Source organism: Galliscardovia ingluviei (genome assembly GCF_014635685.1).
Lineage (GTDB): Bacteria > Actinomycetota > Actinomycetes > Actinomycetales > Bifidobacteriaceae > Galliscardovia > Galliscardovia ingluviei.
The window spans coordinates 288,358-346,028 of the sequence record NZ_BMDH01000001.1 but is presented as its reverse complement, the minus strand read 5'-3'; the positions used below and the strand labels follow the sequence as shown (position 1 = coordinate 346,028).

General features: G+C 45.4%; 40 protein-coding genes, 1 tRNA gene and 1 pseudogene (2 of these 42 only partly in view). 13 read left to right on the top strand and 29 right to left on the bottom strand.

Going from position 1 to position 57,671, the window contains the following annotated elements; translation table 11 throughout:
- The 6 genes from IEU85_RS01430 to IEU85_RS01405 form a co-directional block, all read right to left on the bottom strand.
- Positions 1–2,245 carry the 5' portion of an ABC transporter permease gene (locus IEU85_RS01430; protein WP_188354465.1) on the bottom strand. 485 nt of this gene lie to the left of the window's left edge, so only the first 2,245 of its 2,730 coding nucleotides appear in the window; the start codon lies at positions 2,243–2,245; its stop codon lies off the left edge, out of view.
- A gap of 11 nt (positions 2,246–2,256) precedes the next feature.
- Positions 2,257–3,096, bottom strand: a complete 840-nt coding sequence (locus IEU85_RS01425) for an ABC transporter ATP-binding protein (protein WP_188354964.1) — start codon at positions 3,094–3,096, stop codon at positions 2,257–2,259.
- A 181-nt stretch (positions 3,097–3,277) separates the two neighbouring features.
- Positions 3,278–4,951 carry a PH domain-containing protein gene (locus IEU85_RS01420; protein ID WP_188354464.1) on the bottom strand — a complete coding sequence of 558 codons (1,674 nt, stop codon included), beginning with the start codon at positions 4,949–4,951 and terminating at the stop codon, positions 3,278–3,280.
- A complete protein-coding gene (locus IEU85_RS01415) occupies positions 4,951–5,601 on the bottom strand; it encodes a PH domain-containing protein (protein WP_188354463.1) in 651 nt (216 codons plus the stop codon). The genes IEU85_RS01420 and IEU85_RS01415 overlap by 1 nt, the downstream gene beginning before the upstream one ends.
- A 132-nt stretch (positions 5,602–5,733) precedes the next feature.
- A complete protein-coding gene (locus tag IEU85_RS01410) occupies positions 5,734–7,236 on the bottom strand; it encodes an MFS transporter (RefSeq protein ID WP_188354462.1) in 1,503 nt (500 codons plus the stop codon).
- 294 nt (positions 7,237–7,530) lie between these two features.
- A complete protein-coding gene (locus tag IEU85_RS01405) occupies positions 7,531–8,838 on the bottom strand; it encodes an O-acetylhomoserine aminocarboxypropyltransferase/cysteine synthase family protein (protein WP_188354461.1) in 1,308 nt (435 codons plus the stop codon).
- 250 nt (positions 8,839–9,088) lie between these two features.
- Between IEU85_RS01405 and IEU85_RS01400 the strand changes: the two genes are divergently transcribed.
- Positions 9,089–9,967 (top strand): pyridoxamine kinase, encoded by an 879-nt coding sequence (locus IEU85_RS01400; RefSeq protein WP_188354460.1) that lies wholly within the window; start codon positions 9,089–9,091, stop codon positions 9,965–9,967.
- A 178-nt stretch (positions 9,968–10,145) separates the two neighbouring features.
- Here IEU85_RS01400 and IEU85_RS01395 read toward each other — a convergent pair whose 3' ends face one another.
- Positions 10,146–10,835, bottom strand: a complete 690-nt coding sequence (locus IEU85_RS01395) for a response regulator transcription factor (RefSeq protein WP_188354459.1) — start codon at positions 10,833–10,835, stop codon at positions 10,146–10,148.
- Positions 10,836–10,975: 140 nt separating this feature from the next.
- Between IEU85_RS01395 and IEU85_RS01390 the strand changes: the two genes are divergently transcribed.
- From IEU85_RS01390 to IEU85_RS01380, 3 genes are all read left to right on the top strand, one after another.
- On the top strand, positions 10,976–11,401 hold the full coding sequence (locus IEU85_RS01390; protein ID WP_188354458.1) for a YraN family protein: 426 nt from the start codon (positions 10,976–10,978) through the stop codon (positions 11,399–11,401).
- A 6-nt stretch (positions 11,402–11,407) separates the two neighbouring features.
- On the top strand, positions 11,408–13,000 hold the full coding sequence (locus IEU85_RS01385; RefSeq protein ID WP_188354457.1) for a YifB family Mg chelatase-like AAA ATPase: 1,593 nt from the start codon (positions 11,408–11,410) through the stop codon (positions 12,998–13,000).
- A gap of 65 nt (positions 13,001–13,065) precedes the next feature.
- Complete coding sequence (locus IEU85_RS01380; protein ID WP_188354456.1) at positions 13,066–14,712, top strand: DNA-processing protein DprA; 1,647 nt, start codon at positions 13,066–13,068, stop codon at positions 14,710–14,712.
- Positions 14,713–14,744: 32 nt separating this feature from the next.
- Here IEU85_RS01380 and IEU85_RS01375 read toward each other — a convergent pair whose 3' ends face one another.
- Positions 14,745–15,440: an LOG family protein gene (locus IEU85_RS01375; protein WP_229714727.1), complete on the bottom strand. Its 696-nt coding sequence runs from the start codon at positions 15,438–15,440 to the stop codon at positions 14,745–14,747.
- A 337-nt stretch (positions 15,441–15,777) separates the two neighbouring features.
- On the opposite strand from IEU85_RS01375, the gene IEU85_RS01370 reads away from it, so the two are divergent.
- The gene (locus IEU85_RS01370) at positions 15,778–16,206 is read left to right on the top strand and encodes an MGMT family protein (protein ID WP_188354454.1); all 429 of its coding nucleotides are present in this window, start codon (positions 15,778–15,780) and stop codon (positions 16,204–16,206) included.
- Positions 16,207–16,281: 75 nt separating this feature from the next.
- On the opposite strand, the gene IEU85_RS01365 is transcribed toward IEU85_RS01370, so the two are convergent.
- From IEU85_RS01365 to IEU85_RS01350, 4 genes and pseudogenes are all read right to left on the bottom strand, one after another.
- A complete protein-coding gene (locus tag IEU85_RS01365; protein WP_188354453.1) occupies positions 16,282–16,971 on the bottom strand; it encodes an O-methyltransferase in 690 nt (229 codons plus the stop codon).
- A 62-nt stretch (positions 16,972–17,033) separates the two neighbouring features.
- Positions 17,034–17,963: a succinate dehydrogenase/fumarate reductase iron-sulfur subunit gene (locus tag IEU85_RS01360; protein WP_188354452.1), complete on the bottom strand. Its 930-nt coding sequence runs from the start codon at positions 17,961–17,963 to the stop codon at positions 17,034–17,036.
- A gap of 77 nt (positions 17,964–18,040) precedes the next feature.
- Positions 18,041–20,065, bottom strand: coding sequence for an FAD-binding protein (locus tag IEU85_RS01355; protein ID WP_188354451.1), 2,025 nt, complete (start codon positions 20,063–20,065; stop codon positions 18,041–18,043).
- Positions 20,066–20,396: 331 nt separating this feature from the next.
- Positions 20,397–21,737 (bottom strand): annotated as a pseudogene (locus IEU85_RS01350) (Na+/H+ antiporter NhaA); the annotation flags it as partial.
- A gap of 252 nt (positions 21,738–21,989) precedes the next feature.
- Between IEU85_RS01350 and IEU85_RS01345 the strand changes: the two are divergent.
- Both IEU85_RS01345 and IEU85_RS01340 read left to right on the top strand, forming a co-directional pair.
- Positions 21,990–22,063: transfer RNA gene (locus IEU85_RS01345), tRNA-Arg, on the top strand.
- A 54-nt stretch (positions 22,064–22,117) separates the two neighbouring features.
- On the top strand, positions 22,118–22,288 hold the full coding sequence (locus IEU85_RS01340) for a hypothetical protein (RefSeq protein ID WP_188354450.1): 171 nt from the start codon (positions 22,118–22,120) through the stop codon (positions 22,286–22,288).
- A 53-nt stretch (positions 22,289–22,341) separates the two neighbouring features.
- Here the strand turns inward: IEU85_RS01340 and IEU85_RS01335 are convergent, their stop codons facing one another.
- Positions 22,342–23,379 carry a LacI family DNA-binding transcriptional regulator gene (locus IEU85_RS01335; RefSeq protein WP_188354449.1) on the bottom strand — a complete coding sequence of 346 codons (1,038 nt, stop codon included), beginning with the start codon at positions 23,377–23,379 and terminating at the stop codon, positions 22,342–22,344.
- Between the two features lie 212 nt (positions 23,380–23,591).
- Between IEU85_RS01335 and IEU85_RS01330 the strand changes: the two genes are divergently transcribed.
- Entirely contained in the window at positions 23,592–24,983 is a 1,392-nt protein-coding gene (locus IEU85_RS01330) for an ABC transporter substrate-binding protein (protein ID WP_188354448.1), read from the top strand.
- A gap of 344 nt (positions 24,984–25,327) precedes the next feature.
- Here IEU85_RS01330 and IEU85_RS01325 read toward each other — a convergent pair whose 3' ends face one another.
- From IEU85_RS01325 to IEU85_RS01310, 4 genes are all read right to left on the bottom strand, one after another.
- The gene (locus IEU85_RS01325; RefSeq protein WP_188354447.1) at positions 25,328–26,461 is read right to left on the bottom strand and encodes an Mrp/NBP35 family ATP-binding protein; all 1,134 of its coding nucleotides are present in this window, start codon (positions 26,459–26,461) and stop codon (positions 25,328–25,330) included.
- A gap of 279 nt (positions 26,462–26,740) precedes the next feature.
- Entirely contained in the window at positions 26,741–27,709 is a 969-nt protein-coding gene (locus IEU85_RS01320) for a ketopantoate reductase family protein (protein ID WP_188354446.1), read from the bottom strand.
- 121 nt (positions 27,710–27,830) lie between these two features.
- Entirely contained in the window at positions 27,831–30,350 is a 2,520-nt protein-coding gene (gene ligA, locus IEU85_RS01315; protein ID WP_188354445.1) for an NAD-dependent DNA ligase LigA, read from the bottom strand.
- Positions 30,351–30,444: 94 nt separating this feature from the next.
- Positions 30,445–34,041 carry a tetratricopeptide repeat protein gene (locus IEU85_RS01310; RefSeq protein ID WP_188354444.1) on the bottom strand — a complete coding sequence of 1,199 codons (3,597 nt, stop codon included), beginning with the start codon at positions 34,039–34,041 and terminating at the stop codon, positions 30,445–30,447.
- Between the two features lie 233 nt (positions 34,042–34,274).
- On the opposite strand from IEU85_RS01310, the gene IEU85_RS01305 reads away from it, so the two are divergent.
- The gene (locus tag IEU85_RS01305; protein ID WP_188354443.1) at positions 34,275–36,617 is read left to right on the top strand and encodes a hypothetical protein; all 2,343 of its coding nucleotides are present in this window, start codon (positions 34,275–34,277) and stop codon (positions 36,615–36,617) included.
- Positions 36,618–36,820: 203 nt separating this feature from the next.
- Here the strand turns inward: IEU85_RS01305 and ppgK are convergent, their stop codons facing one another.
- From ppgK to IEU85_RS01280, 5 genes are all read right to left on the bottom strand, one after another.
- Positions 36,821–37,582 (bottom strand): polyphosphate--glucose phosphotransferase, encoded by a 762-nt coding sequence (gene ppgK / locus IEU85_RS01300; RefSeq protein WP_188354442.1) that lies wholly within the window; start codon positions 37,580–37,582, stop codon positions 36,821–36,823.
- 60 nt (positions 37,583–37,642) lie between these two features.
- Positions 37,643–38,869: an MFS transporter gene (locus IEU85_RS01295; RefSeq protein ID WP_188354441.1), complete on the bottom strand. Its 1,227-nt coding sequence runs from the start codon at positions 38,867–38,869 to the stop codon at positions 37,643–37,645.
- Positions 38,870–39,020: 151 nt separating this feature from the next.
- Positions 39,021–39,677, bottom strand: a complete 657-nt coding sequence (locus IEU85_RS01290) for a histidine phosphatase family protein (RefSeq protein ID WP_188354440.1) — start codon at positions 39,675–39,677, stop codon at positions 39,021–39,023.
- A 131-nt stretch (positions 39,678–39,808) separates the two neighbouring features.
- A complete protein-coding gene (locus IEU85_RS01285) occupies positions 39,809–40,831 on the bottom strand; it encodes a class II fructose-bisphosphate aldolase (RefSeq protein WP_188354439.1) in 1,023 nt (340 codons plus the stop codon).
- 24 nt (positions 40,832–40,855) lie between these two features.
- Positions 40,856–42,019: a pyridoxal phosphate-dependent aminotransferase gene (locus tag IEU85_RS01280; RefSeq protein WP_229714726.1), complete on the bottom strand. Its 1,164-nt coding sequence runs from the start codon at positions 42,017–42,019 to the stop codon at positions 40,856–40,858.
- A 496-nt stretch (positions 42,020–42,515) separates the two neighbouring features.
- On the opposite strand from IEU85_RS01280, the gene IEU85_RS01275 reads away from it, so the two are divergent.
- Both IEU85_RS01275 and IEU85_RS01270 read left to right on the top strand, forming a co-directional pair.
- Positions 42,516–43,181, top strand: coding sequence for an ECF transporter S component (locus tag IEU85_RS01275; RefSeq protein WP_188354437.1), 666 nt, complete (start codon positions 42,516–42,518; stop codon positions 43,179–43,181).
- A 240-nt stretch (positions 43,182–43,421) separates the two neighbouring features.
- A complete protein-coding gene (locus IEU85_RS01270) occupies positions 43,422–45,830 on the top strand; it encodes an energy-coupling factor transporter ATPase (RefSeq protein WP_188354436.1) in 2,409 nt (802 codons plus the stop codon).
- Between the two features lie 118 nt (positions 45,831–45,948).
- Here IEU85_RS01270 and IEU85_RS01265 read toward each other — a convergent pair whose 3' ends face one another.
- A complete protein-coding gene (locus IEU85_RS01265) occupies positions 45,949–48,546 on the bottom strand; it encodes an ATP-dependent Clp protease ATP-binding subunit (protein WP_188354435.1) in 2,598 nt (865 codons plus the stop codon).
- Positions 48,547–48,710: 164 nt separating this feature from the next.
- On the opposite strand from IEU85_RS01265, the gene IEU85_RS01260 reads away from it, so the two are divergent.
- Complete coding sequence (locus IEU85_RS01260; protein WP_188354434.1) at positions 48,711–49,850, top strand: universal stress protein; 1,140 nt, start codon at positions 48,711–48,713, stop codon at positions 49,848–49,850.
- Positions 49,851–49,918: 68 nt separating this feature from the next.
- Here the strand turns inward: IEU85_RS01260 and IEU85_RS01255 are convergent, their stop codons facing one another.
- From IEU85_RS01255 to IEU85_RS01235, 5 genes are all read right to left on the bottom strand, one after another.
- Positions 49,919–51,073, bottom strand: coding sequence for a DUF3027 domain-containing protein (locus tag IEU85_RS01255; protein ID WP_188354433.1), 1,155 nt, complete (start codon positions 51,071–51,073; stop codon positions 49,919–49,921).
- A 30-nt stretch (positions 51,074–51,103) separates the two neighbouring features.
- Positions 51,104–51,493, bottom strand: coding sequence for a cold-shock protein (locus IEU85_RS01250; protein WP_188354432.1), 390 nt, complete (start codon positions 51,491–51,493; stop codon positions 51,104–51,106).
- 169 nt (positions 51,494–51,662) lie between these two features.
- Positions 51,663–53,774, bottom strand: a complete 2,112-nt coding sequence (locus tag IEU85_RS01245; protein WP_188354431.1) for a sensor histidine kinase — start codon at positions 53,772–53,774, stop codon at positions 51,663–51,665.
- A gap of 18 nt (positions 53,775–53,792) precedes the next feature.
- Positions 53,793–54,521: a response regulator transcription factor gene (locus IEU85_RS01240; RefSeq protein ID WP_188354430.1), complete on the bottom strand. Its 729-nt coding sequence runs from the start codon at positions 54,519–54,521 to the stop codon at positions 53,793–53,795.
- Between the two features lie 67 nt (positions 54,522–54,588).
- Positions 54,589–55,353 carry a TPM domain-containing protein gene (locus tag IEU85_RS01235; RefSeq protein ID WP_188354429.1) on the bottom strand — a complete coding sequence of 255 codons (765 nt, stop codon included), beginning with the start codon at positions 55,351–55,353 and terminating at the stop codon, positions 54,589–54,591.
- Positions 55,354–55,595: 242 nt separating this feature from the next.
- Between IEU85_RS01235 and IEU85_RS01230 the strand changes: the two genes are divergently transcribed.
- Positions 55,596–55,886, top strand: a complete 291-nt coding sequence (locus IEU85_RS01230; RefSeq protein ID WP_188354428.1) for a WXG100 family type VII secretion target — start codon at positions 55,596–55,598, stop codon at positions 55,884–55,886.
- Positions 55,887–56,081: 195 nt separating this feature from the next.
- On the opposite strand, the gene groL is transcribed toward IEU85_RS01230, so the two are convergent.
- Positions 56,082–57,671: the 3' portion of a chaperonin GroEL gene (groL, locus tag IEU85_RS01225; RefSeq protein WP_188354427.1), read on the bottom strand. It continues 24 nt past the right edge of the window; 1,590 of the gene's 1,614 nt are visible here — the last part of the coding sequence; its start codon lies off the right edge, out of view; the stop codon is at positions 56,082–56,084.

The following is a 57,671-nucleotide window of genomic DNA, read 5'->3' as shown; positions in this document are numbered from 1 at the left end:
GAATAGCATTAACAGCTGCTGTGGCGTCATTTTTGTTGGCAACTTTAGCCCAAATTTCATTGCCGGCATACTCAATATGCGCTTCACGCAAATCTTGCGGACTCACCATCGCATAGTACACGGTGCCCGAAGTCAGGCTGCGATACGGAGCCGTATGCGTAGTGAGCGTAAGTGTTTTAGTACCATCAGCGTTCGTAAGCTTAAATTCCTGACCGTTTTTCCATGAAGGGTCCTCACCTTCTGTGTACGACTGCGGAATAATAAGCTGATCTTGCTCAGGCATCACACCAGTATGCTCATTCATTACCGTATTGAGTTGGTCTTGAGAAGTTGGCGCATACAAGCGAATGGTATTGCCTTTAGGCGTAAGCATATCTACATAATTCACCAGTACTGCACCACTAACACCATCTACTGCTGCTACTGCATCGCGCTGCTTACTGGTAAGCGTGCTTTGTGGTTTATTGACAATTACATCAACACTATAATGCTCATCAAGTGTTGTAGATAATGTTTGACGCACACTTGCCGCACCAGTGCTCAGTGTTGCAATCAGCGTCACGCCAATCAATAATGCTGCACTGGTTGCCGCTACGCGCTTAGGATTACGCTTGAGATTGGCCGAAGCTACTCGGGAGGATGCGCCAATACGACGGACTATCGTACCTACACCAGAGAGCATAGCAGGAACCCAACGCTGCGTAAGCATGAGCATGCCAATCATCACTATCATGCATGCTGCCATCGAAATCAGCAGATACATGCTGTAGAGATTGTTACTATCTGCATTATTACTATTTGCAGGATCATTGAGCGCGTTCACACCGACAATAGATGCAACAGCAGCGCCAATGCCAAGCACAATAAACAGTATGCCAAAGGTTAAACGCAATTTACCCTTAGAAACTTGCTCAAGAGTATCCACACTCTGCAATGCTTCGAGGGGGCTTACTCGCGTTGCAGCACGTGCAGAACCTGTGCATGCAATCATGGTGACAGTAGTGCCAAAAACAATTGGAATAAACACAGCGCTAGGCGTGATAACACGCCCTAAGTCACGCAATGCAATAAGTCCAAACATGCTGTTGTCTCTTGGCATTAGCACAATCATCAATACCATAAGCCCGATGCCTACCAGCACCGCAAGTATGGTGGAAATAATACCAAGTATCGCGCCTTCTAGAATTACTGAACGATATACTTGTCCGCGCTTGGCGCCAATAGTACGTAGCAATGCCAAAATGCGTTTACGCTGGGCAACAAGTACTTGGAAAGTATTAGCAATCACCAAAGCTGCTACAAACATAGCAAGTACCGCGAATACCATCAAAAATGTTGTAGTTGCGCCTGATACACCACCGCCCATATTCTTCAAACGTTGGTCGGCAACCTGCGTGCGCGATTCAAGTACCGTGCCTTTTGGCATAATATCTTTGATAGCTTGCAGAGTATCTGCATATTTACGTTCTACTTGGGCAGCATCAGCATAGTCAGTTTGCCCATCAGCATTTTTAGGAAAATCCCCAACACGTACATACACTGATGGGAAATATGCAGGAGTATCCTCTACCTGCGCATCACTATGTGCCAACTCTTCTTGAACGTCTGCATCATCAGTTGCTGCAGCACCTCTGACAGAAAAATAGCGATCCATTGCTTGGCGATTAAGCAACGCAACACCACCATAATAGGCATATTGCGAATTATTTTCTGCAGTAAAACCGGTAACCGTATATTCTTGATCCATACTATGATCAGACTGTGCTGGGTCAGCAACAGTTACTGTGCTACCTAGGGTGACACCAAGCTGCTTGGCAAAACTTTCTGGAACCGCAATCTCATCTGCTGACTGAGGCAATGCCCCCTCCTGTACTTGTACAGGATTCATGGAATCAACATCACCCATCTGCGTAATCATGCTAGTTACATGCTTAGTACTTGATGGAGTGCCTAGATCAAGCATTAGTGAGCGCTCTTGACGCACACCTTCAACATGGTCAATTGCTGTAAGTTTATTCAGATCTAAACTCTGCTCTTGAGGAGTCTCTTTTGCATGTTCGTCAACACTAATCATGTAGTTAGCTGCACCGAACTGCTCAGTTAATGACTGACGCATAGACACATCAAGCACATTGCCAAACAACAGTGCACACGTTACAAATACAGATCCTAGGAATATTGCAATGCCCGCGGGAATAAGCATACGAGCATTAGCGCCCATAAGTTTTCTTGTAATCTTCCACATGGGTATCACTCCTATCGAGTTTGTGCAACTGGAGGCACTGGAATCTGAGTACTAGTAGTAGGACGAGCATATTCACTTACAGCATTACCGCGAGCTTGTAGCAGAAGTGTATTCATTTGTTCAACCTGTGGCTCATGCACATCCGCAATAATATTGCCGTCTGCAAAAACTAGAGCACGATCAGCATGTGCTGCTGCAACAGCATCATGAGTGACCATAATAATTGTTTGTCCAAGCTCCCGCACAGAGCGCTTTAGAAAGCCCAAAACCTCGGCACTGGAAACCGAATCAAGATTCCCCGTTGGTTCGTCAGCAAATACAACAGCAGGTTTGCTAATCAGTGCACGCGCTATGGCAACACGCTGCTGCTGACCACCAGAAAGCTCAGAAGGCAAGTGCTGCAAACGCTCCTGCAACCCCAATGTTTGCACTAGTGTGTGCATCCATGCTCTATCAACTTTTTTATTAGCCAAAGTCAGTGGCATTACAATATTTTGCTCAGCTGTAAACATTGGCAATAAATTAAAGCTCTGGAAAATAAAGCCAATAGAACGTCTACGCAGTAATGTCAGCTGATTGTCATTAAGCGCAGTAATATCCTTACCACTGATCAGCACATGACCACTAGTAACCGTATCAAGTCCAGCAAGTGTGTGAAGCATTGTAGATTTACCTGAACCGGAAGGACCCATAATTGCTGTAAACTTGCCACGCTCGAATGCTACATCTACACCACGCAATGCGTGCACTGCAGTGTTACCAGAACCATATACTTTTGTTAATCCAACTGCTTCAACGGCAACATGTGGCAAACCTAATGCTGTTTCAGGAACAGAAGTGCGCTTGGCCATCATTCCCCCAATCTCAAAACCTTTTAGTGCTGTAATAGTTTCGAGTGTAATAAAACACACCATGCAGCACTATCATGCCTAGGAGTGAATTTGTAAAGAGCATAGAGACAAAACGCTATGCTCAATGAAAAAGGTGTCATCCTTAAGAATGACACCCAGAATTAGTATTAAGGCGGTACTGTTAGCGAATAACCCATTTCATAAGAGTATCCGTATCCTGCAAACTTAACGCATGCCAATACAAGGTAATATCAGATTGCGATAATGCAATGGGCATGCGCAATGAACCAATACGACTTGCTCTCACTCGCCAAATCGGAACTCGCCTACATACCGATTGAATGCGCGACCGACGCGTAACAATCGTCATAAATTTACCTGAGAATGTGCGATAACAAATCATCTGCTGTTCTAATAATGCAAAACCATCAGTACGAGAAGCACAATATCTACGAATCAGCGACCAAAGTGCCATCAGCGGCCAAACTGCCGCTACAACCAGTACCACTACAAATTCATCATATATGGTATGCCAATCGCCTTCATACCAAGTAACTACGGCAAGTATTACCCAAGCTGCAAGCAATGCAACAGACCAGAGTAATGGCGCCAACATATAGTATCGAGTTAGCCCACGCCCCGTATGCTTGAAATCACTACGATCCTGATAACGCACATGCCATTCAGGAATAATGCGCTGTAAAATCTCATCAACACGACGCTCTTGGATTACAGGAATAAGTACCACTGTACCGCGTGTACTATGCTGATCAGTCTCCTGCTGCGAATCAAACGATCCCATAACTACACGCACTGTACACAAATGGAAGACCTTTCGCATAAGACTTTGTTCAATAGCTACTGCTTGAATACGCTTTACAGAAACTGTTGAAGTTGCACGAGTAAGTGCGCCTTTAACCAAGGTAATATTGTCGCCGTCACGCCAGACTTCAAAATTGTACCAACGCAGCAGTGCCATAATAATTGAGCAAAATCCCACTACGATAATCAGCCCCAGTATGCCAAGTACAATAGTAACTGCATTGTGCATAACAGTAGTTTCAATAGTCTTTGATGCCTGAGACGCCCATTGCGATGGAACAATATGTTCGATATTGTCAATAAATCCGTACAACACGATAAGTGCCGCAACAATACTCATATTAGTAATAGCAAACAGCACAATATCACGCATAGAAGCAACAAATACTCGATGCCCATGCTGGCTGGATTGCAGCCCAGGATAAACCAGCGCTCCAACTGCTTGTCGCGCAGTGTCCAAAGACGCTTGCTCATCAGACGTGGACTGCTGATTTTGCCTATCAAGCTGTGTCTGTTGTTCAATACGCATCAATTCTAATGCTTTGTAGAGTGTAATAGGCACCGCATGAAGCGCAATATCAGCATCCACACCCGCAGCAGAAATCGTTATACTCATCACTCCAAAAGGACGCATATACGGGCGCTCTATAGCATTCAACGCATGAATATGACCGATAGGAATACTATCCTCATATTTTTTGAATACACCACCTCGGACACTCAGTTGCTCTTGATCAAGCTTGTAATATCGCGTCGACCAAGCTATACATGCGTTAATCAAACCGACAGCAAACCACAGTCCTACAGCAATACCAAGCGTGTACGAAGGAAAATCCGCTATCATCGGAATTGCTATAAGAGTTACCAGCAAAGAAAAACTACCTCGAATTGCATCAATAAATTCTTTGCACAAATTAATAGGATGCGTACGATGCCATGCTCCATCCGCCCAGTCAGTTTGTCCCCAAGAAGAGACCCGTTGTGCTAGCTGGGCAAGTGAGGCTGTGCGAGATGAATGTGCCGTACTATCCACTACAACTCCTCTCGCGAGCGCAATACCTTTTCATTAACGGTATCTACCACTTGATTCGCCTGAGTTTCTTGTAATGCTGGAATAGTATGAACACCCATAGCTGTTCGCACACTAACCTCGCGAAGATGCTGACGGCGCAATAATGGACCTTGGCTAGTACTCAGATGTTGTACGCGATTGAACGGCACGATTTGCGTCTCCCTGATAAACCAGCCGTCGCGCATCCAAATATTATGCTCATCAATAGCATATGCAGTAAAGGAGTAACGCCATCGCACTCTAAATGGCACGGTAATAGCGCCAATAAGTAGCAATACTGCTACCACACATACTGGAATAATTCCCCATGGTAGGAGCCAATGTTGATACCACAACACACCACAAATCACACCAAGCACAATAAGCGCAAGCGCGTAACCAATCCATAACCGCATACGCCATACACGACAAATCTCATACGGCAGTGGACGCCACATCACCCGATCAATTGGTGTTGCTGCGATAACCTGCTCTTGCGCATGAGTAGGCGTCCCGGGTGCTGCGCTGTGTTCAGTAATATCCCGTATTTTTTCATACTCAGTATTGGCATCCGTATGCTCTGTTGCAGACGCTTCGGATTGGGGAAACAAATGCGGCGTGCTGGAACTCATGCATCCACTGTACCACAACCACTTTTAAGCACTGTGTATTACCTCATATATACAAATACAATTACTACTTCGTATTTGCATATACAGCAGCAACACACTAACTGCATACGTAATGGCATATTGTTAAGCGTACTATGCACGCTTAGCTCGAATGCGGAATGCCATGATTAATGCACCTAATGCAGTAACACAAATCACGCACATCAGAGCAAATGACCAAGCCGCCCCCACTCGCGTAGCTTGAGCAAATGCTAAACTGCCCTGCTGCGTAGTAGCTTGTGCCACAGTAAGCAGTGTTGCAAAAACAGTAGTCCCTGCAGCCCCACCAAATTGCAACATGGTGTTGAATAGCGCATTACCATCAGGCACAAATGCTGGCTCAATATCCATTAAAGCGCTGGTCATAATATTAGAAAAACCAAGTGCGTAGCAGAGTGCAAAAATAAAATAAAATCCAGCGAGCATAGCGCTATTAAGTATTGGTGAACAAAGCAACAGCAAAACTGGACCCACTGTAGCTCCGCAGAATGCTGCAATAACTGGTTTTCTAGGACCAAACTTATCCAGCAACATGCCGCCAATAGGAGCGCAGAATGCACCAATTAACGCCCCAGGCAACACCAGTGCACCGGCAACAACGGCACTAGTACCAAGAGCGAGTTGAGCAACATTAGTAATCACATATCCAAAACCGATACCCACCATTGGCAAAATAGCAAATGCAATTAAATGCAATACCACCACGCGATCGCGCAAAATACCAAGACGAATCAGCGGAGAAAATGCACGTCTTGAAGAATATCCAAAGAACACTAGTGACACAATTCCGATAACTATACTACCTACTGCAAGCGGCAAACTTGGTGTCAACGATGTACCTTGCACTGCATGTGCAATAGCCACACCAGCTTGATTAAGCCCCAGAATCAGTCCAGAAAGCCCCACAATAATAGCAATGAATTGCACAGGGTTAAGTCGAGCCTCCTGCGTTGGAGTTTTTTGTTCAATACACATCAACCCCACCACTAATGCAATAAGCATAATAGGCAGAACCATAACGAAAATAGCACGCCACGGCAGCACACTGGTAACCGCCCCGCCTACAGTCGGACCAATGGCTGGAGCAACAGTAATCACCAGAGATCCAACACCCATTAAACGTCCCACTTTAGATCGTGGGGACTGTTCTAAAATAATATTATTCATCAGCGGTGCTGCAATACCTGATCCAATACCTTGGATAATGCGCGCAATAATCAGCACAATGAATGAGTGCCCAACAATCATAATGCACGAGCCGAGCAGAGCAAGAATAGTTGCTGCAACAAAAATGGATTTCAGCGTGTATTTTCGTTTCAGATACGAGGAAATTGGCATAGTCACACCAACAGAGAGCAAGTAAATTGTGGTAATCCACTGTACTTGCGCAGTACCTACATGAAGTTCGCGCATCAATTGAGGAAACAGCACTGTCATTACAGTTTCTGTCAAGATTCCAATAAATGCAAGAGAACCAACGGCTAAAATTGAGCCAATAAGTTTGCCTGAAATACGGTCATTGCTATTGCCTACAGACGTCGTTGTAGTTTGTTGTTGGCGTTCTAATGTCTGCTCTAATGTCTCTAGTTGGCTCATATATTCCTCTCCGCTACCCTACTGCATTCTACATGCGGAATCTACAGCAATTACAGCATGGATCTGCTCATGCAAGCATGATCAATACTGCTTGCACTTATGCCAAGCAAAGCTCGTATGCATACATGTTATGCCATGCTATTTGCAGCTTTACACGGCACTTTGCACAGCATAGCGATCATATAATGTACACACAAATGAGGGCACATAGTATGTACTACATGCCCTCATTGGAAACTACTTCTAGTGTAGCGGCTCAACCAGTCAAATGCTACAGAGCCTCAACTATCTACCTTACTTTGCCAATCCAGATGCACGAACTGCATCAAAACCGCGCTGCAAATCAGCCAAAATATCGTCAATGTGCTCCAAACCAATAGACAAGCGAATGGTGCCTGGACGAATACCCTGCTCCAACTGCTCCTCCTCAGTCTCCTGAGAGTGTGTAGTAGAAGCTGGGTGAATTACCAAACTCTTGGCATCAGCAACATTGGCAAGTAATGAGAAAAGCTGCAATTTATTGATAAACACGCGAGCCGCATCCTTACCACCCTTAATATCGAAGGTGAAAATAGAGCCACCACCATTAGGGAAATAACGCAAATACCGCTCATGATCTTCACGACCTTCAAGTGAAGGATGGCTAATCGATTCAACAACATCAACAGTACGCAAATAATCAACTACTGCTAATGCATTTTGGACATGACGCTCAACACGCAATGACAAGGTTTCCGTGCCCTGCAATAGCAAGAAAGCAGCAAATGGCGAAATGCAAGCACCAGTATCGCGCAGCAACACAGCACGAATACGTGTTACATAAGCCACAGGACCTAGTGCTTCATAGAAATTCAAGCCGTGATAGCTTGGGTCAGGTTCGCTCAACGTAGGATACTTTCCTGGAGTTTGTGCCCAGTTGAAAGAACCTCCGTCTACAATTACACCGCCAAGTGTTGTACCATGACCGCCAATAAACTTTGTTGCTGATTCCACTACAATATCTGCGCCGTACTCTAGAGGGCGGAACAGATATGGAGTTGCAAACGTGTTATCCACGATTACTGGCAAACCATGACGATGTGCAATCTCAGCAATGGCTTCTAAATCAGGCAAATCGGCATTTGGATTACCAAAAGTCTCTAAATACACCAACTTAGTATTATCTTGGATAGCAGCCTCAAATGATGCAGGATTCAAATCAACAAATGTGGTAGTAACACCATCATTAGGCAAAGTATGGGCAAGCAAATTGTAGGTACCGCCATACAGATTCTTTGCAGCTACAATATGATCACCCTGACGAGTGATATTGCGAATAGAATATTCAACAGCTGCTGCACCAGAAGCAACAGCAAGAGCTGCAGTACCACCTTCAAGAGCTGCGATACGCTTTTCAAACGCCTCCTGGGTAGAATTTGTCAAACGCCCATAAATATTTCCAGAATCAGTTAATCCAAATCGTGCTGCTGCATGATCAAAATCATGGAACACATAGCTGGTTGTAGCATAAATTGGGACGGCACGAGAATCAGTTGCTGGATCTGCTTGCTCCTGACCTGCGTGCAGCTGCAACGTCTCAAAATGATATTGTGGGTTGCTCATAATAAATGCCTCTTTCTAGAAGTGGTTGGTTCTCTTTAGTCATGACTTTACAAGACAAATCCTTAATACAACAGTAAAACATCGAAATTCGTTATTGATAAAAGTTATGACGCTTTACAGTTGCCTGCAATTGTTCAATTTCATAAAAACGTCAAGTATTTTTATTATGTGGTTATTGTAAGCTAGAACACAATTTGCGCGATACAGTGTAGAGTACATAACTATCACCAACAAAGAAAGGCAAGCCAGCATGAGTAACAATGCTGTTCTTTACCAGCGTGATGCCACTTACATCCCACGCATTGCAGCTGTACATGATATGTGTGGCTACGGAAAATGCTCACTAACTGCAGCAATTCCTATTCTTTCTGCAGCAGGATGTGACGTATGTCCTGTGCCAACTGCACTTTTTAGTGCCCACACCATGTATCAGCACTATACCTTCCATGACACTACCGAGATTCTTGCAGGATATTTGGATGCATGGCAGCAAGAAGGCGTTGATTTAGATGGTGTGTACAGCGGTTTTCTTGGTTCAGCAGAACAAGTAGCTATTATTCAGCGCTTGTATCGTGAATATCCACATGCTTTGCGTTTAGTAGATCCTGTTATGGGCGACGGCGGTCATATGTACCCGACCTATACCGAGGAACTGTGCCAAGAGATGGCAAAACTTGCTGATGGCGCTGATATTCTCATGCCAAATCTTACTGAGGCTTCTATTTTAACTGGTCGTGAGTACCCTGGTCAGAATCTCAATGACGAGCAGATTGTAGACTGGCTTGGCACTTTGCTTGATCTTGGCGCAAAAAATGTTGTTCTCAAGGGCATTGATCGTGGGGATGGTACTTTGCGCAATGCGGTAGCCAATGCAGCAGATGGTGCCGATCAGTTTACTTTGCTCACTCATGAAAAGCTCCCTTATATGATTCACGGCACGGGTGACGCATTTGCCTCTGCTCTGTGCGGAGCAGTAATGTCTGGTCGCAGCGTTGCTGAAAGCGCCCAGATTGCAGGTGAGTTTGTGCGCCATGCTATGCAAAGTACACGCAACCAGCCAAACTTTACTGAGCGCGGTGTGAGCTTTGAATTGAATCTTGGAGAAATGACTGCACTCGTACAGCAATAACTTTTGTTTCATAGCAATTGTACTGTGGCATGGCATTGTTGTTCCACAGTAATGCAAAGGGGCGCGTACTTTTAGCTTTCTAAATATTAGACTATTGAGCTATTAGTGCGCGTCCCCTTAATTTTTATATGTTTTTGTATATATTAGCTTTGTATCAGCTTAATATTAGTTTAAGGTTTCAGCGCATCTGAGGGGCAACAAACCTAGAATTTTCAGTCCACACTGCAATGGCTTGACGCACTGTTTGCACGCCCAATTTATGAGAAGCTCGAGTAACAAAAGTTTTCACTGTGGATGGCTTAACGCCCATATACTCACTAATCTGATCCATACTTAGTCCACGGCTTGCTAGGTCCAAAGCCGCAGCTTCACGGGGAGAAAGACGGAACTGTCTTGGAATAGGAGCCTCTCTCAGCTTCCGATAAGCCTCGGATACAGACATAAACCCGTCTTGCAATGCGGCACCAGATTGCGCACGCCCAATAATATGCTCAATATTAGTCTCCACTTGTTTGGCATAAATACCTTGTGCGCCTGAAGCTGCAGCACGCATGCGATGCTCGGTAGTTACTACTGGAGCAAAAAGCACTAATGATGTTGTGTCATTATGAGCTCGGATGGTGCGACATACACCCATGCCTTGCATACCGGAGTATCCGATTCCCATCAGCACTATGCGTGGTCGCGGATCGGTGAGACAACGTTCTACTGTTTCATTGCCTGAATTCGCTGTCCATACGATAGTTGCTAATGGCATTGATGTTTGCAACCGGTGCGCCAAGTATGCAAGCGCAAAATTGTCACTGTCGACTATCGCAATTGACAAATCCCCCGAACGTCCCCCTATCGAAAAGTCCAATTGCTCCATGAAATTACCCCCAACCATGTTCAGCTCTTACCATACTCAACTTTTGTGCGCAACACGCTCACAAAAGGATAGGGGGTATTCACTTGTCCACAATCCTTTCAACACATGACAGCTCAATTACCTTCTGCTGAACTAATACTATGAATAGTTTTCAAGATTTACAGCATTTGGCACAAGTAATGCATGATCCAACAATCACGGCAAAACAACTTGGTCAGTTCGGAGAAACCTACGCTGCACTTTGGCTACGTACACAACAATGGCGCATTATTGCGCGCAATTGGTCGAATCGATTTGGCGAACTTGATATTATCGCTCTTTCGCCAACCGGTATGCTGAGTTTTATCGAAGTAAAAACCAGAAGAAGCACCTTGTATGGCACTCCTCAAGAAGCGATAACAGCACGTAAGCAATCGCAAATTCAAAAGACTGCGCGATGGTGGTTGTATATCCACGGTAGTGATTACCCACATACTGGTATACGTTTTGATGTTATTGCTATTCGCGTGTGCATGGAATTAGCACAACCACAGGTTGACTGCATTGAACATGTATTTTCTGAGTGAGGCATCATGACAACAGCACGCACAAAAATTGGATCTTCACTCTCCATAGGACTTACGGGTATTCAGGCATATCTGCTTACCATGCAAACCAGTATTCATGCGGGGCTGCCTCAGTTTGCTATTATTGGGCTGCCTGATACCGCATTACAAGAGGCCAGAGAGCGCGTACGCTCTGCAGTTACAGCGACTGGCTTGCCTTGGCCAAGTGCACGCATTACTGTGAATCTTTCACCAGCATCAGTGCCAAAAACAGGTTCTGGACACGATCTTGCTATTACATTGAGCATACTTGCAGCACAAGGATTAGTACCACCTACACTTATAGAACATGTAGTGGCTCTTGGTGAGTTGAATTTAGATGGCAGAGTACTACCTATTGCTGGAATTTTACCTATGCTGCTTTTTGCTAAAACTCATCATATTACGCATGCTCTCGTGCCTGCGGCTAATTTAGCTGAAGCAAGACTTGTGCCAGAAATACGTGCTATCGGTATTGAGCATTTACGCGATCTCATTGATCTACTACGTATTGGTTCTGCCTCTGCACAGCGTCGATATAGTATTGACCAATTATGTGATCAATATCTTGAGCGCGCAGTTCATTCACGGCCTACCCTATCGGGTGATAACACTGATATGCACAGCCAACTACAAGGCGATATGGTTGATGTTATTGGTCAGACTCAGGCCAAGCATGCGCTTGTTATTGCGGCTGCTGGTGGGCATCATATGATGATGGTAGGCCCTCCAGGTACAGGCAAATCCATGTTAGCAAGTCGTTTTTCCACTATTTTGCCTCCTCTCAGCACACAGCAACAGCTAGAAGTCGCTTCGATTCGTTCCCTAGCAGGTACGCTCGGACAATTTGGTATTAGTAATATCCCTCCTTTTGAAGCGCCTCACCATACAGCAAGCGCAGCGTCTTTAGTTGGTGGTGGCGCTGGCATTGCTCGACCTGGAGCTGTAACGCGAGCACATCATGGCGTACTCTTTTTGGATGAAGCACCTGAATTTCAGCCACGAGTACTGCAAACCATTCGAGAACCTTTAGAAACCGGGCAAATTACTGTAGCTCGAGCTAAAATGAGTACCACATTCCCTGCTCATATCCAACTGATTCTTGCAGCAAACCCATGTCCATGCGGATATGATTGGGGCAACGGCAGACGATGTTCGTGCAGTCCTCGAGAAAAATCACGTTATTTCAACAGACTTTCAGGACCTATTCTTGACCGCATTGATATTCAAATTGAAGTTCCTCAAGAGAGTTTATTTGTTCCAAGCCCTGAGCAGCCACAGGAGACAAGTCATATATTGCGCGAGCGTGTATGCGAAGCACGTAATCGAGCACAGTATCGGTATCGTGAATTGGGTTGGTCATGTAATGGGCAAGCCTCTGGTCAGTGGCTGCGTGAGTATACACCTCGTCACGCCTTATTACCGATCATTGAAGCCTTAGATCAGGAACGAGTTTCCTTACGTGGCGCGGATAGAGCACTGCGACTAGCGTGGACTATTGCCGACCTTCGTCATGCTGATAAGCCGACTATAGATGATATTGCAGCTGGCTTATCCTTGCGTACCCGTATTCACGCCTAAGAGCGTTTTGTATCTGAGTTTTGCATATTGTTATATCTTTCGTCGAACGCCTAATAAGGAATATCATGTCTGGAACACCACATATTACTAACGAAACATTGGCACGTGCAATATTGACGAAGGCTATTGGGGAGCCCGATAGTTTAGCGTATGGACTGATACAGGGAGCTGGTTCAGGAGTATTCGCGCTTGCACTGATAGTTGCTCCAATTACTTCATCCCTACCGCAATGGCTGTATGAAGCGATACAACAATATGCAGCGTTATCGCTGGCGCAGCATAACGGTCAGTTCCAAGACGATACGCAGCAACGCTATAACGACAATCGACCACAACTCACCCATACTAAACAATTAAAAGCATTGCATGAGGAGATACAAGCATATTGTAATCACACCCAGCAAACTAAATATCATGCTAGACAATGCACCGCCGACGCACTACTCGATAAAGCACTTATTGCCGGTTGTGCGCAATGGGGAAAAATCATACACCAGCAAGGACTAACGCGGTGGCATCAGATACGAGAACAGTGGCGAGCGCAACTTGCACAACTGCCCCTGCATAATATTGACCAATTACAAGCCCAACTTACTTGCAATGGCACATACTGGATTCTTGGACCTGATAGCATGTTGTGGCCTCACCAATGGGATGATTTATCACAGCGCACCGATGCAGTTGCACCATTATGTATTTGGGGATTGGGAGATGCACACACACTTAGTGCGTGCGCGAAACCTATTGCTCTTGTGGGATCACGATATACTTCACCTGAAGGTATACGTATCACACAGCAACTCGCTTTACATGCAGCTCGCCGCGGGCACACGGTAGTCTCTGGAGGAGCAATGGGTATTGATGCTGCTGCACATGCAGCCTGTATTCAGGCACGCCATGAACGCAGTACAGGTCAAGATGAAGCACAAGCAGGACGAACTCTCGCCATTATTGCTGGAGGACTGAATCATCGAGGCCCAGTACGCAATCGCCCCTTATTTGATCAGATTGTGCAAGCACATGGTGCGCTTATCAGCGAAATGGCACCAGAAGAAATACCTCGACCACACCGCTTTTTGCTGCGTAATCGACTTATTGCAGCATACGCATCCACGGTTATTATTGTGCAGGCACAAGCTCGTTCCGGCGCACTGAACACTGCAACATGGGCTGCCGATTTAGCACGACCGGTACTTGCTGTGCCGGGGGATATTCAAAAAGGTCACCATACTGGCTGCCACGAGCTGGTCTACCAAGGAAAGGCTACGCTACTACCCTACCCTCAAGCGCTTGATGATTGGCTGCATGAAGCGCATGCGCCGATGCTCAGCAGCACCGCACAGCAACGCGTACAATCAGAAATCCTGAAACTGCTGGATACAGCAGGCACAACCAGTATCAGTATGGCTACATTGCTTAATACATTACAGCCCAGTTTTAGCGAACACGATATCTTAGCAGCATTGGGATTACTTGAAATAGACCAGCGCATAGAACGCACTATGCAAGGAACTATTCGTCCTATTGCTCGCGTAACCTCGCCAACTGAGACTGCGGTAACAAGTGCTCATCACACGTTACTACATGGTAAGCCAGTATTGCCAAGCAAGCCAGAGCTACCAAACCAATCAGCATTACCTAGTCAAGCGGGATTACCAATTCAGGCAACACTACCAAACCAGCAACTTGAACTACAGATTGATACGCTGTAAGAGCACGATGCGCGTGAGATTATTCCCACACACTATGCTCGCTGCGTGTGCCTAGTAACATAATCTACAGCCGCTACAGGGTCATCCGTAAGCATTACTAAATTCGGATCAAGTGGAGAAATCTTACCAGATTCCACAAGCGTAGTATTAACCCAGTCAAATAATCCTTGCCAATATGCAGTATTAAACAACACAATAGGCAAATGCGTCACCTTATGCGTTTGCACCAATGTTAATACCTCAAACATTTCGTCAAGTGTGCCAAAACCTCCAGGGCAAACAATCACTCCTGAAGAATACTTAACGAACATTGTTTTGCGAACAAAGAAGTATCGAAACGTCATTCCCAAATTAATATATTCGTTTAGCCCTTGTTCATGTGGCAATTCGATACCTAATCCTACTGAAACACCATCATGATGATACGCGCCTTTATTTGCAGCTTCCATTACTCCAGGACCGCCACCAGTAATAGTTGCAAAACCACGATCCGCAAGAAGTTCACCCATACGTTCGGCATGTTGATACAGAGCAGTACCACGGCGCTCTCTAGCAGATCCGAATACTGTTACAGCAGGACCAATATTCGCTAATGCGTCAAAGCCATCGACAAATTCTGATTGGATACGCAGCACACGCCACGGATCCATCCGTAGCCAATCAGTATCATCATGCTGATTGATAAGATTGCCACTCGATGTTTGTTCTGGAATCATCGCACCGCGCATTATTACGGGACCGCGATAATACGCTCCCTGATGCGATGGTGCTACTGACTGCGTCGGTTCGCCAACCTGCACTTGCGCACTTAGCTGTTCTTGTACACTCTCTTGTTTGTCTGACTGATCGTTCATACTATTACCCTACAATTTGCCGTATTGGTATTACACCATTCCTACCAACTCTTATACTCTCATACAGACTAGTACAGAAGTACTAGCACAAACTTGAGCACGCTCATCTCCAAACCACAAAACAGTCACAAAGCATCTCTGGCAAACGCATCTATGCTATGCTCAACTCAACCACCAAAAAACTAAAATATATGAAACTAGGAGCTTTGTTATGGTTACTACCACGCAACCAGACCATAACCATGATACTGATTCTTTCGCACAACGGGTCTATCGTATTGTCTGCCAAATTCCTAAAGGAAAAGTTGCTACCTATGGTCAGATTGCGGCTCTGCTGGGTGCTCCTCGTTCAGCACGCTATGTCGGTTTTGCCCTACATGCCAATCCACAACCAGGCGTTATACCCTGCCACCGCGTAGTGTTCAAAAATGGCGCTTGTGCACCGGGTTTTGCTTTTGGAGGACCTGATGAACAACGTAAACTACTTGAAGAAGAAGGCGTAACCTTTATCCCAGCCAAATCATCAACTCAAAGAGTGCGTGCAAAAGCATCCTCATCTCAACAAGGAGTCTCTATAACAGAACAATCTTCAGAACCCATCATGGTTGTCGATATGCAACGCCATCAGTGGAACGCTTAGCAGACATGTGCAGTGGTTTCTGAGCATACACGCAGATGTGCACGCTCACAGAATCCTCACCCAAGGCGCCAAGCACTACTGTTTTGCAGCTACAATAATACCAGTGCCAATAGGAAGCACATGCACTGCAAATCGATCGTCATGCACAATCTCTTCGGTAAATGCTCGCATTAGCACCGCTTTACTACTGTGATCAGCTGGATTGATCACACCGCCTTGTGATTGCTCATCACGCTGCGCAAATGCATCTGCGACAATAAGTACACCGCCATCACGAAGTACGCGATGCGCCTGATCAAGCATATCCTCATAATTACTGAGGTCACCATCAATCACCACCACATCGTAGTCGCCAGCGTTAAGCCTTGGTACGAACAGTTGAGCAGATGTGTTAGCCACACGCAAACGTGTGCGGATGGGCTGTTCCAAACGGGCAGGCACACTACGGACCAGCACTGCACCACGATGCGAAGAATCCACAACCGTAAGCTGACCTGCAGCCGTCTGCATACCGACACTATCCATAGCAATCAACAGCTGTGCAGTTTCAACTGCATTACCAGTGCCAAGCAATAAGACTGACTCTGCTTGAAGCAAGTGTGCCATCATTCCAAGCCATTGCGCTTGCATAGCACTTGTTGGACTAAACCCAAGCTCAATAGCATCATCGCGTACATCCTGAATACCAGCTGGCTCAGCACTTGCAGCAAGACGATCCGTATATTCCCAAGCCTTTGCAAGGTTTAAGGCGTCATTGTGTTCCATCACACTCTCCACTCTCGTTTATTACGCGTTCTGCACGTTGCATACTACATAATTACAGCACACTACGATGCCCGCGCTTGATCGACCTGTTGAATAACCTTCCAGATCTCCTCACCAACATCAATACCTTTAGGGCAATGCAGTGAGCATGCGCGCACTGATTGACATGCTGGAGCAGCATCAGGCTCGCCCACTTGTTCAAGTCTATGCTCGCCGGCAATGTCGCGTGAATCGTGCATAAAACGTGAAGCCATCACAATCGCCGCAGGACCGACAAAGGCCTCACCTCCTGCGTACACTGGGCAGCTTCCTTCACATACTCCGCATGCAATGCAATTGCTGAGTAATTCGTATTGTGCTAATTCCTCGGGCTTTTGCAAATACTCAAAAACGTCAATCTTGCCTTCTGCAGTACGTTTCAGATTACCTGCAGCTTGCAAATATGGTTGTAACCGTTTAATTTGCTCCATCATAGGATCAATATCGGCAATAAGATCTTTCACTACAGGAAATCCAGGAAGTGCTGCAAGGTCAATAACCCATTCCTGATGTCGCGAATCAGCTGACGCTGACTGTTCCGCATCATGCTGTGGCTGCGCAGTTTTTCTAAATCCTAAGTCATCTACTTGAGCGTGGTTCTTTGGCTGAGCCCACTGACTTGCTTTAGCAGTGCACAGTAATGTCGGTGTGCCATTAATAGCTACAGCATCCGAGCCACACATACCATGTCCACACGAATACCGAAATGCCAACGTTGGGTCTACCGTGCGCTTGACGGTAAGTAGCATATCAAGCACGGTGTCTTCTGGACGAACCTGAAGTCGGTATTCTTGCGTCCAATGTTTGCCACGAATACGTTTGCTCGATGTTGAAGTTGCTGTGGGAGCACCAAATGGCGACGATGATCGTTTAGCGAAAGGACTTGCTCCTCGGCTACTACGCTTGCGCTCAGGCTTAGGCGTAAAGCGAGCCACGCGTAAGGTAATCCACATCTGTTTTGTAGATTGTTGGTGTTGCACTAGATTTTTCTCCGACAATTGTTTGCATACTCCTGTGTAATCGTACTGTCTTAGTACTCGCGTTCGGTTGGCGGGAATTGTGTAATATGCACTTGCTGATACTGCAACTGCATATGTCGGTCAATCATAGAATGTCGTAACCAATGCTCGTCATCGCGATGCGGAAAATCGGTTCTCGACAGTGATCCGCGTGATTCCTGCCTTGATAGAGAAGCTTGCAACATAGCCTGAGCTAATACCAGCATATGCCGTGTCTCCATAAGCGCCACAATCTCTTGATTGTACGCTGCAACCGGTGTATGAGGATAACATTGTTGCAGCTCAAGTGACAACACATCAAGCGCAGTAAGACCTTGTTCAAGACTTTCAGCATTGCATCGAACCGCGGCGGCTTGTTCCATAACGATACCGATACGGCGCATGAGTGCATACACATTACCACCCTGTTCATCAGATGAAGCCTCACTGACCGCACTATCTGCACCATTTTCTTCAGACCCGTATTGCACTATAGTTTGCTGTTCATCTTCAAGCTGGCTCGCATCCTGATATGCTTGAGCCTTTTGCAAGAGTGCTTCCATGTACTGTTTGCGCCGATTGAATGCTGCTTGTAACGAAGCACTGGTCTCTTGTGCATGGTTGACATCATCTGATTCATCTGAAGATGCTGTACCCAATACATTTATATCTAATGAATCTGCATCTAATGTTTCTACTGTTGCTGTACTATCAGCTATACGTTCTTGCATCTGATTCAAAAGTTGCTGTGCAATCGTCTGCCCAGCACGCGTGCCAAAAAGACAAGCATCGAGAAGTGAATTTGCACCAAGCCTATTAGCCCCGTGTACACTGACGCATGAGCACTCTCCAGCTGCATATAGTCCGCGTACAATCTGCCGCATACCATCGCACACCTTATATACTTCTCCGTTAAGAGTAATCGGAATGCCACCCATCGTGTAATGTGCAGTGGGTCGAATTGGAATCAGATCATGCTGGGGATTGAGACCCGTATATGTTTCAATGGTTGATACTACTTCAGGTAGTTTTGAGCGCAAAGCATCTGCATCAATTGCACGCAAATCAAGCCATACGCAATCATGCACATCGTCAGCATACGTCGGATCTGCTACTCCTCTACCCGCATCTATTTCAGCCATAATTGCTCGTGAAACAACATCACGAGCAGCCAAATCACCGTGTTCTGGAGCATAACGCTGCATAAATTGCTCACCTTGAGCATTACGCAGTGTTCCTCCCTCAGCTCGTGCGGCTTCAGAGAGTAGTAAACCAGTATGTGCTAAGCCTGTAGGATGAAATTGCACAAATTCAATATCTTCAAGTTGCAAACCAGCATCAAGACCTAATGCCATACCATCGCCAGTAAGATCCCAAGAATTTGTGGTGGTGTGAAAAACACGTCCAGCTCCACCTGTTGCCAACACAATATGTGCAGCTCCAATTGCATGAGTAATGCCTGTACTCATGTCAATAGCAACCACTCCTTGCGCCTGATGATTGTCAATTACAAGATCGCTTACATACCATTCTTCAGCAAACTGCACTCCTAAACGCACACATTGCTGCCATAAGCTATGCAAAATTTGGTGCCCAATACGATCTGCTGCATATGCTGTTCTGCGTACACTTTTTCCACCAAACTCCGCAGTATGACCACCAAACCGACGCTGATCAATATGCCCATCTGCTGTTCTTGAAAAGGCAACACCATCATGCTCAAGTCGAATCACTGTCTTTGGCGCATCCTGCGCTAATATCTGTGCAGCATCCTGATCAACTAACCAATCGCCACCTTTTACCGTATCAAACCAATGCCAGTGCCAATCATCAGGTTCAACATTAGCTAAGCTCGCCGCAATACCGCCTTCAGCACTCCCGGTGTGTGAGCGCAATGGGTGGAGTTTAGAAATAACCAATACGGAAGGAGTATGACCAAGCTTTGCGCTTTGCTGATAAGCCTCAGAGCGAAGTAATCCGAGTACTGCAGATAATCCAGCTGCACCAGCACCAATTACCACAACATCATAGTGTTTGTGCACTTCTCGCGTACCCATGTGATGCCTCCATACCGTAGTTTGGCTCGTACCAACGATAACTGTACACCGAGTTACTAACTAGGCATTACTGATGACGGTACTTGCGCCTACGCCTACGTAGCTCCTCCTCGCTTACCTGCCTACCCAATGCTCGTTTGCGTTTCCAAAACTTACGAGTGGTGACATTGCGCTGGATGTTTTGACTAGTACCATGTACTGTATCTACATCAGCACTATTGCTTTGAGATTCAGCATCATCGTTAGACTGCTGAATGCTGTGCTCCGCCTGCTGAGCTTGTGGATGGCGCGCATGATAGCGTGCAACTGCCAATGGACTAAGTGCTTCCATATTGATAGTCACACTACCATCAGCAAGTACTTCTTCGACATCAATATTGTCATCTCCAGCAGCTTGCCGAATAGCATCATCTAATTCACGATCAGCGGCAGCAAGTGCAAAACGCTGCGATTGCCTATGAAGGAGCACTCCGGAGATTGCAGCAGCAAGTAACGAAGCCACTAGCACACCAAAACGTGCTTCTGCGGAAAGTTCAGGATCCTTATATGCCAACGTGGCGATAAGGAACGATACCGTAAAACCAATACCACAAGCACATGCTGCTGGGAATAAATCACGCACACGCAGCCCCTTTGCCAATTTGAGACCCGCAACATGCGTGCTTATCCAAGCGGTAATCATAATGCCAATAGGTTTACCGAGTACCAGAGCCACAATAATGCCAAGCACTACCGGGGAGATAAACATGGTCCAAGAAACAGTCTCAAAATGCACACCTGTAGCAAACAGCGCAAATAACGGGAGTGCTAACAGCGCTGAGAACGGCTGCAACTTATCCTTGTACCGCTCTGCACGAGGAGAATGCTCACCGTGAATCTCTCTTGCTGGGGTAAGCAAACCAACTAATACACCTGCCAGCGTTGGATGAACGCCTGCCTCAAACATCATCACCCAAGCGAGAATGCCAACAATACCAACTAATATCCATGGTACTTTACGACGTTTAACGAGCACAGACCATACTAGTGCACATACAATGACGCCAACAAACCAATACCATGCATTCAAATTCGAGAAAAATACCGCGATAACAATAACTGCCAGCAAATCATCCACAGTGGCCAAAGTCATCAAAAACGCACGAATGGAGCCAGGCAATGCTTTAGCAAAAAGCGCCAGAACAGTAAGCGAAAACGCAATATCCGTTGCTGTTGGAACCGCCCAACCTTGTGCAATCTCTTGGAAAGCATGCACTTGCCCAGTAGCTACTGCCTCATAACCAGCTACTCCAGCGCCTATACCAAATAGCGAAAAAGTTGCCGTGACAATAATAAACAACACTGGAGGCACTGCCATACCACCCACAGCGCAAGCCATTGGTACAGCAGCAGCCCTAGGATTTGCCAGTGAGCCTGTGGTAAGCTCCTGCTTCAAATCTAAGCCCACAACAAGGAAAAAGATAGTAAGCAAACCATCTTGCGCCCAGTGCCCAATTGGCAAGACGATATTAGTTCCTGGTATACCAAGCTGCGTCTCGGCAATTGTTTCAAATATATGTGCCGTAAAAGGGATATTAGCGAGTAATAACCCCGCAAGCGCAAACCCAAGCATAATTAAACCAGATATGGTATCAGAATGAGCGATACGTTGTACCCCTGCCCACCATTGCATTGTTTTTGCTCGAGTCTGCTCTAATTTCACGCGATTCCCTTCTATATAAGTAGTTTACTAATATTGATATCGCATCACACAGTCACAGTACTGACTGTCTGTTTTGTGCTCTATTCCTATTGTAACGGCTATCTATACGCTTATACGCCCACAGCTACATATGTCGTACTTACACATTGAGACACGCCGATTTGCGTTCGTACACACTGAGGGATATATTAGTCGAGTTGCTTGAAGCAATCAAGTAAACATGCGCCAGTAGCCCAATGGATTAGAGCATTTGACTACGGATCAAAAGGTTGCAGGTTCGAATCCTGTCTGGCGCACCGATAAGACCAAGGCTTCGTGTTTTGGTCTTTTTTATTATTCCATCTACCTAGTTGGGTTATCAAGTAGCGTATCGTCCACTTACCGATATTTTGGATGATTTAGATCCAGCATTAGTTAATCCGATTCTAGCTAACAAGCGTTTCCAGACACTATTTCATGCGAATGCGACCCCAGATAATGCCGTAACCAAGTGGGTAGATACACGTGTCGCACAGCGCTAATACCAAGATATAATTCAAAGTCTGGTGTAGTATGTCATTTGCTACACCAGACACTACGCCAAGCCCTTTGCCAATTGTGTAGTCGAGCGCAGAATAATACGAGCAGGCAACAGCTCATGAGGATGTGCTAATTCCACACCATGCAATAAATCCAGTGTCTTTTTTGCAGCTATAACCCCCATAGCGTACGGATCTTGACGCAATGTTGTCAGATCCGCAATATCAGCAATATCCGCGTCATCAAAGCCCACAACTGACATATCTTCTGGCACACGAATACCCTGATTACGCAAAGCCTTAATCACAGCAATTGCACTTGCATCTGTTTGCACACATAGCGCCGTCGGACGCTGCTCTAATCCTAAAATTCTCGAAACGAGTTCATTTGCAATTTGCTCATTACTGGTGAAGTGATCATACTCCGACAACGAAATAATAGGAGCATGCCGTTGATCAAGCCCATACTCTTGTGCAACTTGCTCGAAAATATGCGCGCGCTCAACTGTGCTATACACCATATCAGCAGGCATATAGTCAGTAACAAAGCCAATAGTGCTATGCCCCAGTGAACGCAACAACTGCACAGCCTTACGCATACCATCAACATTGTCAATTCCAATTGAAGCATTGCCATATGATTGTGCAGGAATATCTACCCCAATAACTGGAATATCGGTTTGCTGTAAGTATGCACGCATCTGATTATCAACTTGGAATGAAGCAATAATCATAGCGTCAACGTTGCCAACATTGGGAAGATGACGAAAAAAATCTATAGCATCTTGCTGAGTAATAATATAGCTTGGTGCAATATCGTATCCTGCAGGGTTAAGCACATCATATATACCTTGCAGCACATTAGCGTTAAACCATTGGTTCAGCTTGCCTGAAGTAAGTAGCATCACTCGCATATTTTTTCCCGAAGCAAGCGATGAAGCATGTTTAGAAAGCGTAAAATGCAATTGTTCAGCAGCCTGCAATACCTTCTGACGAGTTGTAGGCGTAACACTATCTACACCACGTAGGGCGCGAGATACTGTTGCCTGTGACACACCAGCAAGTTGCGCTACATCAGCTATCGTTGGCTTCATTACCGCTCCTCAGTATTGCGCTTACATATTGCTATTCCTATCTTTAACTATAGCAACACACCTTACAAAAGAATATTTGCACGTTAAAAATGTAAGCGCTATCATCATACAAGCATTACATTTAAATATTCAAGTATTAAACAAATAAATATGAACAATATTGATATGTAAGCGCTATCATTTTGCAATGATGCATAACGAAGGAAGCCACTATGAATACACCTATTCGTACAACACAAGGTCGAACATTAAAAACCATAGTTGCCGTACTGTCAGCACTAGCACTCACTACCTCACTTGCCGCATGTTCAAGCGACAGCACAGACTCTTCCAAAGGGCATGTGTATTTTATGAACAACAAACCAGAAGTTGTAGACCAATACAAACAACTTGCTGATATGTATACCAAAGAAACTGGTGTAAAAGTTGATATTCAAACTGGAGCTTCAGGCACATATGATGCCACAATGACATCAGAATTGGCAAAATCAAATGCGCCAACTATGTTCAATGTTTCCGGATTCGATCAATTTGCAAAATACCAAAAGTACGTAGAACCTTTGCAAGACACAGAACTTTTCAAGCTGCTTAATGACGAAGGTAAAGCAAATTCATATACCATTGATGGCAAATCCTACACGCTGCCTTATGCTGCAGAATGGTATGGCATTATTTACAACAAGAAAATTCTCAATACCTACTGTTCAAAAGATTATGCTGTGATTCACAGTGCCGACGAACTCACTAATTTTCAAACTCTGAGCAAAGTCGCTAAATCCATGCAAGAGCACAAAGATGATCTTGGTATTGAAGGGGCTTTTGCAACTCCTGGTCTGGACGCATCAGACACGTATCGATTCACCGCGCATATGTCCCGTATTCCACTGTATTTCGAGTATAAGGATATGAATACCACATTCTCGAAAACAATTAAAGGAACATACTTACAGAACTATAAAGATCTCTTTGATTTGGAATTGCACAATAGCCCGACTGAACCATCTATGGTAAGCTCCAAATCCTATGATGATGTTACTGCAGAATTCGCACTCGGCAAAGTAGCATTCTATCCAAACGGCGTATGGTCATATTCACAAATCAAAGGTAACGAAGTTGCTGATGAAGATCTTGGAATGCTCCCATATTACATGGGCATTACAGGTGAAGAAGAAACTGGACCAGCAGGTGTATATGACGCAAGCTGGGCAGTCAATAAAAACGCTTCCAAACAAGATAAGCAAGCAACGCTGGACTTCATCAAATGGATGGTTACCAATAATGATGCCAAGAAGATTCTCTCCCAAGACATGGGTTTCTCTGTACCATTTACCACATTTAACGACAAAGCCTACCAGCCAAAGAATCCTCTTACCACTGCCGCACGCGCTTATATCGAAGCAGGCAAAACCTCAGTAAGAAGCTTCACACTGCCAGATCAGCAGTGGCAGGATGATTTCTCTGCAGCGCTTATTGAATACGCACAAGGCACCGGATCATGGGATACCTTTACAAAAGCTTTTGTTAATGGATGGTCAACTGAATGGAATAACAACGAACAAGTACTCGGTTCCGTTCCTCAAGCGACAGCATTTGATAAGCAATAAACATACGAGTCATTGACACCATTACTAGGAATACTAAATCATATAAGTGTAAATGAGAGCTACTCAATTTTGCAATGCGTTGGACCTGTGGCAACTATGTCACAGGTCCAAACGTTACTCACCTATAAACTATGATCAAGGGCGTACTGGTTAGTTAATACTGGCAATGTATTCATGCTCATCATTCCTTAATCCATCTGCAATGCAGTACAACACCACGATGTGAGATACTGTGCTTTAAGCTTAAAAGTATTGAAGGTGGACAAGAAGACTGTTGCCAAACGTTGCCAAAATAACGCCAGTACGTGATACCTCAACCCACGTAATTCCAATAGCCCAGTAAATTACTGCATCAGTGTGCGTGCAAGCTGCTCAAACCTATGTGCCAGATCATGATCGGCAAGTTTGCCATGCTCATCGAGCACCACAGGATGGCCAGCTTCTCCTGACTGCCGCAACTCGGTTTCTAATGGGATTTGCATCAAAAGTGGCACATCATAACGCAATGCGCGAGTGAGCTGTTGACTTACGCGAGCGCCACCGCCTTCACCAAAAATCGTCAGACGCTCACCATGGTGGTCGTACCAGCTCATATTCTCTATTACGCCGCGCACTTTCATCGGCACTTGAAGAGCGACAAGCCCACTGCGCACTGCCACATCAGAGGCGCTTGGCTGAGGAGTGGTGACTACCACGAGTTCTGCGTTCGGCAAAGTTTGTGCTACTGCCAATGCCATATCACCAGTACCTGGTGCGAGATCAATAACCAGTACATCTGGCTCTCCCCACCACACGTCTGATAAGAACTGTTCTAATGATCGATGAAGCCGAGGTCCTCTCCATAGAATGGCTCGATCAGCTCCCGCAAACATGCCAATGGACATAGTTTTCACGCCCCATGCTGTCACTGGCATTAACATGCCATTAAGATTCGTGGGCTGTCCATGCGCACCAAGCAAAGTTGGCAGTGAAAATCCATAAATATCCGCGTCAATTGCCGCAGTATCGTATCCAAGAGCCGCGAATGTTGCTGCTAAATTGGCACTCACCGAGGATTTACCTACACCGCCTTTTCCAGATGCGATAGCAAATATTTTTGTTTTAATTCCAGGCTTGTTAAAGGGATTGCGACGGCGTGCTTCTTTCAAATCATCAACAAGCTGCGTCAATTTTTGCTCACTCATCGAGCCAACAGCAATATGAGGTACTAGAGTTGCCGCAGGATATGAGGTTACCGCATCATTGATGGCATCAATAATTTGTTGTGTGAGTGGACATCCGGCAACAGTAAGCTCTACTCGTACTGTGACATCAACTACTGGCTTTCCAGCATCGATGATGTCGCGCGGCACAGCTTCTATACCAACAATCATACCTAATTCAGTTATTGACTTCCCTAATTCTGGGTCAATTACTTTGCTCAATCGTTCTCGAACATTGCGTTCAATAACAACATCTGATTCAACTCGTTCACTCATGTGCACCACACTAGCGTGAAGTCTTCCTATATGCTACGTGTGTTGGGCAAACAATTGTTGGCGAACGCCCCCCTACTGGAATAACTGATTTTATAGCATTACTAAAGCTAGCATTACAAAAGGCTGGCATATAGTCATTCGCATATACACCAGCCTAGCTGTTCATACAGTTTTGGGTTGCAGCCAGAATATCTTTATAGTTGCTGCAGTTAGCCTACCTAATCTATTAACTGATTCTTCTAGCTACTCCTAGTGGCACGAGTTATAATCCTTGTCACACTATGCTTGAGTTTCGTGCAGTCGATGTGCCAGCTCAGCTAAATGCACACCATGCGTTAAGAATTCATGTGTATGGCACACATATCCGTGCTTTCTGCCAACTGCAGCAATATAGCCATTGATATAATCCACTTCTGTAGGGCGAGAATGAATCATGTCTTGATACATTGATGGGTAATGCAATGGGTTACCAGTCCGTGAAACATAATCCACTGTTTCCAGCTCTTCATCACGAGTATTGATCAGCTTAACACCATCGCGTTCTAATGCGTCATAGGCTTCATCAATAAGCTGTCGTGCGACATCGCGTGCTCCTGGATAGCTGATAAATTGCCCCATTTGAATTTGATACATAGTGCATAGTGTGTTCACTACAGAGTTAAACACCACTTTTGCCATGCAAGTACCCTTTAAATCTTGGGTAATTGTTGGATTAAAATTAGCCTGCTGCAAATCATCATGCATCTGACGCTCAATTTCAGTAATGTCACCTGTATACGAGCATAGCGTCATAGTTCCAGCACCAGGTTTGCCAATAAAATCAACATCTCCTGGACCGTTTAATACTGTAGCAACCAAAGCTGTGCCACCATAAATGCGATCTTCGCTAAAGTACTGTCGAATATGGTCAAAGTGACCCCATCCGTTCATAGCACTAAACACTACTTGGTGGTCTTGGAATAATCCTGCATCATGGCAACGCTTCAGTACTGCCTCAAGCTGCATTTGCTTAAGCATAATAATCCACACATCAGGGTTGCCGGTATATTCTTCAGGTCGATACACTTCGATAGGTACCAGATGGCGATTTTCATGATCGCGACTGACATATACGCCGCCTTGGCGACGCACCGCTTCAATGCCTGGCTCCCAAGTATCAACAAAATCAACGGTTTTGCCAGCGAGCTTCTGCAATAATATGCCGTAGCGTAATCCCATTGCTCCAGCACCGAGTACAGCGTATTTCATAGTTCCTCCACAACGCGCGTAATAGTTCCGTGGCATGACGCTACACATAGGTGTTTTCACCAGTCAAGTGCTACATATATTTCTCCCGAAATCTGAACTACTAATAGTCCATATTTTGAGATTACTGCCACGAGCCTGTTGCTAACAATCGTTCAAACCCTGCTTCATCAGTAGTTGGGATACCCAATTCTTCTGCTTTAGCAGCTTTAGAACCAGCATTTTCACCAATAACAACCACCGTTGTTTTTTTGCTTACTGAGCCTGCTGCTTTACCACCGCGAAGCATAATCGCCTCTTTAGCACTATCGCGAGAGTACCCTACTAAACTTCCGGTAACCACAACAGTCATTCCTGCCAACACCTGCGGCAGTGTTTGACTCTGTTCCTCTTGCATAGTCACACCAGCTTCACGCCATGCTTGCAGTGTTTTTCCCCGCCAATCATCACTGTTGCGAGCAGCAGTAAACCACGAGACAATAGCCTGAGCAATTTCAGGACCGACACCTTCGATTTGTTGAAGCGACTCAACACTGGCATGGGCAAGCGCATCAATTGAAGGAAAATGAGCAACCAATAAGCGCGCAGTCGGCACGCCCAAATGGCGAATAGAAAGCGCCACCAACACGCGATAGAACTCAACATGTTTAGCTTTGTCAATTTCCTCGAGCATAGCAATGGTATTTGCCTGTGGTCGAGCAGGTTTTTGTGCAGTTTCTTGAGTCCAGAATGCTGGAACCTGATACCAAAGCCCAGACCCACCAAGACGCTTACGTACTGTTCTTGAACTACCGTCTGCCCTAGTAACCGTATGTAATTGCACAATCGGCGCTTCACGCCATACCATCACAGACTGTAGCTGATCGACACTGAGATTAAAAACATCCGCTTCGCTCGTCAAGACCGGCTGTTGACGTTCAGGCAGTTGCAAGCCTTCTTCAGGCACATAAGGATCTACCTCTTGCCCCTGCTTCACTGCTATTTCATGAATGTTCGGCGCATACGTTTGTACTGTTTCAGGCCTGTTTTCTTCCGGATTAGTCAGAGCCACCGCAGACTGATCGCCCAAATGCTCAATATCAAATGCTTTTCTTGATGCCAAATTTATAATGCGCTGCGCTAACTGTGCAGGACAGCTTTCTGTATTAGGGCAGCGAATATCTTTATCGCCCTCTTTATCCGGGGCTAAGAGTGCACCACATGACGGGCAATGTGTTGGCATAACAAACGCACGAAGCTGATCTTCATGCCCCTGACGCAACTGCACAACAGGACCGACAAGTTCAGGAATCACATCACCAGCTTTGCGCACAACAACCGTATCACCAATCAGCACACCTTTACGTTCTACTTCAAAAGCATTATGTAAGGTTGTTCTTGCAACTGTAGAACCAGCGACAACAACAGGCTGCAATATTGCCACAGGAGTTACTCTTCCTGTTCTGCCCACCTGAACTGTAATATCAAGCAATTTAGTATTGACTTCCTCTGGAGGATACTTATACGCAATAGCCCAACGCGGCGCACGCGAAGTAGCACCGAGGCGACGCTGCAACGCTAAATCATCTACTTTGACCACGATGCCATCGAGTGCATGCTCGATATCATTACGATGCTGACCATAGTAGTCAATCATATCCAGTATTTCATCAAATGAATGAACTACACGATTATGCGCAGAAGTAGTAATACCCCACTGATTGTACAGTGCATAGGCTTGAGACTGATCATGTACTTCATCATGTGTTCCTGCAGGATGATCATCACCCCACTGCAACAATCCAAGTCCATGCGCATAAAACGTCAAGGATCGACTGGCAGTAATCTTAGGATCCTTCTGTCGCAGCGATCCAGCTGCCGCATTACGAGGGTTAGCAAAAATTGGTAAACCATGCTCCTCTTGGCGAGTATTTAACGCACGAAAATCATCAAAACGCATAAATACTTCACCACGAATTTCCACGAGATCAGGAATATCTTCTTGAGGCCCTTCAAGCTGTGCAATCACATTATGCACAGTACGCGCATTAAGCGTAATATCTTCACCAGTAACACCATCACCACGAGTGAGTGCTTGAATCAATTGACCATGTTGATAAATAAGGTTCATGGCAAGACCATCAATTTTCACTTCACAGGTCATTGGCAAAGGCTTGTTTTCTGGCCATTGTAAATCGCGAAGCACACCGTCATACCAATCGCGCAACTCTTCAATAGAGAAAACATCATCTAAGCTCATCATTCTGCTCGGATGCTGAACTGCTGCAAAATCTTGCGCAAACGAACCACCCACACGCGCTGTCGGAGAAGAAGGTCCTCCTAATTGACTAAACGCTTGTTCCAAGCGTTGTAAACAGCGCAGTCGCGCATCATACGCAGCATCAGAACTAACCGGTGCATCATGAATATAGTATGCCACTTGGTCATCTTCCACCCAAGCAGCAAGCGTATTCCATAACCGTGCTGCCTCACGATCACTTAAGGTATGCACGTCAAGAGTATCTAGCTCTAATGCGCTACTATCATCACGCTGTAAATGCTCTATCCAAGCTAACGATCCCATACGAGGTGCATGTGTCGGCGCGGTTGGAGTATCACCAAATAATGCAGGTTGTTCATGATGTGAAGGTGTTAATGCACTCATCTGTTTTCCTATCTACCCAAACGCAGTAAATTCGCAAGCGCTTACCATGTACTGTAGCTAAATAATCAGGTCTGGTCCTTCGACTTACCACATGCTATGGGCGCAATGACCTCAAGAACTGAATATCAACAGTATCCATATCACGCCGTGAATCGCTCATCCGTGCAGCAGCAAGGCATAATGTTCTTGCAGGAACAAACATAGCATGATCAACGCTGACACGTGCTGCATCACGAACAATTTGTGCAGCCTGAGTATGCGGCCAAATAGGAATAGATGCCTCGCGTAATACTGCCTGTGCTTCCTCAATAGTATGCGGCACAGCAATACGCTGTGAGTGCGTGCGACGCATTAATTCCGCAAACTCTTCCTGCAATGTCACCTGAGCCATATTGTCATATCCATTAATATGTTCGCACATTTCGTAACATGCTGCTGCAATAGCAAACTCATCACGCATCCATGAGCAGTATGCTAAACGATAATAAGCAAATGCGGCATCATTACGATCTAATGCAACACGTAGAGCATTCAAACATGCAGCGCGAGATGAATCCCAATCACCCTGATGAGAAAGATACATTGCTAATCGCATATGCACCAAAGGATATGCCGGAGCATACGACACTAGGGTATTCAAATGCGCTAACGGATCTATATCCACCTGCATTGGCGCTAGTTGCGCAGCAATATCTACTAAATCCATATGCGCCATGAAGAGATGATCAGGAATAAGCACCGTCTGCTCATGTGATGTGGCAAACATATGGTTATACACAATTCGCTCTGCATACGAATTAAAATACCGAGCCACTCCTGGTCCTGCAGCGAACTGAGCATCCACATTAGCAACAACAGTACTTAATTGCTCAAGATTTTGCTCGAAAGTCCCTCCTTGCATACCTCGAAGCGCAATTCTTGCATCACGAAGCTGATTACTCAACGTCAATGGAATCTGAGGAACTGCTGTGCCGTCAATAAATGCACTAGTAATATCTGCTGACGCATCCTGCAACTCAGGATCGGCGATGCGCTTAATATATTGCATGGCTTGACGTGCTTTATGCACTGAATCCAATGACTGATCATCGTGCAAACGCTGCATCTGTGAGTTCATATGTTGCAGTACATCATCACGTTGAATCGACATATCTAGCGCATCATGCGCAGCAAAAATACGACGTTCTGCGCTATCAAACTGCCACTCACTGAGTTCAGGAATCTCTTGCGAACCAGTGGGAGCAAATGTACTATCTTGTAACGTAAAAGTACCAGAAACAGCTGCTAGCGATCCATCTTCTGCAATCCGCATATCTGCTCCAGCATGCTGATACAGCGCAATAGGATCTGCGAATCCATCCTCGTTAACAGCCTGCATCAGCATATCGCGATCAAAAGTTACCGTTACTAAAGTTTGTAATTGTGGCTGCTGCTGCAATGCCTGTAACGAATGAGTATTATTTCCATCGCGCGTTGGCATATCTGAATTTTGCTCCTCAGAATCCGCAGTCGCCTTATGATCATCCTGTGCGTTAAGATCAGCAACTTGGTTGAAATCAGAGGTATCAAAGCTAAATCCCTGCATGATTTCCATGAAGTCACTATCCATATCAGCCGCATCAAGATGTGAGGCATCGCTGATGTTTTGGGATAGTTTTGCATGCTGATCTTCTTGGGCTTCAGATTCCCCGGCAGCTGAATCCTCAGAAGCATCCTCCTCAGTACCCGTTTGTTCTCTCTGCGTATCTGAAGTTGTATCAGCCGTTACATCTTGTTGTGAGCTAGGTTCTGCTACAGTATCTGAAGATGGTTGCGCAGTTGGCGAAAGCAATGAAGATAGCTGTGCTGGATCGCCGTGGATATCTCCATCTTTCGGATCAGCATGATGCTGAGACGGACTGCTTAATGGATCAATAGATACGCCTTGTTCATCAATATGCACTCCTTGCATATCATCTGTCATACCAGTATCACTAGCGCCACGAGTCACATGTGCATTAAACGCTGCAAGAGCTTTAGCGATAAGACGTTCAATATCAGAAGCACGTTCTGTATTGAGTTCTTCCAAGCCCAGTGAATCAATATGTATACTCACTGAACGCACGCGAGCATCAGCAGCATATGCCAAACAGGCAATAATAATACCTAGTCGCAAGTTGTATTGCGTAGCTAACATAGCACGCTCATGCTCGCTAAGCTCTTGCCACACGCCATTATCATGCAGTCGTTGAGTAGGCATGAGCGTAGATCCTACACTCGTAAAACCAATTGCGACATTACCTGCTTGAAGGTTTGCACGAAACTCAACATCAAAACGGTATGGAACATTGAGCGAGCGCAGCATATGAGCCAATGTTTGTCGGTAAATCCATGCCGAGCCATCAGCATCTTGATGTTGATGCGTATGTTCAGGCTTAGATTGCGCTGGTGCTAGTGGGTCAGGATACTGTCGCCATAATGCCATAGCACGTAACCGTGTCATATGCATAAGTCGCTGTATTGATTGCGCGCTGCTAAGACCTAAAATATCATCAACTGGTACTGCCTGTTCGGCATGCATATCAGCACTATGAATTTCATCAGTAAAATAATTGAACTCATCAGCAAGATCATCGATTAATGCATCTCTATCGGTATCATCGATTGGTTCAGCTAATAATGCTGGATTACCCAAAAGTGACCAGTCAAGTCGTGCAGCATCTTCAATACTCATCGTATCTTCAATCGGCCAGTGCCCTGTACGCGCATTGTACTCCACTACTCTACTTACCGCAGCAAAACGGTTTATCGCAGCTTCAATACGCATGGCTGCAAAAAATGACTTCAAATTTAACTGCTCTTGCCAAGCAAATAACAGTGCACCTGAATGAGGAGAGCTTAATAATTGCAACGGTTCTGCACCATGCACAGCCTCTAATCCAGTATCCGTTTGCCATATTCCCGCCTGTTGCATGAGCTGCTCAAAGTATCGCTCTAATCCTGAAACACGATACTGTTTATTGGCAAGACGTGTAATATCCGCGAGCGAACGTCGTATTGCACCGATTGGTGCCTCCAACTCAAGGCGTCTGAAAATATTACTAGAGCCAAAACCAATAACAGCTCCCTCATGCTGTGCAATAAGCACTGCATGGATATACGCTGTAGTAAGAGCATCACGATAATCCAGCCGCGCTCTATCCTGAGCAGGTATTGGGCTGCGTAATTGTTCAATCGTGTATTTTTTTCCAGATTTAAGCCAAGAAGCAAGCCACACTGGCTCGCCAGTATGCGAGTTATGGAAAACGATTCCACCGCAGACAGCAGGGACGATCTTATCCTGCTCATGTGGTTCATGCGCATACAGTCGAGATTGTGGAACATCAATATAGCCCTCTTGTATAAAGGACATTACTGGCGTTAGATGCTGTGTATCTGGATCGATTCGGTAATCAGTAAATACGCGACCCTGAGAGTCTGCAAAAGCAATAGGCAGACAATGCCAGCGATCTAAAAATACAACAATACTAAAGCCTCTGCCACGCACCGATGGGAACTGTGCCCATCCAAACTCTATACCTTCTGGAAGTTGTGGAGCGTGAGGTAACTGGTGAATACGCACTAATGGGTGCAGTGTTATGGTATGCGCCGCCATTGCTGAAACTAGCCAATCAAGATTGGGTGTATGTTGTGAGTTTCGCGCATCTGCCATACGGTATCCTACTTATTCTACTTATCTTGCTCAAATATTGTTCTCTATTGTAGTTGTATCGCTTATACAAACTTATCTGCTATTATACCCATGACACTACGGTGTTAGCACTACAGCTATTGCTACAAGAGTAACTGCCTGCAAATGTGCGGTGATTGGTATATCCATACGCCTGCGTCGCAGCTCTTGTACCTCGCTACACACCAATCGTTTCTGTACACTGGGATAGGGTTATGAGTTGTTGCTTTGCCAATATATCGCATGCATACCGAGCATGGCGCAGTGCAATAGCACAACATTGGAAAACGATTATGCTTATAGTGCTGACCCTACTCAGCATAGAAACCACTTTAGGCAACGCAGGGTTTTGGCAGACCTGTATGCTATCGCCCATAGAAAAGCCCCTACATACTCAGGCGGTTGGATTACAGACTTTATCTGATAATACTCAGATTATTACAGATTCGCGAAATGCAGGATGGCGCGCCTCTGGCGCCAATCAGGTTATCCGTTCAGTAGGTTTCTCTATTCTTACATCGCAAAGCAATATAGCACCTCATGGCACTGTAGAGCACAGTTCACAGCAAAACAGTACACTACAGAACGATATAGCTGCTGATGCGCAGTATTTTACACAACCTCTACAGCAAGTAGTACATATGCGCATTGATATTCAAGATTCACACTATCAATGGCATACTGGAAATACACAGCTTGTCGATCTGAGCAATCCATCAACATCAGTAGTACCACAACGCAATATCCAACAGCCGGTGCAGGCTGTCGCCGTCCATATAGCTGAAGCACAAGGGACTCGCATCCCCTTACTCACCATTACACTCAATGCCAAAGTCCCATTCTCCATAAGCTGGCTACGACTTTCTCTCGGCGCAGTAGTGGCGTTATTACTACTTGCTTTTCGCCCACGCTCATCTCTGTGGCGCACCTCTCTAACAGAGAGCAAAGCAGCACAAATTACTATAATTTGCGTTATCTGTGTTACAGCTCTTGTGGTCATTGTGCATGCATTGATCACAGCATGGTGGAGTAATAATCAAAGCTTTCATCAGCCCAATGCCTATACCTATGATTTTAACCAGTATGCTCATGTAGCACAGGCTCTTTTAGCAGGTCATGCTTGGCTGGACCTCCCAGTTCCTCCTGAATTTGCCCAGTTAGCTAATCCTTACAACCCTCAAGCACGCAATGCGTTGTTAGCGCAAGGCGTCCACCCTATATACTGGGATTACGCATTCTACAATGGGCATTGGTATTCATATTTCGGCATTATTCCAGCGCTGCTTTACTTTATTCCTTTCCAATGGTGCTCGTCTTTTTTCGTATCCGGTGGCTTGGCTCTCCCAGCAACTGTTGCCTCAACCATAAGCTTTATGCTCGCTTTGATTGGATTAGCGCTACTTATCATCCGCATGACCAAACTCTACGCGCCACACACCAGCATTGCTACAGTAGCTCTTGGCATTATTACCATAGCTTTTGCAGCAGGAGGATGGTATTTATATCAGCGCAGAGCTTTTTATGAAGTTGCTTTTGCCACAGGGTTAATGTTCCTCGCTTGGGGACTTTGGTTCTGGCTTGGCGCGAAACGCCCAGACGCATACGGTAACCCTACTCCTGTTTCAACCGCTCATATGATAGCTGGTTGCATTTGTATTGCCACTACCCTTGGCTGTAGAGTGCCGATGATTGCTGCTACATGCTTATGGTTTGTAATTTTTGCTCCGGAATATCGTTCAGGACTATTATTCCGCCCTATTGCAGCACTAGTGTTACCGAAACGATGGCTGCTCGGCACTTGGAAGCACTTGCCCCTACACAAACGTAGTGTATGGCATACTTGGCGTATTGATAGCGCTATGATTGCGTCGGTAGTAGCTGTTTTTACCCCGATACTGGCTTATAATTATGCACGCTTTGGTGCAATACTTGACTTTGGTAACGCCTACCAAATCACTGTTAGTGATATGCTACATCGACATACTACATTGTCATCATTGTGGCAAATTATTCAGTACTACTTATTCACACCACCACAATTTAGCTCATACTTCCCCTTTGCAAGCACGGCCCATACTCCAATTGAACCATGGCAATATGCAGATACTCTTGTAGCAGGCTTGTGTTGGCTCGCTCCAGCAATACTGATACCACTAGCTTTACCATTTATCTGGCGTGGTTTCTCTAGAACCGATCCTGCACATGCACAGCAGCGTGGATATGAAACAACACGTACTATGTTTGTTTTTGCCGCGGTACTTTGTATTCTGGGAAGTATTGAATTCCTTGCTGTCGCTTGGGCTGCCGGTCTTGATTGGCGTTATATCACTGATTTTGCATGGTATTGGCTATTAAGTGCTTATCTCGTGTTGCTTATTGTTGAGCAGCGTTGTTCGCAACGCCTCTACCGTGTGCTATTTGCATGTATGGTCTTGTTATGCCTTGTATCAGTAGCTTTAAGTGTAATGCAACCGCTTGTTAACGGTCAAACCATGTCCTTGAGCCGAGAGCATCTCGACACCTATATGCAGATTTACTCCTGGTTCGTATGGTTGTAAGGAAATGCCGTTTTTCAAACACGGACTAAACCAACGAACACCATTAACAGTATCGCCTCTAATGTCTATGCCGCCAACATAAAAAGTCCTAGTATGTAGTACATACTAGGACTTCAGCGTTAGCATATCGTTAAGCTGTTAAGCAATCAAAGTATCGCACTTACGATCTTTGAAATACACGCTATGACGCACTTTGCGAGTCTTTACACAAAAGTAGATGCATAATATGCGGCACCCACAATACCTGCGTCGTTAAGTAATGCCGCAGGAACAATAGGTGTTTCAATATCAATATATTGGAAGAACTTTTCATGCTTCTTGCTGACACCGCCGCCAACAACAAAAATATCTGGACTGAAATAATGCTCTAACATTGCATAATATTTTGTCAGGCGCTTGCCCCACTTCTTCCAACTGAGTTCTTTTGCTCCGCGCACCGAATCAGCAGCATACTTTTCAGCATCACCTTTATCTGCTAATAACAGGTGTCCAAGCTCCGTATTAGGGACCAACACACCATTCATAATCAAAGCAGTGCCAATACCAGTACCCAAAGTTGTAGCAATAACTAAACCATTGTTGCCTTTTGCAGCGCCATACTGAGCCTCAGCAAGACCAGCAGCATCAGCATCATTAACTACATGAACTGTGCGACCAGTGCGTTCAGAAAGTAGTGCATTGATATCAACACCAACCCACGACTGATCAAGATTTGCCATAAAATCCAATGGTTTTCCTGGTTTTATAGGAGCTGGGAATGCTACACCAATTGGCGTACCATCATGTACATCAAAGTGGTCAAGTAATTGTTTAACGATGTCTGCGACAGCATCTGGAGTGGAATGTTCTGGAGTCGGAATACGCAAACGCTCTGTAGCGAACTTCCCCTCTTGTAAGTTCACTGGGGCGCCCTTAATACCTGAACCGCCAATATCGATGCCAAACGCTTGTGCTGTTTCAATCATGGTATCTCCCTTGATAAGGTAGTACGGGCGCAAATACCCGTGCCACGATTGTACAACGAATTAGTCAAGAATGGGGTTCATTGACCGTGTGCGTCGCAAATTTTCATGCATTACTACCATTATCACAAGAATAACTGCCAAATACCAAGGGAATAGCGCAATAGTAATTGTGTCAGCAAGCCAACCAAATACTGCTGGAGCAAGTAAACTACCGCAGTAAGCACTCGCCATTTGCACACCAATAATAGCTTGTGACTTATCAGCACCGAAATACGCTGGCGTAGAGTGGATAACACATGGATAAATTGGTGCACAACCAAAACCGATCACAATAAGACCAATCAAAGAGCCCATACGCCCAAATGGAAGCAGCAGTATTATAATGCCCAACGCCACAACTATCTGCCCCATACGAATCATCGTAGGGTCAGAAAACTTCATAGTAATAAAACCACTTAATGCGCGACCAAGCGTTATGCCTAGATAAAACAAACTTGCCCATGCGGCAGCTTGAGTACTGCTAACACCCTTGTCCAGTACCATAAAACTTGCAGCCCACAGACCAGAGGTGGTTTCTAATGCGCAATAGCAGAAGAACATTACTAGTACTGATGGCACCCCTGGAATGGCAATAATTTCTCGCAATGAAAGTGCTTTACGTGGCTGCTTTGATACCTGAGTTTCCTGCAGCTGAACTGTGCGAGCATCGTCCTTATCTTGATGTGATGCTTGTTCTTGTGCGCGATTCTTCCATAACGGTAAAGAAAAGATAATAACTGCTGTAAGCACAACTTGGAGCAACGCTACCCAACGGTATCCTGTAGGCCAGCCATAACCTGAGGTTAGCGCAAAACTCATAATATATGGCCCGACAGAGGCACCAATACCCCACATACAATGCAGCCAGCTCATATGCCTGCTCGCATAATGTAGTGCTACATAATTATTAAGCGCTGCATCTACTGCACCTGCACCGAGCCCATATGGGATAGCCATAAAACACATCACCCAGTAATTTGGGCTTATGGAAAATCCAGCTAACGCGAGCGCTGTTGTTGCTACTGATGCCGCAGTAACTTTACCTGCACCAAACCGCAATGTGAGTCGGTCAGAAAGTAATGCTGATATGATTGTCCCTGCGGAAATAATCATGGAAACATACCCTGCAAAAGCCACTGGAACCTGAAATTGCGGGTACACACTAGGCCACGCTGCTCCAAGTAGTCCATCTGGCAAGCCAAGGCTAATAAACGCAAGATATATTACTGCTAGTAGTAGGTTGGTCAACGCTCTCCTCCTTTGGATTAACTAGCAATAATATACCAACCATTCGGTAGCAAGTCTACTGCGTCTTGTATCTTTCGACAAACTTTTCGACCTGAACTAATCTAGTGACCTATACGAACCTTGTAATCTACATAAAACTTGTAATCTACAATCAGGCACTCCAACGTTCGATAACAGGCTGTCCTTTATGCTCGGAAAGCACAATATAGTGCGCGGTTTCGAGTTCAAATCTCCTACCATCTTCCGGATCTAAACCAACCCATGCCATAGCCACCAATCGCAAAATATGCGAATGCGCAACCACAAGCACATCCTTACCGTCCAACGAGTACTGCTGTAATCGCTCAGCTACTCGGCTTGCACGGTCAAAAACCTCATCAATACTTTCTCCAGATCCACGATGCACATCAACCTGCTGACCATTTTGCAGCACTTCAACACCATCGCCACCAAATTGCTCAGGTACTGCCCTAGGACCATCCATCCAAATATTCCAAGGGCGACCTAATACTTCACTAATTTGTGCGCGCGTATGCCCCTCAGCACGGCCATAATCCCATTCCATAACATCATCCCAAGCCAAAGCATCAAAGCCTGCAAGATGTGCTGTTTCCCTCGCTCTCACTAGCGGAGAAGTAAACACTGCATCGAATGGTTCAGGATGAGCTGCACGAATACGTGCCCCTGCATCTTTTGCTTGCTGACGACCAACATCGGTTAATGGCACATCTGTGCGACCTGTATGCTGCCCCGATACTGCCCAGCATGTTTGTCCGTGACGCAATAAGTAGATCCGCCCTAACTGCAAACCACTACCTCAAGCTTTCTGCACCTCATTGTACGTTGTAGTCCACAAGCCTAAGGTTATGCCTACACCCACATGTATCGGCATAACCGCAAACCTGCAACAGGAGTTGTGTATGCGCTTCATCGCCTCTATCACTCACCTGCTGTAGTTGGGTATGATACACGCACCGCACGATGGGCACTACCAAGTAGTTGCGCATACTCCACAACGCGCTGTGACATACTCTGCCTACCTGCAGCATTCCACTTGCGAGGATCAAAATATGCTTTACCCTCTTTATGCGAACGCTGCAGCCCATGTGCGCGCTCAAAAAACTCATCCACACCGGCAGTAAATGCATACTGCGTATCCGTATCAATATTCATCTTCACCACGCCAAATGCCACAGCTTGATGAATATCCTCATCGCTCGAACCTGAACCACCATGGAATACGAAATAATTAGCTTTGCCAGTTTCCTGCGTAATATGTTGCAACAATTCAGGATGCAAATCTGGTGTAAGTGCTGTGCCATGAGCATTGCCAAAAGCCACAGCAAGCAAGTAATGATGTTCATCAAGACCTGCGCGTTCAAAGGCCTGTTGGATAAGCGCTACATCTTCAGGTGTGGAAAACTTTGCTTGATCAGCAATACCATCTTCTACACCGCCCCAAGCACCACCGGCTTCAACTTCCAATACGCCGTCCACTGCTTGAACCAGCGGTAAAAGGCGCTCGATTGTTGCTACATTATCATGAATCTCATCATGCGAGCCATCAAACATAAATGAGTCAAAGAGTTTCTCTCCGGTTGTTGATTTCAAATATGCCAATCGATGCAAAAGTGGCTCAAGCCAGCGATCTACATCATCAGCATGGCAGTGATCAGTGTGCAAAATCAGCGGTACATGGAAACTTGCACGTAAATCTCGCATCATACGACCCAAAATAATAGAACCTTCAACTGGGTCTGCAGTAGGGCTTGCCTGAGCTGCGGCACCAATACTTACTTGAACAAAACCCGCACTTTGCGCCTGCTGCAAACCTTGCATAGCAGCAATAGCAGTATCTAGATTAGAAATATTAATAGCAGGATACGCATATCCTCCTTCATGCGCCTGCTGCAATAGTAGGCGAACACGCTCAGCAGTCATAGCATTATCTTGAATACTCATTGCTCAATCCCCCTCATACGCAGTCTATGCATTAAGCATATCGTCAATAGTACGCAATAAGCAATCTATACCATGCACAAATTGGTCTGGTTCAGGCAACAGCGAAACTGCTACGAAGCCATTCGATGTCATATCAAAAAAATACCCAGGCTGTATCAACATATGCTCTTGTTCAAGCATGCGCAATGCCAACTCATTTTCATCGATACTGCTAGGAAACTGCAATAACACATTCCATCCCGCTTCTGCGCGCAATAAACTGACAACTGCAGTATCACTGTGGGCTAACGCTGCATGCAGGAGCTCAAGATTGTGGGTAATGCGCTGGTGCACTTTCTTTTGTTGGCTTGATAATTCATCCAATAATTGCGGCAACGCACGTTCCGTAAGCACACTAAATGGCAAATAATCGTCAGCTACAGCGTCCAGCATCGTTTGTACACGACGCACCTGATCTTCAGGTCCAGAAAGTTCAATCCAACCAACTTTCGCATGCGGAGCTGCAAGCCTTTTACTTAACCCGTCAAATGCCAAAGTAACCACTGACTGCTCCCCTGCAAACCTACGAGCCGAAGCTAGCGGTTGCAAAGTAAAATCGAAAAATACTTCATCAGCAATAAGTGCTAGCTGGTATTGTCTACACAAATCTAGCAGAGCCTGCCTGTCAGACTGGTGAATATATGATCCGGTTGGGTTATTGGGATTAACCACAATCAATGCTCGAATATGCGGATGCTCTTGGCATAATTGGTGCAACGCAGCAATATCCACATACCACGAACCGTCATAACACAGTCGATATTGGATATTATGCACTGCCTGTAAAGCACAAATGGAGTCAATAAGTGGGTACCCTGGCGCTGGAGATAATACCGCATCTCCTGGGTCACATAATGCAGTAATCGCCCATGAGTATGCCTGCGAAGTAGAATCAAGAATCATCAAATGCTCTGGATCAATATCTCGATGTTGCTCGTCAGCAAGCACTTGTGCTAGAAGTTTGCGCGAAGTCAGGCTTCCCCGCGGGTTAGCACTATACTGCTCTGGCAAAACACAAGGAGCAAGTCCATGATGTGTCGGATTGGAATCATTCAGTGATGTTAATGCAATGCCTTGAGCACGTAATTGAGCTGCACGATTGGCAATGATATTGGGATGACTACTGTTAATACGGCTAGCAATATGAATATGGTACCCATTCGAATCAACTGCACCAGTCGGATTAGTAGGATCTTGAAGTTGGCCTTGGTTCTGGTACTTAGATTGCTCAGTTGAATCAGTTGAACTCAATACATGCATGCTGCTTACATTACGCTACAGGCACAACGTGAATCTCAACATTCAAATTATTAGCGTATCCATCTTGCAAAATACAGAAAAACACGATATACCTATCATGTCCAGTTTCAGGGAAGGTGAAATTCCTTATTGGCGGTACACCTCCATACAGCAAATGGTCTATATAGACTTCTCTATATAGACTACACGGTCTGCACTATGTCAACTGTGTCAAACGGTTTGCTCAAACGGTTTGCTCAGTTCACTGCGGACAGTGCAGTGCATAAGTTCATGCACTGCGCTCTAGTGCACATGGAGGGTAGCCCGCGAGCGGCGCAAGCTGCCGATTCGGTGCAATTCCGAAGCCAACGGTTACAGTCCGGATGAAAGAAACGGAAGGCTCACTATGAGTGTATCCAAAATCGAGCAGTCGCGTGCTCAACAAACAGAACAAACCGCAACACAGCATGAGTCATCGCCGTCATTGCAAGTTCCATTAGGCAATCATGACGACCGCCATGCCACAGGAGTTGGCACAAGCGGACGCTGGTCAACCAAACGCATTGCTGTATATGCACTTTTTGTAGCTCTTGCTATAGTCGCAAGTTTTATTGAATTGCCGATTTTCCCAGCAGCACCGTTCTTAAAATATGATCCGTCTGGGATTATTGGCCTTGTTGCCGGCTTCGCATACGGACCTGCAGCAGCTGTTATTGTGAGCGTGCTTGGCTTTGTGCCTCATCTGTTTACCAATCCTCTCGGCGCTTTGATGAATATTGCAATTGCACTAGCATTAAGCGTTCCTGCCTCATTGCTCTACCGCAATAAGCACACACGTCCTGGTGCATTATTAGGCATTATCTGTGGATCTGTAATTGCTCTTATTGTTGCTATTCTTGGCAATCTCTTGATTACTCCACTCTATGCCCATATGAGTGTCGCCCAAGTAGCAGCCATGATTATTCCAATTTTATTGCCATTTAATGTGCTTAAGTTTGTTATTCATGGCGTGGTGACATTTTTGATTTACAAGCCAATTTCTAATGTGCTTGCATCTACAGCAAACAAGTAGCTAGTAGCTGATTATATAGAAATAAGTACTCACGAATTCGTCCTGTGACCGTAATCCATACGCTTTTACTTGGTACACTTTGGTTGCGGTCACAGACGGCTACTTTGCTACGTAGGTACTTGACATAAGTAGTTCTAGCAAAACGTAACGTATTTCGTGTGCCTAATGACCCTTAAGCCACACTGCCATACTATTGTGTGCGCTTGGCGACCTGGCACCCTTCACTTATAGAATGATATTATGATTGCTGAGCCATCACATATTCCTGCCTCTCAACTATGCCGGAAGACTACCGTAACATCTTCCATCGCATACGCTGTGCAACTCGAACATATTGGGTTTAGTTATGACCGCGGTAAGACTTGGACTTTACACGATCTTTCTTTGCACATTGAGCAGGGATCATATGTCGCTATTGTTGGCGCGAATGGTTCAGGAAAATCAACGCTTGGAAGAATTATTGCTGGGCTGTCCACACCAGATTATGGCACTGTAACATTATGTAATCAGCAAGTTTTTCAGCAACAAGCTTTTCCTAAAGCATACCGTCAAGTAAGACGTCATATTGGCGTTGTTTTTCAACAGCCTGATGACCAATTAGTAGCCACTGTTGTTGAAGATGATGTAGCTTTCGGTCCAGAAAACCTTCATGTACCAAGTGATCAAATCCGCCAACGTGTCGATGCCAGTCTACAGCAGGTAGGGCTTTCCAATCGTGTACATCATAACCCTTTAGCTATGTCTGGTGGACAGCAACAGCGTGTAGCTATAGCCGGCATGTTAGCCATGCACGCCAAAATGTTGATTCTTGATGAGCCTTGCGCAATGCTTGATACACAAGGTCGTAAAGAAGTACTCGATGTCTTGCACCAATTGCATGACCAAGGCACCACTATCGTACATATCACGCATGGTCTTGAAGAAGCTCTCCAAGCTGATCGCATTATTGCTATGCATCATGGTATGCCGCAGGAATTGGGCAAACAGGAAGCTATTGACTTTTTTACTCATCCTCAACCATCGCAACCATATCAACCATCGCAACCACAACAAACTTCATATCTTCAAAGTATTGATCACAGTGCAACACAATCTCACGCTCAATCAAATCAATCCAATGAACAGTTTAATTCCCAGCCCGCTATATGGCATAGCCAAGCTCCAGCTGACCAACCAGTACTAAGCGCTCAGCATATTTCATTTCGTTTTTCGGGTTCAGCCACTGCAACACTCGACGCTATGAATCTTGAGGTTATGTCTGGGACTATTACTGCAATACGAGGCGACAATGGGTCTGGAAAATCTACTTTTGCTCGTATACTTAGCGGTATTTATACGCCACAAACAGGCTCAATTAGCATCTGTGGATTACCACTGGTTTCTGAACGAACAACCGGTACCAAGCAGCACTCAATCAAAGCTAAGCGTAAACTTAGAGAACAAATTCGAACGCATATTGGCTATGTCATGCAACATCCTGAACACCAGTTATTTGCTGAAACTGTGGCTGAAGATGTCGCTTTTGGTCCTACAAATCAGGGACTCACACCAGAACATATTCAACAGCGTGTTCATGAAGCATTAGCATTAGTAGGTATCGAACACCTTGCAGGATTATCACCTTTTGCACTCTCTGGCGGCCAGCAGCGACTTGTCGCTATTGCAGGCGTGCTTGCATGCCATCCTGACGTGGTGATTTGGGATGAACCAACAAGTAGTCTTGATGCAGACGCAACAGCACGGGTGCATAGTATTATGCAAGAACTTAAAGCACACGGCATTGCATCAATTATCATTACCCATGATGAAGCCGAATGTAGTTTAGCGGATCATGTTGTAACAATGCGCAAGCTCGATGCTCCTGACGTGCAAGAACAGCACCATCATCGCTCGCTATTGCAACAGCTTGATCCAAGGGCAACATTAGTTGCCACATTGACAATGATGTTTACTACATTTGCCGTTAATTCACCTCTTGCCTTGGCTATAACTGGATTACTGTGTCTTGCCATGATGGCAGCCACACGCACAAGCCCACGATGGCTTATACGAAGTATTCATCCCTTTCTTGCGTTATTCGCCATCATGTGGGTATGCAATTTATGGTTTACTCAAGATGGCACAGTATTGTGGTCTTGGGGAGCACTAAGCATCACTGATATGGGGTTATGGTTGGCCACACTGTATTTCTGCAGGCTAGTTGCGGTTATCGCTTTTGGCGCCATGCTTATTCATGCAACAAGTACTGTTGCCCTGATTGATGCAATGCATAGCCTGATGACTCCTCTATCCAAATTAGGGTTTCATACTGATGAGCTTGCTTTAGTCGCTTCTTTGGCACTACGATTTGTCCCTACACTTGGCAAAGAAGCACAAGATATTATGAATGCTCAAGCTACTAGGGGCGGATCTATTGATGCGGGCGCTTCAAGCAAGCGTCTTCGTGCTATGGCCGCTATTGTAGTACCTGTGTTTGCAGGAGCACTGCGCCATGCTGATCAATTAGCACTAGCTCTTGATGCACGCTGCTACGAGGGCGGTACGGGTAGAACTCATCTTCGCCAGATGGTATTCACATGGAAAGATGCTGTCTACATGCTTATTGCTCTTGCTGATATTGCTGCAATTGTGTGGCTTGCTTTTAACTAACTATGTTGTACTAACGACGATAACGTACTATGCAAAACGAGTGGGATCGATTGCTCGAAACCCACTCGTTGCTTTACTGGCGTCTTATAGAGCCTGAGTATTTGAGAGTTTGACTATTCTACTCCCCCTCAGATGCCTCTACATCAGCGGTGTCATGGTGTTCTTCATCATCATGAGAAACAGCATCATCATGATTTCCTGTTTCTTCAGCCTCTTTTGCTTCTGCAGTTTCTGATTCAACAGGAAGAATTGGCTTACTGGTAAACGTAAATTCACCAAGAATACCTTCTCCCTCAGCATCAACAACAATAGCCTCATTGTCATTGAGTTCGCCTAGAAGAATCTTTTCACTGACAGCATCTTCAATGTCACGCTGAATCACACGACGCAACGGTCGAGCACCCAGCAATGGATCGAAGCCCTTCTGTGCTAGCAAATCCTTCGCCGCATCGGTCAGCTCAATTGACATATGCCGTTCAAAGAGACGATCATTGAGTGCTTTCACATCAAGATCCACAATTTGACGAACCTGATATTCAGTAAGCTGACGGAAGACAATAATATCGTCTAGACGGTTAAGGAATTCAGGTCTAAACTGCTGCTTAAGCTCGCTGGATACCTGATCCTTCATACGCAAATAACTATTTTCTGAGGAATTACCCAAGTTAAAACCAGTATTTGCAGCCTTGGCGATATCACGAGTACCAAGGTTGGTAGTAAGAATAATAATAGTATTCTTAAAGTCAACCTTTCGTCCCTGACCGTCGGTGAGATGACCATCGTCAAGCACCTGCAACAGTGTATTGAAAATATCTGGATGTGCTTTCTCAATCTCATCAAAAAGCACTACAGAGAATGGCTTGCGGCGAACCTTTTCGGTCAGCTCTCCACCTTCTTCATAGCCTACATATCCCGGAGGCGCGCCAAACAGCCTTGAAGCAGCGTACTTCTCAGAGAACTCAGACATATCAACGCGGATCAACGCATCCTCGTCATCAAAGAGGAACTCTGCAAGAGCCTTGGCCAACTCAGTCTTACCAACACCAGTTGGACCAGCGAAGATAAAGGAGCCAGATGGTCTGCGTGGATCTTTCAATCCCACACGAGTACGCCTAATCGAGCGTGACAGTGCAGAAACTGCCTCATCTTGACCGATAATGCGCTTATGCAGCTCCTCTTCCATATGCAGTAGCTTCTTGGATTCAGCCTGAGTGAGCTTGAACACAGGAATACCTGTGCTTGAGCTAATCACTTGAGCAATAACATCCTCATCCACGGTCATCGAGACGTCAGATTCGCCTTCACGCCAAGCCTGCTCTTTGTTCTTACGATCAGCTTCAAGCTTTTCTTGTGCATCGCGCAATTCTGCAGCTTTTTCAAAGTCTTGATCTTTAATAGCTTGGTCCTTTTGAGCACTGACCTTCGCTATCTTTGCATCAAGCTCTTTGAGTTCTGGAGGCGCTGTCAGTCTACGAATACGCAAACGAGCACCAGCTTCATCAATCAAATCAATGGCTTTATCAGGCAAATGACGATCCTGAATATAGCGTGATGACAGTTCGGCAGCTGCCTGCAATGCCCCATCAGTAATAGTTACATGATGATGATTCTCATAGCGTTCACGCAAACCTTTAAGAATCTCAATGGTTTCGGCGATAGTGGGCTCATGCACCTGAATTGGCTGGAATCGGCGCTCTAGAGCTGCATCTTTCTCGATGTATTTGCGATACTCTTCGGTTGTTGTAGCACCAATGGTCTGGAGCTCACCTCGAGCCAGCATTGGCTTCAACATATCAGAAGCACCCATAGCTCCATCTGCTGAACCAGCACCAACAATGGTATGAATCTCATCAATAAACAGCACAATATCGCCACGTGTACGAATTTCTTTAAGCACTTTCTTCAAGCGCTCTTCGAAATCACCTCGATAGCGTGAGCCTGCAATCATTGATCCAAGATCCAGAGAGTAAATCTGCTTGCCTTTCAGAGTTTCTGGCACTTCTCCTGCATTTATGCGTTGTGCCAATCCTTCTACAACAGCAGTTTTACCAACGCCGGGATCACCAATAAGTACAGGATTATTCTTGGTGCGGCGTGAAAGTACTACCATCACGCGTTCAATTTCTTCACTACGCCCAATAACAGGATCTAACTTGCCATCAGCGGCCTCAGCAGTGAGATTACGGCCAAACTGATCAAGAATTGCAGAGCCAGACTGACCTGACTTGTTCTGCACACCTCCAGCGTTGGCTAAATCACCCTTGTTATCTTCTCCTTCACGATTGCCGCGAATTAAGTCGATAACAGCGGTACGAAGCTCGCTCAAATCCACACCCATTTTGATAAGAACTTGCGTACCAACGCCTTCGCCTTCGCGAATAAGACCAAGCAGAATATGCTCAGTGCCAATATAGCTGTGTCCTAGCTGCAGAGCCTCACGAAGACTCAACTCCAAAACTTGCTTCGCATGAGGAGTAAATGGAATATGACCACTTGGGGCAGCACTTCCCTTGCCGATCATTTCTTCCACTTGCTTACGTGTGGCATCAAGTTCTACACCCTTATTGCTTAATGCTTTCGCTGCAACGCCTTCGCCTTCGCGAATAAGACCAAGCAACAGGTGTTCCGTACCAATGTAATTATGCTGTAATGCTCTTGCTTCCTCTTGTGCAAGAACTATTACTCGCCGAGCACGGTCGGTAAACCGTTCGAACATGGTGTCCTCCCTTATAAAACTGTTCAATACTTTACCTATTTAGTCAGACGAGTATTCCCATTTCGCGCCTAATTGCGCTCTGAACGCAAACTTTTGCCATACGCTAACACAATCTGCACGCTATATCAGTTATGCTAGTACTACACGTATCGGATGGAGGCATTATGACAGCGACTACAGTTTCACACCAAGATCCAACGTTTGCTGATACTCAAACCCAAGAAAAAATCAGTGGAAATCCAAACACACAACAACCTTTGGGAGATATCGTCGTAGGTGTGGACGGTACTCCGGAGTCCTTTGCAGCGTTGCAATGGGCATTACATGTTGCTGGACATTCAGGTCAACGTGTAAATGCAGTTTATGGCTGGGCTCATTCATGGGATAAAAGTGCTCAAGAAAACAGCGATGATGAGTGGAAAAATGGTCGCCATGAAATTGCCCAAATACTTCGACATTGGGTAGAGGAAGCAAGCGAACATATTGATTTCAACCCGGAAAATCTACAACTCACCTCAGTAAAGGCTTCTGGTTCACAAGCACTATTACAAATAGGTGCTGATGCACAACAGATTGTTGTTGGACGACGCACGATGAGCCGCATTGCGCGTTGGTTTTTTGGCTCGCTATCAAATTCGCTAGTCGAGGAAGCAAAAGTCCCAGTAACTGTAGTGCGTTGCGATGACGACCCTGAAATTATGTCAGTGCAAGAAAGCATTGTTCAAGCGCTTACTGCACCTGAGCATCATGGACACTATACTCAGCAAGAGCATGCACAAAGCTTAACCATGGAGCATCAAGATCAGTTAATTGCTGTAGATAACGCATACACTGACGATACTCTTTCAGCACCTGCTCTGTATAAAGGTATGCATTTACGCCCGATTGTTGTTGGTGTAGATGGTTCAAAAATCGCATCTCGCGCATTAGCTTTTGCCGCTATGAGTGCTTGTATTGAGCAACGACCTCTACATATTATGTTTTTCTGGCAAATAAAAGACTTAGCGTCACTCAGTAATGATGATGTTACTGTTCCATCATTGCAAGAAGGGCAACAATATGCAGAACAGGTTCTTGCAAAAATCGTTGATAAAGCCTATAACGACGGCGTATTTGATGGTATTGAAGTAGTTGCACACGCGTATCATATTTCTGCTGGCAAAGGTTTATCAACAGCATCAGCGCATGCCAACCGCATTATTGTAGGTTCAAGAGGACTAACAGGCATTGATGCCGAGGTACTCGGGTCAGTTTCTAAACAAATCCTCGATGCAGCACAGTGCACGGTAACTGTTGTGCATTAAGTTGTAAATGCTATGTATTACGTGTATTACTGCGAAATACACGTAATACATAGCATTTATATTAGGGACTACTCCGATAGCTCCTCACTTACGCCATCAGTTTTGTCCATGTCATCTTCATCAGCAGCATCGGTATCAGTAGTATCAGTCTTAGACGTGTTGAACATACCTTTGGACCGTTCATCGGCAGCTTGTTCCAATGCATCTATAGACTCTCGCTCTACACGAGGAGCTTGAGCCACAATATCAATATGCATATCATCAAAAGCTGGCTTGGGTTGCACCCAGAGATGTGAAGGTGTTAGCGGCTCAATATCTGAGTGCTGACCACATCCGTGATCACGAGACACTACTCGACCATCGTCAGGACTCCACACATTGGCACACACACCAAACATAAGATTTAATTCGCCACTCAGTGGAACAAAGAACCCACAAGTTTGACACACTGATCCATCTGCTGCCTTAGTGGATAATGACTTTGGTCCATGCTGACCCGCATACCACCGCTCAGCTGCCTGCGCACGCCCGTATGGTGTCAACACACGACGGCGTGAAAGCTCCATCTCTTGAACTACTTCCAATTCTTCTTGTAGTTCTTGCGTCTGCGTTTTATGCAGTTGCTCTTGACCATCAGTAAAATGCTGAGACTTAAAATCACCTGAATGCTCAACAGACGATACGTGCTGTACGGACTGTAGCAAGGTGCGATCTTGGCTATACAGCCGTATAACTCCTTGACCGTGTACTAACTGATGTGGATCTGATTGATGATCGTCTAAAATGTCATGGACTACTTCATCAACTGATCGTGTTTTTCTAAAACCAGTTTCCAGACGCGCGTCATCTTGTTCTGTGCCGATTACATCAGTCACTGATAAATCGCTTGGCAGTAATCTGTCCTTCCAAGGAATCCACTGTGGAGGCAGTAACGAATCCTCACCTGGGATGAGTGAAGACTCATTAACAGTCCATTGTTCACGATCAACATCATGATACAGTGTTACTGACCATTGCCATCCCTCATAACCTTTCATATTGGAGCTGAACCGAAAATCAACAACCTGTGGTTCTATAGCAAAGGCTGCAACAGCATCGCCAACTTGCTCGGGATTATCAGCAACTTCAAGTGCAACACTACGTGCCAAATCAAGAACATCATGAGCTATTGTTCCCATATCAATGCGTTCTACAGTATTGTCCTGTATCTGTTCTTGTGGCACGTTTGCTCCCTACACCTTAAAGACTCTAGACTACTCTTCTACATCAAAATTATCAGCAACAGCACGCATAACTTTGGCTAATTTACGTGATTCTGCTGCAGAAGGATAACGATGACGACGCAAAGTATTACCAGCATGATCAAGTAGCTTAATCAAATCTTCAACAATAGCAGCCATATCATCTGCTGAAGGACGACTTGCTTTAACCATTGATGGTGCTGGCGCCAATAATTCTATACCCATTGCCTGAGGTCCACGACGCCCTTCGACTAGGGAAAACTCTACTTTTGCCCCTTTTCGAAGCGTTGTTACTCCTGCTGGTAGTGCTGAAGCAGGAAGATATACGTCATTGCCATCATCACTTGCAATAAAGCCATATCCCTTTTTGGCATCGAACCAACGAATCTTTCCGCTTGGCATTTCATCACCTCTACTTCAGATTACAAAGTAAACCGACCATCTATTGTACTCTATCCGTTGCACCATTCAACAATACCCACTCAATTCGCTAAGAGAATAGTTAGCAATAAGACGGTCTGACACATAATTGGGTAGTCGAATTCTCCATGTCCAATCAATACTACGAATACTATTCTTGGGTAGGTTGATCCTGCGTAATGCTATCGGTATCAGCCGGCAGTACCACAGTAAAGGTTAAGCCACCTTGTGGAGTATGTGATGCACAGATCAATCCGTGATGCGCTTTTACTGCTGATTGGGCAATAGCCATACCTAGACCAGTGCCTCCTTTTTCCCGTGTACGCGATAAATCTGCAGTGTAAAAACGCTCAAAAATCATATGCAAATCATGCGGTTGTAGGCCAGGACCATGGTCAATAATTCTCAGCACTGCATAATTATGTAATGGTGCAGTTATCTCCTGATGTTGTGTCGCATTATCACTGTCATGCAGTTGCTGGGCAGCATACTGAGCAGAGCGAACAAATGAGTCCAGAGACTCGACTGAGGAGTTCATCGCTGCTAGCTCCTGTGGTGTCATATAGGCAGGGATCAGTGAAAGCGCCATCTGTACAGGAGAATCCTGTGGGGTATACCGATGAATATTGCCCACAATATTGGTAATAACCTGACGTAGACGATTTTGATCAGCATACATCCAAAGGTCAGGCGGAAGCTGCTGAATAAACTTCAGTCGATGTACTGCTTCCTCTGGGTTATTCGTCTGAATCTGTGTCACTTCAAGTGACCCCAAATCAATAGGACGTTCAGGATTAAGCGCGTGTAAATCTTCACACGCATCATGCACAATACGCGTAATATTGGTGCGATGTGTAAGGTCTACACCTCGACCTTCATCCATACGTGCCAAGGACAGTAAATCTTCAACTAGTGCTGACATTCTTGAGCTCGACTGTTCAATATGCTTAATAGATTCGTCCGCTCTTTCTAACGCACCAGGATAATTACGCTGCATACGGTACAACTCAGCATATCCATGGATAGTAGCCAGTGGCGTGCGTAATTCATGGCTTGCATCAGATACAAAACGCTTCATTTTCTCCGTAGTACGCTGCTGCTCAATAAAGCTTCCTTCGATTCTAGAAAGCATACGGTTCAAAGAGCGAGATAGAGACCCAACCTCTGTATTTTCTGGGGCCTGCGGTACACGCTGAGACAAGTCACCATCAGCAATTTGAGCAGCAGTTTTTTCAATACGCTTCAACGGTCGCAGTGTGCGCTCAATAGCCATAGAAGCCAATACTGTTGCCAGCAATGCTGTAGCAACACCTACTGCGATAAAGTATTTGGTGACAATTTGCATAGTGTCTTGCATGTCATACAATGACAAACCAATAAATGCTACACCTTTTGCTCCCTGAGTAATCACTTCACCACGCGCGTTCTTGACTTCAGGAACTGTCCAATTCACTGCAAGCACGCGCCAAGGAGCATTAGCCATACGCACTGAAGCACGAGAGTTATTGCCGATAATCTGAACAGCGGCATTAGTAGTAAAAGGCTGACCAATTTGTATATTGCCAATTGATCCTGATGGTGGGAGCACTGGAGCTGAGCTCACTCCATCAGGAAGTACCGGCATAAGCGGCGTACCCTGAATCACATAATGCGAGTCCCGTAGCTGCAAATAATAATCAGTTAAGCCCATAGAATCAGTTCGGTCTGACTGCTGTAAAGTATTAATATTATTCAGCACTAATTCAGACTGTCTCATTAACTGAGTGTCCGTTTTGTCAATAATATAACTACCAACTAGCTGTCTGACAGCAAAACCAACCACAGCACTACTAGCGAGTAGTAGCACAAGAATAATAGAAACCAGTCGCGTGGAAAGCGGCACTGCATCAAGATATTGCAATACTGTTCGTTTCGTAGATGTACGAACTTTTTTCGCATGCTGTTGTTCTGTGTTTCCAGTAAAGTCAGTCTGCTCGTTGAACTGGCCATACTCAGTCGTGTCGGGTGAGGAAGTAGAAACTGCAACAGTTTCTTGCTGCTCATCTTGTTCATATTGCTTATGCTCATGCTGCGTAGATGGATTCGCAGCATGATGCAGTTCGGCGGGTTGATACGTACTAGGCTGCTGTGTATCAGCGACTGGGCTTGAGTGCGACGAGCTCAACTGCTTATCCACCGCTTGGGAAATTTGGTCAGGATGATGATTCAACGCTCCATCCGATAATATGGCAGCATCATCGCGATTGTTTTCTTTCTGGGACATATTGCTCCTGAAAACACTCTACTGTTGTTCGCGAATCATATACCCAATGCCGCGCTTTGTTTGAATAAGTGGAGTCACCTTTTGCTCATTGCCTTGTGCATCGGTGTAGGTAATGCCATCAACTTTTTTTCGCAAGTAAGAGATATATGACTCAACGATAGCTGCATCGCCACCCCAGTCGTATTGCCATACGTGATCAAGTATTTGTGCTTTAGACAATACGCGACCTTCATTATCCATCAAGTAGCGTAAGAGTTTGTACTCTGTCGGACTTAAATCAATTGCTACACCATGACGCGAAACATCATGCGAATCTTCGTTAATCTCTAAGTCTGCAACACGAATAATTGGATCAGCAGCTTCTTGTTCACGGGTTCGTCTTAAAATCGCTCGAATCCTAGCTACTACTTCTTCCAGACTAAAGGGCTTCGTAACATAGTCATCGCCGCCAACAGTTAACCCCATAATCTTATCCTGGGTGTCGTCGCGAGCAGTGAGAAAAAGTACTGGAGATGTAATGCCTTCTTGCCGAATTCTTCTTGTTACCGTAAAACCATCAATATCAGGAAGCATAACATCCATCACAATAAGATCAGGTTGCTCCCGTTCAATAACTTCGATAGCCTCACTACCTGTACCGGCAGTAGATACCTCAAATCCGGAAAAATGCAATGATGCTACAAGGAGCTCACGGATGGATGGTTCGTCATCAACAACTACAATTGATGCTTCTATTGCTGCACTCATGTTCTCAAGTATACGGAGTAAAACTGATAATTTTCTGAAAGAAAACTTAAAGCCTAGTTTAAGATATTCACTCTTTCCTATTTGCACGATGAGAACGTGATCTACGTTCCAATTGTCTACGTACACTACGCTGTCGTTGATAACGCACTAGTACAAGAACTATACCGATAAGCGCCAATAGCACTACTATGGATACTGCTATTACCGCAACACTATGTCGCTGTATCCACTGCCCAACACTAGGATATCGTTGATCAATAATTGCGTTGGATAATGCAATAGCTGAACCAGCCCAATCAGGATTCTTTTGATTTAATGGTCCGAGTGCAGCATCAGTAAGTGTATCAACGGTTTCTTGGTTGGAAAGCCATGAATCTGAACCCTGTGACACCACTACAACTACATTTCCATCTGCAGAAGCTACTGCCATAAAGACTGTATTTTTAGCAGGATGAGTATTTTGAATATATGTAGTTGCCCACTGTTCGGGATCGCTTGTATCAGCAAAATGTGGAATATACATGAGCTGCAATGTAACTTGTGTTCTAGCATAAACATCATTGATTGCATCATTAACACGGTCTAAATTCCCACCAAGCAAATTCTGCGAATCAATAATATTATCACCTACTACAACACCATGTTCATTTGACTTTGTCGAATCTACGCCTTGCTGTGTATTGTTCTGTGTCGCTATATCAGTTTGGGTATCTGCATAAGACAATGATGGTAGACATATAGCGAGCACTATGCCCCACACAACACCCACTATGCACAAGAGACGAGCTGTCGTCACCATATGCCGATAAATCCTTGTATTGCTATGCTGCATGCTTACTCCCTACTATTTCCATCTGCTACGTATCAATGTTACACATCTTCCTCCACCACTATATGTGCTAGTCACAAAATCACCGATAGGGGGTACATACTTGTTAACATTATTTTGCTAACTTTGCACTTCTTGCCTCTTTTGTTAGTCTCGAAATATCGATCGATGCTTAAGCGCTTCACAGTGTTCAGCGATGAACACTGACCTCATACTTATCCATTACGAATCTACCAAGGAGATAAATGCCACAATATCAAGTAGATCCCGAACAAATCCAAGCAGCATCAGCAGCTGTTTCAGCTTCCGTTTCAAGAATTCGCGAAGCCGTTGCTGGAATGTATAGTTCCCTTACGCAGTTGCAAGATGTCTGGCATGGAGGTGCTGCGGCACAGTTCACCACAGTTAGTGAACAGTGGAAGCAAGCACAACATCAAATGGAACTATCATTAGAGTCAATCCAGCAAGCATTATCTCAGGCTTCTATGGTGTACTCTGATGCTGAAGCTCAAGCAACTAGGCTTTTTGCTTCATAATAAGTTCTTACCACTAATTTCGTAGCATATAGCATGTTTGCGCCTATTATTCTCTGCTCTTTTATGGCGCAAGCATGCCTATTTGTATATCCCGTCACACTCGATAGTCACTTTTGGAAGTAAAAAGCCGGTCAAGTTTCCTTGACCGGCTTATTTTGTTATGCACTAGTGTTAGTTCACTAATTGCCTTGAGCTTTAGTAGCCCATATCAGCTGCTGGAGCTGCTGGAGCTGGTGGCTCTGGCTTATTAGCCACCACAGCTTCAGTAGTCAAGAACAGACCTGCGATAGAAGCAGCATTCTGCAATGCAGAACGAGTCACTTTCACTGGATCGGTAACGCCAGCCTCGAGCAAGTTCTCATACTCATTTGTTGCGGCGTTAAGACCATGACCTTCAGGCAATGAACGAACCTTATCGATAACAACATCGCCTGACAAGCCTGCGTTTTCAGCAATTTGCTTCAATGGAGCCTCAATTGCACGGAATACAATCGCTGCACCTGTTGCCTCATCACCATCAAGCTTGACTTCGGATTGAGCCTTTTGAGCAGCCTGCACCAAGGCTACGCCACCACCTGGGAGCAAACCTTCTTCAATAGCTGCCTTAGCGTTGCGCACAGCATCTTCAATACGATGCTTGCGTTCCTTGACTTCAACATCTGTTGCTGCGCCAACTTTGATTACTGCTACACCGCCAGCGAGCTTAGCAAGACGCTCCTGAAGCTTCTCGCGATCGTAGTCGGAATCAGTGTTTTCAATTTCTGCGCGAATCTGCTTGACACGAGCTGCTACGTCTTCAGAAGAACCAGCACCAGAAACGATGGTAGTCTCATCCTTAGAAACAATAACCTTCTTTGCAGAGCCAAGCACAGACATATCGATGGAGTCAAGCTTCAAACCAAGCTCATCGGAAACAACCTGACCACCGGTAAGAATTGCCATATCCTGCAACATTGCCTTACGGCGATCTCCGAATCCTGGAGCCTTTACCGCGCAAGACTTAAATACGCCACGGATATTGTTCAAAATCAAAGTTGGCAGTGCTTCACCGTCGACATCTTCCGCAATAACCAGCAATGGCTTGCCGGACTTCATTACCAGTTCAGCAATGTGCAGAATGTCATCACGGCTTGAAACTTTACCTGAAGTCAACAAAATATATGGGTCTTCAAGCACTGCAGTCTGATCATCTGCGTTGGTTACGAAATAAGGTGCAATGTAGCCCTTATCAAAACGCATACCTTCAGTAAACTCTAGATCCAAACCAAAGCGATTGTTGTCCTCTACGGTGACAACACCGTCTTGTCCAACCTTATCCAAAGCCTCAGCGATCTTCTCGCCCACTTCTGGATCTGCAGCAGAAATCGTTGCAGTTGCAGCAATCTGCTCCTTGGTTTCTACATCCTTAGCTGCTGCGAGCAATTCCTTAACAATTGCTTCGCTTGCAAGCTCAATACCACGACGCAATGCAATTGGATTGGAACCTGCTGCTACGTTCTTCAGACCTTCGTGAACAACTGCCTGTGCCAATACTGTTGCTGTGGTTGTACCATCACCAGCAACATCATCGGTCTTCTTTGCAACTTCCTTCACCAGCTCTGCGCCGATACGCTCATATGGATCTTCGAGCTCAATTTCCTTAGCAATAGAAACACCATCATTAGTGATTGTTGGTGCTCCGTAAGTCTTATCGAGGACTACATTACGACCCTTTGGACCAAGGGTGACCTTAACGGTATCAGCGAGCTTATCAAGGCCTTCGAGCATTCCTTGACGTGCTTCCTC

What these genes read in the sequence shown, in the direction of transcription:
- IEU85_RS01425 (WP_188354964.1), bottom strand. Translation starts at nt 3,096, where the DNA reads ATGGCCAAGCGCACTTCTGTTCCTGAAACAGCATTAGGTTTGCCACAT.
- IEU85_RS01335 (WP_188354449.1), bottom strand. Translation starts at nt 23,379, where the DNA reads ATGAAGCCAACGATAGCTGATGTAGCGCAACTTGCTGGTGTGTCACAG.
- IEU85_RS01230 (WP_188354428.1), top strand. Translation starts at nt 55,596, where the DNA reads ATGCCACAATATCAAGTAGATCCCGAACAAATCCAAGCAGCATCAGCA.
- IEU85_RS01395 (WP_188354459.1), bottom strand. Translation starts at nt 10,835, where the DNA reads ATGGAGCAATTGGACTTTTCGATAGGGGGACGTTCGGGGGATTTGTCA.
- IEU85_RS01415 (WP_188354463.1), bottom strand. Translation starts at nt 5,601, where the DNA reads ATGAGTTCCAGCACGCCGCATTTGTTTCCCCAATCCGAAGCGTCTGCA.
- IEU85_RS01305 (WP_188354443.1), top strand. Translation starts at nt 34,275, where the DNA reads ATGAGTTGTTGCTTTGCCAATATATCGCATGCATACCGAGCATGGCGC.
- IEU85_RS01245 (WP_188354431.1), bottom strand. Translation starts at nt 53,774, where the DNA reads ATGTCCCAGAAAGAAAACAATCGCGATGATGCTGCCATATTATCGGAT.
- IEU85_RS01405 (WP_188354461.1), bottom strand. Translation starts at nt 8,838, where the DNA reads ATGAGCAACCCACAATATCATTTTGAGACGTTGCAGCTGCACGCAGGT.
- IEU85_RS01250 (WP_188354432.1), bottom strand. Translation starts at nt 51,493, where the DNA reads ATGCCAAGCGGAAAGATTCGTTGGTTCGATGCCAAAAAGGGATATGGC.
- IEU85_RS01320 (WP_188354446.1), bottom strand. Translation starts at nt 27,709, where the DNA reads ATGAAATACGCTGTACTCGGTGCTGGAGCAATGGGATTACGCTACGGC.
- ligA (WP_188354445.1), bottom strand. Translation starts at nt 30,350, where the DNA reads ATGAGTGCATTAACACCTTCACATCATGAACAACCTGCATTATTTGGT.
- IEU85_RS01240 (WP_188354430.1), bottom strand. Translation starts at nt 54,521, where the DNA reads ATGAGTGCAGCAATAGAAGCATCAATTGTAGTTGTTGATGACGAACCA.
- ppgK (WP_188354442.1), bottom strand. Translation starts at nt 37,582, where the DNA reads ATGATTGAAACAGCACAAGCGTTTGGCATCGATATTGGCGGTTCAGGT.
- IEU85_RS01365 (WP_188354453.1), bottom strand. Translation starts at nt 16,971, where the DNA reads ATGGAACACAATGACGCCTTAAACCTTGCAAAGGCTTGGGAATATACG.
- IEU85_RS01265 (WP_188354435.1), bottom strand. Translation starts at nt 48,546, where the DNA reads ATGTTCGAACGGTTTACCGACCGTGCTCGGCGAGTAATAGTTCTTGCA.
- IEU85_RS01355 (WP_188354451.1), bottom strand. Translation starts at nt 20,065, where the DNA reads ATGGGTACGCGAGAAGTGCACAAACACTATGATGTTGTGGTAATTGGT.
- IEU85_RS01360 (WP_188354452.1), bottom strand. Translation starts at nt 17,963, where the DNA reads ATGTGGATTACCTTACGCGTGGCTCGCTTTACGCCTAAGCCTGAGCGC.
- IEU85_RS01380 (WP_188354456.1), top strand. Translation starts at nt 13,066, where the DNA reads ATGTCTGGAACACCACATATTACTAACGAAACATTGGCACGTGCAATA.
- IEU85_RS01285 (WP_188354439.1), bottom strand. Translation starts at nt 40,831, where the DNA reads ATGAGTATTCAAGATAATGCTATGACTGCTGAGCGTGTTCGCCTACTA.
- IEU85_RS01270 (WP_188354436.1), top strand. Translation starts at nt 43,422, where the DNA reads ATGATTGCTGAGCCATCACATATTCCTGCCTCTCAACTATGCCGGAAG.
- IEU85_RS01235 (WP_188354429.1), bottom strand. Translation starts at nt 55,353, where the DNA reads ATGCAGCATAGCAATACAAGGATTTATCGGCATATGGTGACGACAGCT.
- IEU85_RS01390 (WP_188354458.1), top strand. Translation starts at nt 10,976, where the DNA reads ATGAATAGTTTTCAAGATTTACAGCATTTGGCACAAGTAATGCATGAT.
- IEU85_RS01375 (WP_229714727.1), bottom strand. Translation starts at nt 15,440, where the DNA reads ATGCGCGGTGCGATGATTCCAGAACAAACATCGAGTGGCAATCTTATC.
- IEU85_RS01325 (WP_188354447.1), bottom strand. Translation starts at nt 26,461, where the DNA reads ATGAGTGAACGAGTTGAATCAGATGTTGTTATTGAACGCAATGTTCGA.
- IEU85_RS01260 (WP_188354434.1), top strand. Translation starts at nt 48,711, where the DNA reads ATGACAGCGACTACAGTTTCACACCAAGATCCAACGTTTGCTGATACT.
- IEU85_RS01400 (WP_188354460.1), top strand. Translation starts at nt 9,089, where the DNA reads ATGAGTAACAATGCTGTTCTTTACCAGCGTGATGCCACTTACATCCCA.
- IEU85_RS01385 (WP_188354457.1), top strand. Translation starts at nt 11,408, where the DNA reads ATGACAACAGCACGCACAAAAATTGGATCTTCACTCTCCATAGGACTT.
- IEU85_RS01310 (WP_188354444.1), bottom strand. Translation starts at nt 34,041, where the DNA reads ATGGCAGATGCGCGAAACTCACAACATACACCCAATCTTGATTGGCTA.
- IEU85_RS01330 (WP_188354448.1), top strand. Translation starts at nt 23,592, where the DNA reads ATGAATACACCTATTCGTACAACACAAGGTCGAACATTAAAAACCATA.
- IEU85_RS01275 (WP_188354437.1), top strand. Translation starts at nt 42,516, where the DNA reads ATGAGTGTATCCAAAATCGAGCAGTCGCGTGCTCAACAAACAGAACAA.
- IEU85_RS01410 (WP_188354462.1), bottom strand. Translation starts at nt 7,236, where the DNA reads ATGAGCCAACTAGAGACATTAGAGCAGACATTAGAACGCCAACAACAA.
- IEU85_RS01370 (WP_188354454.1), top strand. Translation starts at nt 15,778, where the DNA reads ATGGTTACTACCACGCAACCAGACCATAACCATGATACTGATTCTTTC.